Here is a 57,671-nt window from a genome sequence, read left to right as displayed (position 1 = left end):
TTCACAGCCCTACATTGTCGCTAAAATGACAGAAATGTTAGAGCTAAGCAGAGACAGTCGTGTTCTTGAGATAGGAACGGGGTCGGGTTATCAGACTGCGGTGTTAGCGCAGCTTGTCGATCATGTTTACTCTATCGAACGTATTAAAGCATTGCAGTGGGAAGCGAAAAGGCGCCTTAAACAGTTAGATATATATAATGTATCGACTAAGCATGGCGATGGTTGGCAAGGCTGGCCAGCCAAGGGACCGTTTGATGCCATTATCGTCACAGCGGCAGCCGAATCGGTGCCCTCTGCATTACTAGAGCAACTGAATAATAAAGGTATTATGGTTATCCCGGTTGGAACAGAAGAGCAGCAACTGTTAAAGATCACTCGCCAAGATGATCAATTCAGTTCAGAGATCATTGAGATGGTGCGTTTTGTTCCTTTAGTCGCGGGTGACCTCGCATAGTAATGAAGCGTTGTATCGTCTTACTTCTCATTCTTGGATTAAGCAGTATGTTATTTGGATGTGCTGCTCATTCGCCTGCACCAGTATCTGGTCTTCAAAAAGACTATGGCTCTGTTTCTCGTGGCAGTTATCGAGGCAGTTACTATCAGGTAGAAAAAGGCGACACGCTATATTTCATTGCTTATGTTACTGACAAGGATGTTAATGAGATAATTAGCTACAACTCATTAAAAGCGCCTTACACGATTTACCCTGGTCAGAAGCTTAAGTTATGGCAACCTGCATACAATGCTCCAGCCTATGGTGGTACAGGTGCTGGAGCTGCAATCGCGGTTGCAGCAGTACCGTCGAAACCACAAACGAGTACAGTGTCGAGTAAAAACTCGAATCAAAAGGTTACCCCAAGTAGTACAAAAAACAATCAAACACAGGTTAAAAAAGATCCTCCTAAGAAGGTTGATCAATCGAAATCAAAGGAGTATGTTGGTTCTAACGACAAACAAAAAGTGACCAACACAGCCAGTAAATCAACTTCAAACAACAACAAAATTTCCAAGTGGTTATGGCCAACAAAAGGGAGAGTAATCAAAAACTTCTCTGCTGGAGATCAAGGGAACAAAGGTATTGATATCGCAGGACAGCGTGGTCAATCTATCGTATCAACAGCAGGTGGCACCGTCGTTTATTCAGGCAATGCGCTACGCGGTTACGGTAATCTCGTGATTATTAAACATAACGACAATTACCTCAGTGCATATGCACATAATGATCGGTTGCTAGTACACGAAGGACAGAGTGTAAAAGCAGGCCAAAAGATTGCAACAATGGGCAGCTCCGGAGCCAGTAGTGTTCGTTTGCACTTTGAAATTCGCTATCAAGGTAAGTCAGTCAATCCAAAACGCTACTTACCATAAAATTTACTATTAGAGTAAAATAGCGACATTAAACGTAGTAATGTCTTGCTAGCTCGCCAAGGGGAGGCGCTATGAGTATCAGCAATGCAGCAACGAAAGTCGAATCATTCGAAGTTAGTGACGAAACGATGGATACGTTTCAAACTACCGAATCCACTAAATTAGATTTAACTGAGGACTCCAAAGAAGAGTTTGATGCATCAAGCAAAAGCTTAGATGCGACACAGCTTTACTTAGGCGAAATTGGCTTTTCTCCACTACTCACAGCAGAAGAAGAAGTTCTATACGCGAGGCGCTCTCTTCGTGGCGATGAGGCCGCACGTAAACGCATGATAGAAAGTAATCTGCGTCTAGTTGTAAAAATTTCCCGACGTTACAGCAATCGTGGCCTTGCTCTATTAGATCTTATCGAAGAGGGTAATCTTGGTTTGATCCGAGCGGTTGAGAAATTTGATCCAGAACGTGGATTTAGATTCTCTACTTATGCTACTTGGTGGATCCGCCAAACCATTGAACGTGCTTTGATGAATCAAACTCGCACTATCCGTTTACCTATCCATGTTGTCAAAGAGCTAAACATCTATCTGCGCACAGCGCGTGAACTATCACAGAAACTCGATCACGAACCAACCGCTGAAGAGATTGCAATACAACTCGATAAGCCAGTTGATGATGTCAGTAAGATGCTGCGTTTGAATGAGCGTATAAGCTCGGTTGATACACCGATCAGTGGGGATGGCGAAAAAGCCTTGCTGGATATCATTCCGGATGTCAATAACTCAGATCCAGAGGTCTCCACGCAGGATGACGATATTAGAGATTCTCTGATTCATTGGTTAGATGAACTTAACCCTAAGCAGAAAGAAGTGTTAGCCCGTCGCTTTGGCCTACTTGGCTATGAGCCTTCAACGCTGGAAGAAGTAGGACGTGAGATCAATCTAACTCGCGAGCGAGTGCGCCAAATTCAGGTAGAAGGCCTACGTCGATTAAGAGAAATTCTTATCAAGCAAGGTCTGAATATGGAAAACTTATTCAGTGTTACTGAAGACTAACGTTTTCCTCTGAGTATTAAAAAGCCTTGGTCAGTCCAAGGCTTTTTTGATCTTGAATGTGGTTCAATGAAATCGATTTATTTTGACTTCAGTTTTGGAAAGACTTTTACCTGCTTGATGCGGTTCTCTTCCAACTCGACGATCTCCATCGGGTGTCCAGATACTTGCACGCTGAGGTGACTTTCTGGGATATCTTCTAAATGCTCAAGGATTAGGCCGTTCAAGGTTCTAGGTCCATCAGTCGGTAGAGACCACTTAAGTCCTTTATTGATATCTCGGATATTGGCGCTGCCCTCAATCAGGAAGCTACCATCACCTTGTGGGCTGATCTCATCAGACAGACTTGGTGCAATAGAGGTGGTAAATTTCCCTACGATCTCTTCAAGAATGTCTTCTAAGGTAATCAAGCCGATAATATCGCCATATTCGTCGACAATTAAACCGATGCGCTCTTTATTGCGTTGGAACTTAAGTAATTGGACATTGAGAGGCGTACTTTCTGGAATAAAGTAGACTTCATCCGCCGCACGCAAAAGTGTCTCTTTCGTCGACTCATTTTTTTCCAACATCAGGCGATAAGACTCACGTAAACGCAACATACCCACCACTTCATCTATCTTATCGCGATATAGAACAACTCGACCATGCGGAGAGTGGGTTAACTGACGTACGATAGATTTCCAGTCATCGTTGATATCAATACCGGTAATCTCATTGCGAGGCACCATAATGTCGTTAACGGTGACATGCTCGAGGTCGAGAATCGATATCAGCATGTCTTGGTGGCGGCGAGGGATTAAACTGCCGGCTTCATTTACAACGGTTCTTAATTCTTCAGAGCTCAGCGGATCTTCCGCACCGTGGTTTGCTTTTATACCAAGTAAGCGGATAAAACCATTGGTGATAAAATTGACCAGTAAAACAAGAGGTGACAGCACCTTCATTAGAATCGTGAGTAAGATACTACTAGCGTAAGAAACCTTTTCAGGATACAGAGCAGCAAGGGTTTTTGGGGTCACTTCTGCGAAGACGAGTATGACTAGGGTGAGGGCACCGGTCGCAATAGCGACGCCTAAATCCCCAAATAAACGCATACCGAGAATAGTGGCAATCGCTGAGGCAAGAATATTTACTAGGTTATTGCCGATTAAGATTAAACCAATCAGTCGATCAGGGCGATCAAGCAGTTTTTCTACGCGTTTAGCACCTTTATGACCATGGTTGGCAAGGTGTTTGAGTCGGTAGCGGTTTAGAGACATCATCCCTGTCTCTGAACCTGAAAAATATCCTGAAATAACAATAAGACACGCGAGTAGCGCAAATAAGATACCCGTTGATATGTCGTCCAAAGCTTATCTTTTCCTTGTTATGTTTGGTTAATTTATGACCTAGTTTGTCAGTGAAGTCAATTTCAAAAAAAGGACTGTACATTATAAAAGAAAGGTGCATCAGATGCACCTTTTTTAATCAACTAGTTCAAGATTATCTCGCGAACAAAGCGACTGCCAAAATAGGCAAGGGTCAGTAAGGTTGCGCCAGCGACGGCAAACCATGTGACTTTACGACCACGCCAACCTTTACGATAGTGGCCCCATAGAAGCACTGAGTAAACAATCCAAGCAATGAAGGAAAGAATGCCCTTGTGTGCTTTACCTTGTGCGAACATATCCTGCACGAAGACAAAACCGGTTAAAAGTGTTCCGGTGAGTAACAGGTTTCCGATCAAAATGATATTAAAGAGCTGTCTCTCCACCATGAGTAAAGGTGGCAGATTTGGATTAATCGCCAACGCTTTCTTCGCCTTTAATTTATGATCAAGCCAAGCTAATTGCAGAGCGTACAGTGCACCAATGGTCAAGGTTGAATAGGAGAACAAAGCGAACGAGATATGTATCAGCAGCTTTGGATCTTGTTCAAGATGAGTAATGAAGGTGCTCGGCAGAAAAGCGGCGGCAATAAGATTAATCGCAGCAAAGCTGTAGACGACTGGCAATAAAAACCACAGGCGAGTTTTGAGCATCGCTCCGCTCATCACCAGCGATACGATAAAACTGATTAGTGAGGCGACATTTAGAATACTAAGATTCTGCCCCGAACTACCTAAAATGAGATCGCTAAGCAGCCAAGCATGAAATGCCAACGCAACAAATGCACTGACAAAGACAGTTTTGACACGGATGCCTGTTTGGTGAACAAGGCCCGGGACTATAGTTGCAATCGCTAATAGATAGAGTATTGCAGCAACAACGGCGATTAGGTTGTCCATTATTCTCTATAAGCTGGTGGATTTTTAACAAATTATACCCTGCATCAACGGCTTGAGCTATGACTTATCTCGTTCATTTGCGTGACTTGAGAGGTCAAAACTCATCTAGGCAGTGTCAAGCATGGGTTGGCTAAGGTATACTCATAGTAATTTGTCGCCATTTTAAAGGGCGAAGCTCCTTGCAAACCGTCTAGGTAAAGAGACTAAGATGTTTGATAATTTAACGGATCGCTTATCCAAAACGCTGAAAAATATCAGCGGTAAAGGTCGCCTGACCGAAGATAATATTAAAGATACGTTGCGCGAAGTGCGAATGGCACTTCTTGAAGCGGACGTTGCATTGCCTGTTGTACGTGATTTTATTAAACGCGTTAAAGAAGCAGCCGTTGGTGTAGAAGTTTCGAAATCGCTCACTCCTGGCCAAGAGTTCATTAAGATTGTTCAAAATGAACTTGAAGGTGTCATGGGTGAGTCAAATGAAGCGCTAAACTTAGCGGCTCAACCACCTGCTGTTATCTTAATGGCAGGTTTGCAGGGTGCGGGTAAAACCACATCGGTAGGTAAACTTTCTAAGCTACTGACAGAAAGAGACAAGAAGAAAGTCTTGGTTGTCTCTGCCGACGTATACCGTCCAGCGGCAATTAAGCAGCTAGAAACCCTTGCTGCTGATGTTGGTGTTGATTTCTTCCCATCTTCTGCTGACCAGAAGCCGATTGACATTGCCAATGCTGCAATTGATCACGCAAAGAAAAAGTTCTACGACGTTCTTGTTGTCGATACTGCGGGTCGATTGGCGGTAGATGAGCTAATGATGGCGGAGATTAAAGACCTCCATTCTGCGATTAATCCTGTAGAAACCCTATTCGTTGTTGATGCAATGACGGGTCAAGACGCGGCGAATACGGCCAAAGCATTTGGTGATGCATTGCCTCTGACGGGTGTCATCCTGACAAAAGTTGATGGTGATGCGCGTGGCGGTGCGGCCCTCTCTGTTCGTCATATTACAGGTAAGCCAATCAAATTCTTAGGTGTCGGTGAAAAAACCGATGCACTAGAACCGTTCCATCCTGATCGTGTTGCTTCTCGTATTTTGGGTATGGGCGATGTACTGTCTTTGATTGAAGACCTACAGCGCAACGTAGATACAGAAAAGGCCGAAAAGCTCGCTAAGAAGTTTAAAGAGAAAAAAGGTTTTGATCTCGAAGACTTCCGTGAACAGTTAGGTCAAATGCAAAACATGGGCGGTATGATGGGAATGATGGATAAGTTGCCAGGTATGAGCAACTTACCAGACAACATCAAAGATAAAGTTGATGACAAGATGTTCAAACAGATGGAAGCGATCATCAACTCTATGACGATGAAAGAGCGTCAACGCCCAGAACTGATTAAAGGCTCACGTAAAAAGCGCATCGCAGCGGGTTCAGGTACTCAGGTACAAGACGTTAACCGCTTGCTGAAACAGTTCACCCAGATGCAGAAGATGATGAAGAAAATGCAAAAAGGTGGCATGAAAGGCATGATGCGTAACATGCAAGGCATGATGGGTGGCATGGGCGGAATGGGTGGCGGTGGCTTCAACCCATTTGGTCGCTAAACTTAGTCAGCAACAATATTTCAAGGTGTTAGCTGTGTCACAAACTTAGAACCCGTTTTATGTTGGTGAAAAAGTAGCTAAAGACCTTGCATTGCTCCGGAATAAGAGTAAAATTCCGGAGCTTTATTTTGGCACGAGCCCCAAACTATTTAGAGATAAATGGTTTCTGGGGTTAATTTTATTTTTGAGAAAGCAAAGAGGACGACATGGTAACCATTCGTTTGGCACGTCACGGCGCTAAAAAGCGTCCATTTTATCAAATCGTAGTAGCGGACAGCCGCAATGCAGCAACTGGCCGTTTCATCGAGAAAGTTGGTTTCTTCAACCCAACAGCTCAAGGTCAAGAAGAAGGTCTACGTCTAGACCTAGATCGCGTTAACCACTGGGTTGGTCAAGGCGCATCTCTATCTGACCGCGTAGCTAAGCTAGTTAAAGACGCTCAAAAAGCGGCTTAATTCTTTTTAGAAGTAGAAATTAGCTTATGTCGATGAAAGGTAAAGAAACAATGAGTGACGAAAAGATTGTTGTAGGCAAGTTTGGTGCTACTTACGGCATTCGTGGTTGGCTCAAGGTTTTTTCCTACACAGACAATACCGAAAGCATATTTGATTACACTCCTTGGTTTATCAAGCAAGGTGAAAAGTGGGTCGAGTACAAAGTAGAAAGCTGGAAGCGCCATAACAAAGGTTTGGTGGTAAAGCTGGAAGGTCTTGATGTACGTGAAGACGCGCAACTTATGACTAACTTTGAAATCTCTATTGACCCTGCTGTATTACCAGAATTGCCATCAGACGAGTTCTATTGGCGTGATTTGATTGGTATGCAAGTAGTAACCGATAAAGGTTACGATCTAGGCATTGTCTCTGACATGCTAGAAACTGGCTCCAACGATGTTTTGGTGATTAAAGCAAATCTAAAAGATGCTTTTGGGCAAAAGGAACGACTAATTCCGTTCCTTGAAGAGCAAGTGATCAAACATATTGATCGCGAAGCTCAACGGATCGAAGTTGACTGGGATCCTGGATTCTAACTCCAAGTAACGGAGCGATTGAACAATGTGGGTTGGCGTAATTAGCCTATTTCCTGAGATGTTCCGCAGCGTTACTGATTACGGAGTAACAGGTCAAGCGGTTAAAAAAGGTCTTTTGTCGATTGAGACATGGAATCCTCGTGATTTCACGCACGACAAACATCGCACTGTCGATGACAGACCTTATGGTGGTGGTCCTGGCATGCTTATGATGGTTCAGCCTTTGCGCGATGCTATCCACGCAGCCAAACAGGCATCACCAGGTAAGACGAAGGTAATCTACCTGTCACCTCAAGGTCGAAAACTTGACCAAAAAGGTGTCGAAGAGCTGGCAACAAACGAGAACTTGCTTCTGATTTGTGGTCGCTACGAAGGGGTAGATGAGCGTGTCATTCAATCTGAAGTCGACGAAGAATGGTCGATTGGTGATTTTGTGATGACGGGTGGTGAAATACCAGCCATGACGCTAATTGATTCAGTCTCTCGGTTTGTTCCGGGTGTGCTTGGAGATTTTGCGTCAGCGGAAGAAGACTCTTTCGCAAATGGTTTGTTAGATTGCCCTCACTATACGCGGCCTGAGGTTCTAGATGGTAAAGAAGTGCCAGCGGTACTCAAATCTGGAAACCATAGGGATATTCGTCGCTGGCGACTAAAACAGTCGTTAGGCCGCACTTGGTTAAGAAGACCAGAGCTCCTGGAAAACCTAGCTCTGACTGACGAACAGGAACAATTACTAGCCGAATTCATTTCTGAATCTCGAACTTAGTAACCTATTAAATTTAGTATCAGTTTATTCTAGGAATATTGAAAATGAGTAACATCATCAAAGCTCTTGAAGAAGAGCAAATGAAAAAAGACCTACCTAACTACGCACCTGGTGACACAGTTGTTGTTCAAGTTAAGGTAAAAGAAGGTGAGCGTGAGCGTCTACAGGCTTTCGAAGGCGTTGTAATCGCAATCCGTAACCGTGGTCTACACTCTGCATTCACAGTACGTAAGATTTCTAACGGTGAAGGTGTAGAGCGTACGTTCCAAACACACTCTCCAATGGTTGATAGCATTGAAGTTAAACGCCGCGGTGCAGTACGTCGTGCCAAACTGTACTACCTACGTGAGCGTTCTGGTAAGTCAGCTCGTATCAAAGAGAAACTTGCTAAGAAGTAATGCTATAACTAGCGTTCTCATATTAAACGGAGCCCATATGGCTCCGTTTTTTTATTTTAGGCACTATGCTGGTGGCATTTCACGATAGCGTCGGCGTCGGTACTCATTTACTGGCGTAAACTCCGTTCCTCCTTCTTGCTCTCGTAAAATTCTCCTGCGCATATAGCTATAAAATATAGAAAGATAGGCAAGAAAAAAGCCGATGTTTTCACATCAGCTCTTCAATGTTTAGTATTTTCGCTACTCGCTACTCGCTACTCGCTACTTAATATTGGTCTTCCGACCAACCGTCAGCATCTGACATATCCGGTGCGCCGGGAATCGTATTTTCTTCGTCAGCCCACTCGCCAAAATCAATCATTTGGCACTGTTTACTGCAAAATGGACGGTAAGGGCTTTGCTCTCCCCAAATAACGTCGGTGCCACATTGAGGGCAGGGTACGGTAGTAATTTTTGACATGATGATTCTCTAAATACCCAAAAATAGTATTGAAGTAGTATAACGCGTTAACTAGTGATTGTGTTTAGCAACAAACGGCAAGTTGAAATTCAACGTTCGCGATGGAAGCTTGGCCTGTTTTGAATTCAATAAATTTAATCGCAAAACGGTTCTTATGGCCAGAAATCATAGGATAGACGCCGAAATGCATCGGTATTTCAAGGCGTAAGATATTGGCTTCGTCAGCGTCACTTTGGTAGAAACCAGAGTTGGCATGTATGGTTCTAAAATGGCCAGCTTCTCGGGTTAGTTTTAGCCACTGATTCAGTGCTTTTACTAGGGGTTGAAGGGTACTCAACCACTGATGAGCATCAGTTTTTTTCTGCTCAAGTGGTAGGTGTAACCAATGATGGAGAGCCGGAAGATCAAAGCAGCATGAGCCGCCAGGAAGATTAAACCTTTGGCGTATGGCGCTAAGAAAGCGATCTTCTTTGAGACTTTGTCCAAAACGCTCGGCGGCCATCAGTTCACTGTGAACGCTATCAACTTCGTTCAGAACCTCTCGCAGCATCTCTTGATCGACGCCTTCGACATTTAACCAAGAACGGTAAGCGAGGCGCTGCTTTTCGATGTCTTTAGCCAACTCACTTTTCAACTGAATCTGTTCAAAGATTTCCAGTAAGTCAAACAGTGAACGGTAGAAGATCAGATGCTGCATATTATCGCTGAACTGAGCGGCAATATTTAGTTGGTTGAGTAAAGCCTCAACCCTCAAATATATACGGGTTTTCTCGTTCAGTGGATGTTCAAAATAATGCGTTGTCATTAATCGGCAGCTCTGGATTATTCATCCTTTATTCTCACAGATTTACCCTACATATTTCTAGAAACTTTTTATGTAATTCTGTGATTTGATACAAAAGTTTTTGGTTTTTTGTATTATTTTTAATCACGTAATCGGCGATAGCGAGTCGCTGCTCGCGTGTCGCTTGAGAGGCGAGAATTGCTTTGGCTTGCTCGCTGCCTACGTGATCACGTTTAACCGTACGCTGAATTTGAGTTTCTGGGTCGACATCCACCACAATCACCTTATCAGCTAAGGTTTGCAGGTTGTTTTCTACCATCAATGGAATGACAAGCAGTGCGTATTCAGAGCGGACATTTTCAAGATCGTTTAGCATCTTATGTCTGATCATTGGATGGAGTAGGTTGTTAAGCCACTCCTTGTGAGTGGGATCGGCAAAGATAATTTCTCTCAGCTTAGCACGATTTAACGCACCATCTGATTGAATAACTTCAGATCCAAAATGTTGCGCAATCTGCTGTAATCCATCACTACCTGGCTCTACGACCTGACGAGCGACGATATCTGCATCAACAATTTCAATTCCAAATTCTTGGTGGAAAATATTTGCGACGGTTGTTTTTCCACTCGCGATGCCGCCAGTGAGTCCGATGACGAGTGTCATATTAAATTCCTAGAAAATTGCTCAGATACCAATCCAAAATGTCATTTCCCCACATCATACAAATCCAGCCTGCGATAGCTAGGTACGGGCCAAATGGAAATGCTTTGTCGATACCTTGTTGCTTCAGTCGGAGTTGGATTAAACCAAAAATGAGTCCTACGCCAGAAGATAGCAGTATAACCATTGGCAGATATTGCCATCCCAGCCAAGCCCCCAGCGCCGCAAGAAGTTTGAAGTCACCATACCCCATGCCTTCTTTGCCAGTTATCAATTTGAATAACCAATAAACAGACCATAAAGATAGGTAACCAGCTATCGCGCCTATAATTGAATCTTGCAGTGATACAGGGCTAATGTGGAGCAGAGAGAGTAGGATACCGGCCCAAGTCAAAGGTAGGGTGAGTTGATCGGGAAGCAGCATGGTATCGAGATCAATGAATGTGGCTGCAATCAGAACAAAGGTGAAGAAAATTAGGGCAATCGTGAAATAGCTGAAGCCAAGTTGATAGGCAACCAAGAATGAGAGCGCAGCACTGATCAGTTCTACCAATGGATAACGTGCGCTAATTTTCGCATGACATTGATGACATTGACCTTTGAGTATCAGCCAGCTGATGATAGGAATATTATCAACGAAACGAATCGGCGTTTGACACTTTGGGCAGCTCGAGCGTGGTACGCTCAGATTGTAAGTCCCCTGTGGTGGCTCGATATTGTACTCAGGAAAGCTTTCAGCACATTCATGACGCCATTCCCGTTCCATAATGAGCGGCAGGCGATGAATAACCACGTTGAGAAAGCTGCCAATGATCAGACCAAACACTGTCGCCAAAGTAGGGAAAAGCCAAGGATTGAAGTCAAAAATGTCCATATAGGAGTCAACTGTCCAATTTCACACATATATCCTGAGTATACTACCCTAAGACATTCATTAAGTTAAAGATTGGTAGGTACATTGCCACAACTAGCCCTCCGACTGTCGAGCCAAGGAAAATAATGATAAGTGGCTCTAGCGTTTTGCCAAGGGTGTCAATACTACTTTCTACGCTTGCCTCGTATATATCCGCTATTTTGTTGAGCATATCATCCAATTTTCCTGCTTCTTCACCAATCATGACCATTTGTAAAACCATCTCTGGAAATGCTTCACACTGTCTCATCGCGACATACATCGGCATACCCGATGCAGTGTTTGTCGTGACACGCTCCAGTGCTTTTTGATAGTAGAGATTTCCCGCTGTTCGCGCCGCCGTTTCCAAACATAAAAGAATAGGTAGGCCAGCGCTAAAGCTTGTCGCCATTGTGCGGCTAAATCTAGCGATGGCGGCTTGTCCTAGTACTTTGCCAAGGATAGGTGCAGCGAGTAGCCATTGATTCCATAGTAAGGTGAAGCGCGTAGAGCGCTTATTAACAGACTTGAAAGTCAGACAGATCAGAAAGAAGAGTAGCAAGATCACCCAGAGATAATCTTGGCTGAGCGAAGATATGTGCAGTACCTGCTTAGTTAACCAAGGAAGGTCGGCTCCGAAGCCAGCATATATAGATTCAAACTGAGGGATAACCAGTGTCAGCATTAAGTAACAGACGATTAGCGCGGTTAGCACTACCATGCTTGGGTATATTAATGCTTTAACCACATTGGATTTGAGTTGATCGGATTTTTCTCTATGGCTGGCCAATCGCTCAAATACGTCAGTGAGTTTGCCGGTCTGCTCTCCAGTTACCACTAAATCGCGATACATAGGATCAAAATGAACGCTGGTCATCCCCAGTGCCTGAGACAGAGGAACGCCGACTTCAATTGTTGCGGAAAGTTTCATGAGTATCGATTTCATTTCTCCTTTGTTCTGGTTCGTCGCGACCAATTTAAGGACTGAGATAATCGGCATGCCAGTGGAGAGCATAGTCGCGATTTGACGGGTCACAATCGTAATATCTTTCGCTTTTACTTGCTGAGTGAAGCGTTCGACCATGGATAATGGACGTACGGTTATTTGAATCTCGTTTATATGATTCAGCTTGAGTTCACGTCTTACCTCGAAGTCACTATAGGCAAAACTACGCCCCGTAACTCTTGACCCAGAGTGGTTGATGCCTTTCCAGATAAAGGCTTTTATTTGAGGTCGGTGTTTAAGCGTCATCATTTCTCCACGTTATAAATAGAGCACACGTTGAAGTTCTTGGTAGCTTGTGATTCCGCAGAGCAACTTTTCCACACCTGCTTGTTTCAGAGTCATCATGCCTTGTTCTCTGGCAAGGTTTTCAATTTCTTGACTGCTTCTCTCAGCACCGACCGCATTAAGTAAAGCCTCGTTGAATGCCATCAACTCATAGAGTCCTACTCTGCCGGAATAACCGTTGTTGCATTCACTGCATCCCTGCTCGTGAGCTTGGTAGAGAGTGGTGTCGTCTGGTAGTTCAAACTGTTTTCTTATAGACGCTGACGGATTGAGGCGTTGTTTGCAGTGAGGGCATAGACGGCGAGCGAGGCGTTGTGCAATCACCAGACTCAGCGATGAAGAAAGATTATAAGATTCAATCCCCATATTTTTTAATCGAGAAACGGCTTCGGAAGCGGAATTGGTATGAAGCGTGGTTAATACCAGATGGCCCGTTTGAGCGGCCTTAACGGCAATTTCTGCTGTCTCACGATCTCGTATTTCACCCACCATAATAATATCTGGGTCTTGGCGCAGAAATGCTCTAAGAGTCTTAGAAAAGTCGAGACCGATATGCGGTTGAATCTGAACTTGGTTAATACCCGTTAGGTTGATCTCTACCGGGTCTTCTGCTGTGGAGATATTAATCTGGGGGGTATTGAGAATTTTTAAGCCAGTATACAGGGAGGCACTTTTCCCGCTTCCTGTCGGTCCTGTAACCACAATGAGTCCTTGAGGTTTGTTGAGGGCTTGAAGATAGATCTGCTTTTGATGAGGCGTATATCCCAGTGAATCAAGGTCGAGGGTCGTAGAACGACTATCTAGCAGACGAACCACAATTTTTTCTCCCCATAATGTCGGTAAGCTAGACACTCGGATATCTATTGCTGCATGTTGGCTTAGCTTCAGTTTTATCCTGCCATCTTGCGGAAGCCGTCGCTCCGCAATATCGAGCTTGGCAAGTATTTTGAGTCGGGTGGTGAGTCGTCGGCTTAAATGATGAGGTGGCTGCTGACTTTCTACCAGTAGTCCATCACAACGCATACGGACACGATATGATTGTTCATAGGGCTCGAAATGAATATCTGAAGCGGTTTTCCTGACCGCATCTAAAAGGATCTGATTGATATAGCGACTTACAGGCGCGTCATCTTGGCTAAGATCTTCAACCGATGCCATTTCCTCCTGAGTAATGTCAACCAATGAAGCCAGTTCCTGCTCATTAATGTCTCGTCCAAAATTAGCGTGCAGAGTGACATCTGCTTTTCCATAAACGCGCCGTATAGCGCCTTGAAGTTGTTGGAAGTCGGCTAAGACGAGATCTATTTGAAATCCGGTAGCAAAACGAAACTCCTCTTCAATTTCACTATGTGTAATATCGGTGACGGCGACCGTTAGAACTTGTCCAATTTGCTCAATTGGTAACGCAGAAAATCGTGTGATGAGTTCCCTTAAGCCTAACGTGTTACACAACTTCGCATATTCAAATTGTTCGAGGTTGGTTTCTGGCTGCTCGAAAAGCTGGGAGAGCACTTTAGTTAGCTGACCAGAGCTCAATAACTTTAATGATATCAAAGCTTCGGGTGCCGACTGACCAGAAGCTTTGATGTGATTAAGTAGTAAGGATTCTTGTTGGTGATTAAGAATACTTGCTTGTCTTAATATTGAAGGCAATGTGGTTAGCATTAGTTTTTAGGGCACCAGTTATCCGCAGTACCATCAATCGATGTGCATACAACACTCCATATCACTCCCCCAGAAGACACTTCAGGGATTAAGTCCACCATATCACCATTTTTTAACCTACCTTTTGTTTTTGAGGGATTGATTGACGCTCGCACTCTCTGTCGCCCGCTTGTTGCGTCGGTAATTGACGCGACTGAAAAGTCGCCAAGATCTTGTGCTAAAGGAACGTCGCCATTACCAGAGGTGCAATTGGGCTCCCCTCGGATGAGACAAATGGAAACCGCAGTCTTGATGGTCATGGATGCATTGAGCATTTCACTGGCATGAGCGCGGGTTACGTAGTTTTGATAACTGGGGATCGCTAATGTTGCAAGTACCGCCACAATCGCAACAACGACCATCAATTCGATTAAGGTAAAGCCTTTATTCTTTTGCTTCGTTGCCATCTTTCTCATCTCTAGTTTTTTTGGGGTGTGGCAAAAGAATACGAGGGAGAGAATGGATAAGGTATGTAGCAGTGAGTTGTTCTGGACAAGAAGAGAGCAAAATAATCCTTTTTTGCACATAAGTGTCAGAAGGATTTGACGTTGTGGGAAAAAATAGAGGCTTGAAGGCCTCTATTGTGATCAGTTAGTGCTGATGTTTTTATTTAAAGCGCATGGAAAGATCCATCGCCTTGATATGTTTAGTTAATGCTCCAACAGAGATGTAATCCACACCCGTTTCCGCGTACTCACGTAGAGTCTCTAAAGTGACGTTACCGGAGTTTTCTAGTGCGGCACGACCTGCATTAATTTTCACGGCTTCGCGCATCATATCGGTTGTGAAATTATCCAACATAATGATGTCTGCACCTGCTTCAATCGCTTCTTGTAGCTCAGCAAGACTTTCTGTTTCAACCTCGACAGGTTTACCTGGATTTAGCTCTTTAGCCGTTTTGATTGTTTGCGTGATACCACCATTAGCGATGATGTGGTTCTCTTTAATCAAGTAGGCGTCGAAAACTCCGATGCGGTGGTTGAAGCCACCACCACAAGCTACCGCATATTTTAGTGCGCTGCGTAGACCTGGAATGGTTTTGCGGGTATCAAGTAAACGACAGCCAGTACCTTCCAGCTTTTCAGCATATTGAGCGGTGGTAGTTGCACAGCCAGAAAGTGTTTGGATGAAATTCATCGCGTTACGTTCACCTGTAAGTAGCGCGCGAGAAGGACCTGAAAGAGTACAAAGAACCTGATTTGGCTCTACTTTGTCACCATCTTCGACATTCCATTCGATGGTGACTTCGCCACCTAGCTGCTTAAACACTTCATCAGCCCAAGCTTTGCCACAGAAGACACCGTGTTCGCGGGTGATAATGGTTGCTTCGTTGTGGGCATCTGCGGGAATTAGACTTGCGGTAATATCAGCAGCAGGGTCAAGTGTGCCACCAAGATCTTCTTTGATGGTATCCGCGACTGCTCGGGAGATCTCTAGGGGAAGTTGTTGTTTCAAATATTCGAGACGTTCTTGGCTATTGTGTGTGTTTTTCATCGCAAATCTAATACGCAGTTGGACAAGAGGTGGGCATGATACGCTGACTGAGAGTGAAATTCAGCCATTAATCTCGCATTTCATGGTCAAACAGATAAAATCGTGAGGACTGATAATATGACGAGCAGCAAAATGATTGATGAGCAGGGTTGGTACAGTAAAGCGCGACGAGTTGAATCTCCATTCTTCGATCAAAGAAGCGAGCCACAAGACATCTCTTTGCTGGTGGTACATAACATCAGCCTCCCGCCTGGGCAGTTCGGTGGTCCTTATATTGAGCAGTTTTTTACTGGCAAGTTGGATCCTGAGCAGCACCCATTCTTTAAGGTCATCCATCAAATGGGGGTTTCGGCGCACTGCTTAATTCGTCGTGATGGTGAGGTCGTACAGTTTGTTCCATTTACAGCTAGAGCTTGGCATGCGGGAAAGTCGAGCTTTGCTGGGCGTGAAAAGTGTAACGATTATTCGATAGGCATTGAGCTAGAAGGCAGTGACTTTGTCGCCTACACCGATGCGCAATATCAAGCATTGACTGAACTAACTCAGCAGATTCAGCACGAGTATCCTTTAATCACACTTCCGCGCATCACAGGACATCAGTATATAGCGCCACTGCGTAAGACAGACCCTGGGCTAGTGTTTGATTGGGCTAGGTTTAGGAACGGACTGCGCTCTATAGATAGCTAGAGCGCAGCGCTTAGAGAGTCGAGAACGGACTTCGTCCTGCGAGAATTTAGAGCGGGCTTCGCCTTTCGAGAGGCGGTTATTGAGCGTGAACCTCCGTTTACGGACATTGTTGTTTATTTTACTTAAAAGAAAAGGGTTGACGCAGTGTGCCAACCCTTCAAGCTTTTCTCGACGCTCGACGCTCGACGCTCGACGCTCGACGCTCGACGCTCGACGCTCGACGCTCGACGCTCGACGCTCGACGCTACAGCGTCTCTTGATATTCAACCAGAATTTGCTCAACCCAAGTAGCGATACGTTCATCACTTAACTCATATTGTGAGTCTTCATCTAGTGCAAGGCCGACAAAATGGCTTTTGTCTTCAGTGAGAGCTTTCGAAGCTTCAAACTGATAGTTTTCATCGTTTGGCCAATATCCAACGACGTTAGCCCCCGCTTTTTTCACTTCATCGTGCAGAAAGCCCATGGCATCTAAATACCATTCGCCGTAACCTTCTTGATCGCCCAGACCAAACAGAGCAACGGTTTTTCCTGTCAGTGGCAGGCTCTCTATTTGATCCCAAAGTTCGTTCCAGTCTTCTTGGATCTCGCCAAAATCCCATGTTGAAATCCCCAAAATCAGAAAATCATAGTCAGCCATTAAAGACAGAGGCGCTTGTTTAACATTGTGAATATCAATAAGGTCTTCACCAATAATGGCACGGATCTTCTCTGCTGCCATTTCGGTATAACAAGTGGTTGAGCCGTAAAATAGACCGATTTTCATAGTATTCTTTTCTGTATTGGAGAATTGATGGTGAATTCTAAACACAAAATGGCGAGCTTTGCAGCGAATATCCGTCGGTAGGATGAATTTTTATAGCTTTATTACTCTTAGGAACTTACATTTGAGCGCATAACGAAATAAAGAGGTTTGCTGTGTCTGAACAAATGTCACCTGATCAAGGAATAGTTGAGCAGTTTTTAGATTCAATGTGGATGGAGAGAGGGTTGTCAGAAAACACTTTAGATTCATACCGTAATGATCTGGTAAAACTATTGAAGTGGATGGCAGCAAACAACTATCGTCTCGATTTTATCAGCCTCTCTGGACTTCAAGACTATCAGTCTTGGCTTGCTGACTCAGGCTATAAACAAACCTCGCGAGCAAGAATGCTATCAGCGATTCGTCGTCTTTTTCAGTATCTACACAGAGAAAAAATTCGCGGTGATGATCCCAGTGCACTACTCATCAGTCCCAAACTGCCAAAACGACTACCCAAAGACTTAAGTGAAGAACAAGTTGAAGCACTTCTCAATGCGCCAGATCCCAATGATGCAATGGAGTTACGTGACAAAGCGATGCTTGAGTTATTGTACGCTACTGGATTGCGTGTCACTGAACTCGTCAGTCTGACAATGGAAAACATCAGTCTGCGACAAGGGGTGGTAAGAATCACAGGTAAAGGTGGCAAGGAACGTTTAGTTCCGCTGGGTGAAAATGCTATCGAGTGGATTGAAACTTTTTTGCAGCAAGGTAGGTCTGAATTACTTGGAGAAACAACTTCGGATGTCGTTTTCCCGAGTAAGCGAGCTCGTCAAATGACGCGCCAGACATTTTGGCATCGAATCAAACACTATGCTGTGTTAGCCGGGATTGATACTGAGCAGCTTTCTCCCCATGTTTTACGACATGCTTTTGCGACACATTTGCTCAACTATGGAGCTGATCTGCGTGTCGTGCAGATGCTATTGGGGCATAGTGACTTGTCGACAACACAAATTTATACTCATGTAGCGACGGAGCGATTGAAGCAGCTGCATAGTGAACACCACCCAAGAGCATAGTGTCTCTTGGCTATAACATGATTGATTTAAGGTGAATTGAATGAGCGTATTACGCCGAATGACGTTACTGACATTACCATTTATTTTGGCTACTCAGACCGTTTCTGCCGCTGAAGTTAAGTTTGACAAGGAACTGCTTGAGCAGCGTTTTGCCAAGCTTGGTCTTGAAGTCAAAGATGTGGTTCCTGCTGAAGTTGAAGGTTTGGTTGAAGTTCAAACCAGTGGTGGTGTTTTATTTGCAACGCCATCGGGTGATTACTTTTTAGCGGGTACCTTGTATAAGCTGGATGTAGAAGGTCAATATGAAGATGTTCTTGCTAAGCGTCAGGCGCCCCTAAATGCGGCGAAGATTGAAGCATTCAAAGACAGTATGATTGAGTTCAAGGCGGATAACGAGAAGTATGTTGTAACCGTATTTACTGATATTACTTGTGGTTACTGTGTTCGCCTACACAACCAGATGAAGGGTTACAACGAACTTGGTATTACTGTTCGCTACATGGCATACCCTCGCCAAGGTGCGACGGGTTCTGTTGCTGATCAAATGGCGGCAATCTGGGGCGCAAAAGATCCTCAGTCAGCGATGCATAACGGAAAAGTGAATCGTGAGTTTCCTGAGCAAGGCGAGGACTATGCGAAATACCAGCAAATCATCAAGCAGCACTTTGCACTGGGACGTGAGTTAGGTATTAGCGGTACACCAGCGATTTTCCTTCCAAATGGTGAAATGGTCGGTGGGTATCTTCCTCCTGCACAGTTACTCCAACGTCTTCAACAAACTCAATGATTTGAAAAGAGCCTCTAATTAGAGGCTCTAATATTTATTATGATAGAAATTCAACGCAGACCTGAAGCTGATTTAAGTTTACTTCCTGACTCCATCGCTCCTTTACTGAAGCGCATATACATATCCCGTGGTATCCGTAGCATCGAACAGTTGGAAACCACCGCCCGCGGATTACATTCGTATCAAAAGTTACATGGGATAGATAAAGCGGTTGAGTTGCTGTTTAACGCATTGCAAGCCAACAAACGCATCATTGTTGTTGGTGATTTTGATGCCGATGGCGCTACCAGTTCCGCGTTATCTGTACTGGCGTTGCGTATGCTTGGCTCAAGCAATGTTGATTATTTGGTACCAAACCGGTTTGAAGATGGCTACGGCCTCAGCCCTGAAGTGGTCGACCAAGCGATTGAGCTTGGTGCAGAGGTCATCATGACGGTCGATAACGGCGTATCATCGATTGAAGGTGTTCGCTATGCGAAGCAACAAGGTCTACAGGTGCTCGTCACAGACCACCATCTTCCGGGTCATCAATTGCCTGAGGTTGACGCAATGGTCAATCCCAATTTGCAGGAATGCGCTTTTCCCTCTAAAGCTTTGGCGGGCGTTGGTGTTGCCTTCTACTTGATGATGGCGCTGTGTGTACATATGCGCAAAAATGGTTGGTTTACCCAACAAGGAATGGCTGAACCGAAGCTGATGGAACTGATTGATTTAGTGGCATTAGGCACGGTTGCCGATGTGGTGCCACTGGATGAAAATAACCGAATCTTAGTTCATCAAGGTTTGCAGCGGATTCGTGCAGGTAAAGCGCGACCAGGTATTCAAGCCTTAATCGAGGTAGCCAAGCGTGATGCTCGTCGGCTGGTTGCGTCTGACTTCGGTTTTGCTCTAGGGCCGCGCATCAATGCGGCTGGACGTTTGGATGACATGTCGTTTGGCGTTGAGTTGCTGTTGAGTAACAATATTCATGCTGCTCGTCGTATGGCGAGTGAACTGGATGGTCTGAATCAGACACGAAAAGAGATCGAAGAAGGCATGAAACAGGAAGCGATGGCTTTCTGTGAGCGTCTGCAATTCGGTGAAACTGATATGCCACATGGTTTGGTGTTGTTTCAAAGAGACTGGCATCAGGGCGTGATCGGTATTCTGGCTTCACGTATCAAAGAGAAGTTTCACCGTCCGGTCATCGCGTTTGCTGATGGAGGGGAGGGGACGATTAAGGGATCTTGTCGCTCAATTCCCGGTTTGCACATGAGAGATGTATTGGATCGCATTGATACCCAGAATCCTGGAATGATCATTAAGTTTGGCGGCCATGCAATGGCGGCAGGTTTGACCATCGAGGAAAAAAACTTTGCACGTTTCTCTCAGTTATTCGATGAGGCGGTAAAACAGGACTTAGATGATGCAGCGCTCAAAGGTGTGATTTTATCCGATGGCGAATTGGCGCCAGAGGAGTTCTCAATGCATATTGCTGAAATGCTGCGCTCAGGTGGTCCTTGGGGGCAGGCGTTTCCCGAGCCTGTTTTTGATGGAGAGTTTAAAGTTTTGCATCAAAAGCTGGTGGGGGAAAAACACCTCAAACTAATGCTCGAGCCTTTGCACAAAGGCCATCCGACCAACATTCTGATCGATGGTATTGCCTTTAATGTCGACTTACGTCGTTGGCCTGATGCATCAGTTAAAACGGTTCGCTTAGCTTATAAGCTCGATATCAATGAGTTTCGTGGTAATCAGTCGCTGCAGTTGATGATAGATCATATCGAGGCGAAGTAGGGCGAGACCGGACTTCGTCCTCCGAGAGGTGAGCGCTTCAACTGCTTAGTAAGCCTATAATACTGAGGTTTATGTTAAGGACTTTCTTCTCGCTTCTCGCTTCTCGCTTCTCGCTTCTCGCTTCTCGCTTCTCGCTTCTCGCTTCTCGCTTCTCGCTTCTCGCTTCTCGCTGTCTTTTCGCGACACATCCCATTCATATTCTTTTAAAACTAAAAAGATAAACCGTGACCCCTAGCACGTTACATGCCCATCTGTTTATAAATTGTAATTGGTCTGACCAATTTAATTGCTATTTTAATCAGCTATTGTTATCAAAGTGTTGGTGTAAGGGCTGTTCTATGATTTGGGTCAATTTTTGACTGGAACTTGCGTTTTAATTATGTTAATTTTCCTGCCAACTTGAAATTGGTAATACCAATTGACTGCAAAGAGTAGAAGAAAAACAACTATGGCTTATCAAAGGATTCGTCAGCCAAAACTTTCTGATGTCATTGAACAAGAATTGGAAAGGCTGATAGTGGAAGGAACATTGTCTCCGGGGCAGCAGTTGCCACCAGAGCGTGAGTTAGCGAAGCAGTTCGATGTCTCACGTCCTTCAATCCGTGAAGCGATACAACGCCTAGAAGCCAAGCGTCTTCTTACTCGTCGTCAGGGCGGCGGCACATTTGTTAGTGAGAGTATTTGGACAAGCTTTTCTGATCCTCTGCTAAATTTATTGTCTAGCCACTCTGAAACTCAGCTGGACTTACTGGAAACTCGCCATGCGATGGAAGGTATTGCGGCTTACTTTGCAGCAGTTCGTGGAACCGAGGAAGACTTTGCGCGTATTCAGGCTTGCCTGAAAAACATCAGCGAAGAGCAAACGAAGAAAAATGTCGAAGCGGAAGCTGTAGCTGTTATGCAGTTTTTGATTGCTTTAACGGAAGCTGCACACAACGTAGTGTTGCTGCATATTGTTCGTAGTTTGGCTCCTTTGCTTGAGCAAAACGTCTTACAGAATTTAAAGCTCTTACATCGCCGCGATGAAGTGGTCGAGAAAGTAAGTAAACACCGAGCTAATATTGTGGATGCGATTGTTTCGGGTCAGCCGGAAAAGGCACGTGAAATGTCACACTCACACTTAGCTTATATCGAAGAAACATTGTTGGATTTGACTCGTGAAGAGTCACGCAGAGAGCGCTCTTTGCGTCGAATTCAGCAAGGTAACGATTCTTTAAACAAGAAACGGTTACTTAAATAAGTAGATCCAACCAATAGAAGGATAGATCGCCATGTCTGATATGAAGCATGACGTAGATGCACTGGAAACTCAAGAATGGCTTCAAGCACTTGAGTCAGTTGTACGTGAAGAAGGTGTAGAGCGTGCTCAGTTCCTATTAGAGCAAGTTCTAGACAAAGCACGTCTAGACGGTGTTGATATGCCAACAGGTATCACAACTAACTACATCAACACGATTCCTGCAGACCAAGAACCCGCTTACCCAGGTGACACAACACTTGAGCGCCGTATTCGTTCTATCATCCGCTGGAACGCAATCATGATCGTTCTACGTGCATCTAAGAAAGACCTTGAGTTAGGCGGCCACATGGCGTCTTTCCAGTCTTCTGCTGCATTCTACGAAGTATGTTTCAACCACTTCTTCCGCGCTCCAAACGAGACGGACGGTGGCGATCTAGTTTACTACCAAGGTCACATTTCACCGGGTATCTACTCTCGTGCATTCGTTGAAGGTCGTCTAACTGAAGAGCAGCTAGATAACTTCCGACAAGAAGTAGACGGTAAAGGTATCCCATCATACCCACACCCTAAACTAATGCCTGAGTTCTGGCAGTTCCCTACCGTTTCTATGGGTCTAGGTCCAATTTCTGCGATCTACCAAGCGCGTTTCCTTAAGTACCTAGACGGCCGTGGTTTGAAAGATACTTCTGCTCAACGTGTATATGCTTTCCTAGGCGATGGTGAGATGGATGAGCCAGAATCACGTGGTTCATTGTCTTTCGCTGCGCGTGAGAAGCTAGATAACCTATGTTTCCTAGTTAACTGTAACCTACAGCGTCTAGATGGCCCTGTAATGGGTAACGGCAGCATCATTCAAGAGCTAGAAGGTCTATTTAAAGGCGCTGGCTGGAACGTTGTTAAAGTTATCTGGGGTAGCAACTGGGATGCTCTGCTTGCTAAAGATACAACAGGTAAACTTCTACAGCTGATGAACGAAACTGTAGATGGTGACTACCAAACATTTAAATCTAAAGATGGCGCGTACGTACGTAAGCACTTCTTTGGTAAGTACCCTGAGACAGCTGCACTCGTTGCAGACATGACAGATGACGAAATCTTCGCTCTTAAGCGTGGTGGTCACGAGTCTTCTAAGTTGTACGCAGCATACAAAAACGCGGCAGAAACTAAAGGTCGTCCAACTGTAATCCTAGCTAAGACAGTGAAAGGTTACGGTATGGGTGAAGCGGCTGAAGGTAAAAACATCGCGCACCAAGTTAAGAAGATGGATATGACTCACGTACTACATCTACGTGACCGTCTAGGTCTTCAAGACATCCTAACGGATGAAGCAGTGAAGGCACTTCCTTACCTGAAACTTGAAGAAGGTTCAGCGGAATACGAATACCTACACGCTCGTCGTAAAGCATTGAAAGGTTACACGCCTCAGCGTCTACCTAAATTTACTCAAGACTTCCAAGTTCCTGAGCTAGAAGAGTTCGCGCCGCTACTAGAAGAGCAGAAGCGTGATATTTCTACCACCATGGCTTACGTTCGTACTCTTAACATCCTGCTTAAGAACAAAAACATTGGTAAGAACATTGTTCCTATCATCTGTGATGAAGCACGTACGTTTGGTATGGAAGGTTTATTCCGTCAGATCGGTATTTACAACCCACATGGCCAGAACTACACGCCACAGGATCGCGACATTGTTTCTTACTACAAAGAAGCAACATCAGGTCAGGTACTTCAAGAAGGTATCAATGAGCTAGGTTCAATGGCATCTTGGGTTGCAGCTGCAACGTCATACAGCACTAACGATCTGCCAATGATCCCATTCTACATCTACTACTCAATGTTTGGTTTCCAACGTGTAGGTGATATGGCATGGCTAGCTGGCGACCAACAAGCTCGTGGTTTCCTACTAGGTGCAACTGCTGGTCGTACAACGCTTAACGGCGAAGGTCTACAGCACGAAGATGGTCACTCGCACATTATGGCGGGCACAGTTCCTAACTGTATTTCTTACGATCCAACGTTCGCATACGAAGTTGCCGTTATTATGCAAGACGGTATCCGTCGCATGTACGGCCCTGAGCAAGAGAACGTGTTCTACTACCTAACAGTAATGAACGAAAACTACGCGATGCCAGCGATGCCTGAAGGCGCGGAAGAAGGCATCCGTAAGGGTATCTACAAGCTTGAATCTTACGCTGGTGACAAGTCTAAAGTTCAGTTGATGGGCTCTGGTACTATCATGAACGAAGTTCGTAAAGCGGCAACAATCCTAAGTGAAGAGTACGGCATTGCATCTGACGTGTTCTCTGTAACGTCATTCAACGAGCTAACTCGTGATGGCCAAGCGGTAGAGCGTGACAACATGCTGCACCCAGAAGCAGAAGACAAAGTACCTTACATTGCTCAAGTTATGGGTACCGAGCCAGCGATCGCAGCAACTGACTACATGAAGAACTACGCAGAACAAGTTCGTGCGTTTATGCCTTCTGAGTCTTACAAAGTACTGGGTACTGATGGCTTTGGTCGTTCTGACAGCCGCGAAAACCTACGTCGTCACTTCGAAGTGAACGCAGGTTACGTCGTAGTAGCAGCGCTCTCTGAACTAGCTAAGCGTGGTGATGTTGAGAAATCAGTAGTAGTTGAAGCTATTGCTAAGTTCGACATCGATACTGAAAAAACTAACCCGCTATACGCTTAATTGAGAAGGTAGATAAGAAATGGCAATCGAAATTAATGTACCAGACATCGGTGCGGATGAGGTTGAAGTTACTGAGATTCTTGTAAGCGTTGGCGACAAGGTTGAAGAAGAGCAGTCTCTGATCACAGTTGAAGGCGATAAAGCTTCTATGGAAGTTCCTGCATCTCAAGCAGGTATCGTTAAAGAAATCAAAATCGCAGAAGGCGACAAGGTTTCTACTGGTTCTCTAATCATGCTATTCGTTGAAGAGAATGTCGAAGCCGAGGGTGCAGCTGAAGCTGCACCTGCTCCTGCGGCAGAAGCGGCTCCAGCTCCAGCAGCAGCGGCAGAACTGAAAGAAGTTTTCGTACCAGATATCGGTGGCGACGAAGTAGAAGTGACTGAAATTATGGTTGCAGTTGGCGACAGTGTTGAAGAAGAGCAATCTCTTCTCACTGTTGAAGGCGACAAAGCTTCTATGGAAGTTCCAGCACCATTTGCAGGTACTCTAAAAGAGATCAAAGTAGCCGCTGGCGATAAAGTATCGACTGGCTCTCTAATCATGGTATTCGAAACAGCCGGCGCTCCATCAGCGGCACCAGCAGCAGTAGAAGCTCCAGTGGCAGCAGCCTCTGCAGCCTCTGCAGCAAAAGAAGTGAACGTGCCTGATATTGGTGGCGACGAAGTAGAAGTGACTGAAATCATGGTCGCAGTTGGCGATACAGTGGAAGAAGAGCAATCGCTCATCACTGTTGAAGGCGACAAAGCTTCAATGGAAGTTCCTGCACCATTCGCGGGTACGGTTAAAGAAATCAAGATTGCAGCTGGCGACAAAGTGTCTACTGGCTCACTCATCATGATTTTCTCTACAACGGCAGGCGAAGTGGCGGGCGCAGTGCCTGCACCTGTAGCAGCTCCAGCACAAGCAGCAGCGCCTGCAGCGGCAGCTCCTAAAGCAGAAGCACCAGCGGCAGCAGCTCCAGCAGCTGGCGATTTCCAAGAAAACAACGAGTACGCACATGCGTCTCCAGTTGTTCGTCGCCTAGCTCGCGAATTTGGCGTTAACCTATCTAAGGTTAAAGGTACTGGTCGTAAGAGCCGTATCCTGAAAGAAGACGTTCAGTCTTACGTTAAAGAAGCGCTTAAGCGTCTTGAGTCTGGCGCAGGTGCAGCCGCATCTGGCAAAGGTGACGGCGCGGCTCTTGGTCTACTACCATGGCCAAAAGTTGACTTCAGCAAGTTTGGTGAGACAGAGGTTCAACCTCTATCACGTATCAAGAAGATCTCTGGTGCGAACCTACACCGTAACTGGGTAATGATCCCTCACGTTACACAGTGGGATAATGCAGACATCACTGAGCTAGAAGCATTCCGTAAAGAGCAGAACGCGATTGAAGCGAAGAAAGATTCTGGCATGAAGATCACTCCACTAGTGTTCATCATGAAAGCGGCAGCTAAAGCACTTGAAGCGTTCCCAGCGTTCAACTCGTCTCTATCAGAAGATGGTGAAAGCCTAATTCTGAAGAAATACGTGAACATCGGTATCGCGGTAGATACGCCAAACGGCCTAGTTGTTCCTGTATTTAAAGACGTGAACAAGAAAGGCATTTACGAGCTATCTGAAGAGCTAATGGTGGTTTCTAAGAAAGCACGTGCTGGTAAGCTTACTGCAGCAGATATGCAGGGTGGCTGTTTCACGATTTCAAGCCTTGGTGGTATCGGTGGTACTGCGTTTACTCCAATCGTTAACGCGCCAGAAGTTGGTATCCTAGGTGTATCTAAATCTGAAATTAAACCAGTTTGGAACGGTAAAGAATTTGAACCGCGTCTACAACTTCCACTATCTCTATCATACGACCACCGTGTGATCGATGGTGCTGAAGGTGCACGTTTCATTACGTTCCTAAATGGCGCACTATCAGATATCCGTCGTCTAGTTCTTTAATTCAGATAGACGATTAAGAGGCGGCAATTAAGCCGCCTCTGCTAATAATAATTACCAGACAATTTGATAGCAGACCTTAGATTCAATAAGGTTTTACTCATCGAATTGTTGTCTAGCTCACAGGCTAAATTGATTTACTTTTCACTCCATTAACATCTCTGTAAACTGTTGGCGGTCTGAAAATAACTGTTTAAAACAAATCGACTTGAACATATAAATCAATACCCACTCAGCCTGTTAGGGATAATGACTACAAGAGGTCACAATGAGCAAAGAAATTAAAGCCCAAGTTGTTGTACTTGGTTCTGGTCCTGCTGGTTACTCAGCTGCATTCCGTTGTGCAGATTTAGGTCTTGAAACTGTACTTATCGAGCGTTACAACACTCTAGGTGGTGTATGTCTGAATGTTGGTTGTATCCCATCTAAGGCGCTTCTACACGTTTCAAAAGTAATTGAAGAAGCTAAAGCGATGGCTGAACACGGCGTCGTTTTCGGTGAGCCACAAACAGATATCAACAAAATTCGTATCTGGAAAGAGAAAGTTGTAAACCAACTTACTGGTGGTCTTGGCGGTATGGCTAAGATGCGTAAAGTTAACATTGTTAATGGTTACGGTAAGTTCACTGGTCCTAACACTATTCTTGTAGAAGGTGAAGGTGAGTCAACAACGGTTACTTTTGACAACGCTATCATCGCAGCAGGCTCTCGTCCTATCAAATTGCCATTCATTCCACACGAAGATCCACGTATCTGGGATTCAACGGATGCTCTAGAGCTGAAAGAAGTACCAGGAAAACTACTGATTATGGGTGGTGGTATCATCGGTCTAGAAATGGGTACGGTATACCAGTCTCTTGGCTCTAAGGTAGACGTCGTAGAGATGTTCGACCAAGTTATCCCAGCGGCAGATAAAGACATCGTTAAAGTTTACACCAAGCGTGTGAAGAACAAGTTCAACCTAATGCTAGAAACGAAAGTGACAGCGGTTGAAGCGAAAGAAGACGGTATCTACGTTTCAATGGAAGGTAAGAAAGCGCCAGCAGAAGCTGAGCGTTACGATGCTGTTCTTGTTGCTATCGGTCGTGTTCCAAATGGTCTATTGATTGATGGTGAGAAAGCGGGTCTAGAAATTGACGAGCGTGGCTTCATCAAAGTCGATAAGCAGATGCGCACTAACGTTCCTCATATCTTCGCGATCGGTGATATTGTTGGTCAACCAATGCTTGCTCACAAAGGTGTGCATGAAGGTCACGTTGCAGCAGAAGTTATTTCTGGTAAGAAACACTACTTCGACCCTAAAGTTATTCCTTCAATTGCTTACACTGAGCCAGAAGTGGCGTGGGTTGGTAAGACTGAGAAAGAAGCGAAAGCGGAAGGCATTAACTACGAAACAGCGACATTCCCATGGGCTGCATCTGGTCGTGCGATCGCTTCAGACTGTTCTGATGGTATGACTAAGCTGATCTTCGATAAAGACACGCACCGTGTAATTGGTGGTGCTATCGTTGGTACTAACGGTGGCGAGCTACTAGGTGAAATCGGTCTAGCTATCGAGATGGGTTGTGATGCGGAAGATATCGCTCTAACTATCCATGCTCACCCAACTCTACACGAGTCTGTGGGTCTAGCAGCGGAAGTGTTTGAAGGTACTATCACTGACCTACCAAACCCTAAAGCGAAAAAGAAAAAGTAATTTTTCGTAGAGACGCTAAAAAACCGCTGATTGTTCAGCGGTTTTTTTTATTGTTCGATTTCGCCAAGACAGAAAAAAGGCCTACTCAACAAAGGGTAGGCCTTTAACATTTACTCGTAAAAATTATGCATTCTCAGCATGGTTGTAGATACAAAGCATATCAAGGTAGCTTTGTGTCAATCGAGACATAACCACTTCATCTTGAATTCGGTTGGCTTGAACAAACAGTGAATAGAAGATTCCGTGGAATAACGTAGCCAGATGTGCAGGTTCATGCTGTTCACATACTTCACCACGTTCGATCGCTTTAACAAACATATTTCTTACTAATAGCTGGTTAGTACGGTTGGTAGTCACAAACAGTGGCCACACTTCATCACGAGTCGATGCGCTCCACTCAAACCAAACTTTTAGCCAATGGCAGTCATTAACCACCAAATCAACCATATTGTTGGTTAGATTGTTTAAGTTTTCCTTCGCGTGGATATCCAAATCGATATTGTCTGAGAGGAAGTTTGAGAACTGACGTACCACGTAGTTAAGTACATCATCAACAAGATCTTCGCGAGTAGGGAAATAGTTAAAAACGGTAGCGACAGAGACTTGTGCAATTTCAGCAATATCAGCGTGACCACCACGCCCGATGCCACGACGTGCAAACACTTCGAGAGCGATTTCCATTAATTGCTGCTTACGTTTTTGCGGTGATAGACGCGTACGCGGTCTTTTAGCTATAGAGTCCATAGTTAATTTCCTTGCCAAATGAGTTGTTAATATAATTGTCTGGGCTTTGCCCTATTTTAGTATTTTATAAATTGCATGACGCTCTATGAGTGTAATGGTGCATATGTGTCAGGTCAACGATTTCTGCTTATTTTATAATCACTTTTGTTAATGTCGTGCTAAAGATCAACCTGAAACATTAAATTTATCGATCATTATTTTAGGCAAACGTTTTTCCTTGATGCTGGCTAGTGCTAAACTACGCCCTTAAAGCATCAGACTGTACGTAAGTGGTCATTCATTGACCTGGTACAGAGAACGTGAAAAACGAGATTGGTATGAAACATACAGTAGAAGTAATGATTTCTGAGCAAGAAGTCAGCGAGCGAGTAAAAGAGTTAGGTAAGCAGATTACTGAGCACTACCAAGGTAGTGAAGATCTAGTCATGGTTGGTTTGCTACGCGGATCATTCGTATTTATGGCGGATCTGGCTCGCTCGATTGAGCTTACTCATCAAGTTGATTTTATGACCGCTTCTAGTTATGGCAACACGATGGAAAGTTCACGTGATGTTCGCATCCTTAAAGATCTTGATGACGACATCAAAGGTAAGGATGTTCTGCTTGTAGAAGACATTATTGATACAGGTAATACGCTAAATAAGGTTAAGGAGATTTTGAGTCTTCGTGAGCCTAAATCAATCGAAATATGTACTCTGCTAGACAAGCCATCTCGTCGTGAAGTTGACGTGGATGTGAAGTGGATTGGTTTTGAAATACCTGACGAATTTGTTGTTGGTGTTGGTATCGACTATGCACAGAAATACCGTCACCTACCATACATTGGTAAAGTTGTACCTCAAGAGTAAGTAAAACTCTGTGAAGTGACGAAAAGCAAACGCCCGCATTCAATAGCGGGCGTTTTTGGTTGTGCTTAACGACACAGTAAATGGTGTTCTGGGTTCAGAATCGATTCCATTGCTTTCTGGTATGACGTATCTACAGACTCCCGAGAGCTGGAGCGAACCCCTAAATACTCGAGTTTGCCATCACCGATACCATAGACCACGCCATGAATTTCAACTTCTTGTCCTCGCTCCCAAGCGTTTTGCAAGATAGTGGAGTTACCCAGATTATAAACCTGTTCCGCGACATTGATTTCGCCCAATTTGTCAGCACGCTTATCTACAGGCATGGCATCTAAATAATTACGGTGCTTGAAGTAGAGATCTCGAATATGCAGTAACCAGTTATTGATAAGACCGAGTTGTGGGTTGTCAATCGCGGCGTTAACACCACCACAACCGTAGTGACCACAAACGATAATGTGCTTAACTTTGAGCACATCGACGGCATATTGGACGACAGAGAGGCAGTTAAGGTCGGTGTGTATTACCTGATTGGCGACATTTCGGTGAACAAACAACTCCCCCGAGTAAAGTCCGGTAAGACGTTCTGCGGGTACGCGACTATCTGAGCAACCAATCCAAAGAAAGTCTGGGCTTTGGCCTTCTTCTAACTTCGCAAAGTACTCGGGATGTTCTGCTTTAATCGATTCTGACCATTTGGAATTGTTTTTAAATAGCTGTTTAATTTCCGGCATTTCTTCACAACCTTTAAAATATACTTGCACCACTATACACAATGTTACAATTTCCTTCCTAGTTAAATTGGCCAAAAATGTACTCATCTGACGTGTTTGAGCGCCAAAAATCATAAACTTAGTCGTTATCCTAACAAATGGTTATAAAGTATGAGTTATAGGATGCGATTAACACTTATCTCTACTCGATAACATTTGATAAGATGATGTAAATAGCGTTATTTCGCAGCATTTGGCGTCATTTTTGCCTACAAATTCTAAGGTTATGCCGTCTAAGAACGACCATAGATTGATGTGACTTTAGAGTAAGACGTTGTAATGCCAATACATAACCACAGTGGCGTCACCATAGACGGTGTCTGTGGGTAATGTTGAGTAATAAGCATGGAGCAAAGTTGTGTTCGCGAGTCGTTTTGAAGATATAAATCTCAGAGGGGATTTGTTTGGTGGTGTGACAACCGCCATTATTTCTTTACCGTTAGCACTTGCTTTCGGTGTCGCTTCAGGAGCGGGTGCGGAGGCTGGCCTTTGGGGGGCCATCATGGTCGGCTTATTTGCGGCCTTGTTTGGTGGATCAAACACGCTGATCTCTGAACCTACCGGTCCTATGACGGTTATCATGACAGCGGTACTCACCAGTATGGTGGCGAAGTACCCAGAAACCGGTATGGCAATGACGTTTACTGTTGTCATGATGGCAGGTGCATTCCAAATTTTACTCGGTACGTTGAAGCTTGGAAAATATGTCACTTTAATGCCATATAGCGTGATATCTGGCTTTATGTCGGGAATTGGCGTTATATTAATTATTCTCCAACTCTCTCCACTACTCGGTCATGCCGCCCCATCCGGTGGCGTCATGGGAACGCTTTCTGCGTTGCCAGAAACGGTTGCTAACATGAGATTTAGCGAGCTGTTTCTTGGTTTGCTAACCCTAGCGATTCTGTTCTTCTTTCCTAAACATTATCGTAAGTATGTTCCAGCTCAATTAGTCGCACTGATCGTTGTGACCTTACTTTCCGTCATTCTATTTGATACCGATGCCATCCGTCGTATTGGTGAGATCCCAGCAGGACTGCCTTCTTTAGTGATCCCTCAGATTGATTCGGCGATGTTTACTGAGATGGTGATCGATGCCTTAGTGCTGGGTACTTTAGGCTGTATTGACACCTTGCTGACAGCGGTCATTGGTGACTCCTTAACGCGTAAAGAACATGACTCAGATAAAGAGCTTCGTGGCCAAGGTTTGGCAAACATGATCTCAGGTCTGTTTGGCGCTCTGCCTGGTGCAGGGGCAACAATGGGAACGGTTACCAACATCCAAGTTGGTGCACGCTCTCCGTTATCTGGTGTGATTCGTGCTCTGGTGTTGGCACTGGTGGTTCTTGTCGCGGGTGGTTTGACTGAGCCAATTCCAATGGCGGTGCTAGCCGGTATTGCCGTCTATGTCGGTTTCAATATCTTAGATTGGAGTTTTATCCAACGCGCGCACAAAGTCAGTTTTTCTGGTATGGCGATCATGTACGGTGTCATGCTGCTGACTGTATTCGTTGATTTGATTGCAGCTGTCGGACTGGGTGTATTTATCTCCAATATTATTATTATTGAGCGTTTAAGCCGTGAGCAAGCAAGACAAGTGAAAGCCATCAGTGATGCAGATGAAGATGATGTGCCTTTAACCGACAGTGAACGAGGCTTGTTGGATAAAGCGAATGGTAAGGTTCTCTTTTTCTACTTGTCTGGACCGATGATTTTCAGTGTATCTAAGGCAATTTCGCGTCAACATAGCAGCATTTCTGATTATGAAGTCATGATCCTAGACTTGACCGATGTACCAATGATTGATGTTACGGTGGGACTGGCACTGGAAAACGCTATCAAGGACGCATTGGATGCTAAATGTCAGGTTTACTTGCTATGTCCGAATGAACAGACACGCCAACAATTGGATAAATTCCACGTCATTGACTTAGTGCCTGAAGGGAACACTTATAAATTCCGCTATGAAGCATTAAAAGCCGCAGTGAAGCATGTGGGAAGTGATGAACATCAGGACGAAGCGATATAAGTCTGATGTTTTAGAGTAAAAAAGCGCCACCGACCTCGTTCGGTGGCGTTTTTATTTGTGGCTAAGTTAGGTAAATATTATTTCCAAAATATTCGAAAGGTTTAATTGTAATCATCGTCATTCAACGATAAACTGAATTTCGAATACGCAAAGCAATGGCAGTCGTAACTTATGTATGCATTAGAAATTGAGCAGCTCCGCAAGACTTACGCGGGGGGACTTGAAGCGCTAAAAGGCATTAGCTTAAATGTCAGAAAAGGTGATTTTTACGCCTTACTCGGTCCAAATGGTGCCGGAAAATCGACCACGATCGGAGTCATATCATCTTTGGTTAATAAGAGTTCTGGTCAGGTAAAAGTGTTTGGCTTTGATATTGATAAAGATCTTGAGCTAGCCAAACAGCACCTCGGTCTTGTGCCACAAGAATTCAATTTTAACCAGTTTGAAACCGTTGAACAGATAGTGCTTCAGCAGGCTGGTTACTATGGTGTGTCAAAATCCGTAGCCAAAGAGAGAGCAAAAAAGTATTTATCTAAGCTCGATCTGTGGGAAAAACGTAGCGAACGTTCACGAAATTTGTCTGGCGGGATGAAGCGACGTTTAATGATCGCTAGGGCTCTTATGCACGAACCTCAGCTATTGATTCTGGATGAACCTACTGCGGGTGTCGATATTGAACTACGCCGTTCAATGTGGGAGTTCCTGAAAGAAATCAATCAAGAGCAGGGGATCACTATCATTCTAACGACTCACTATCTAGAAGAAGCTGAAATGTTGTGCCGTAACATTGGGATCATCAATAAAGGTGAACTGATCGAAAACACCACCATGAAGGCGCTACTGAGCAAACTGGATGTGGAGACATTTATTCTTGATCTTGAAGAAGGCTCGGCACAACCAGAATTGCAGGGTGTGAAGAGTCAGATTTTTTCTAATGACTCGTTGGAGATCGAAATAGAGAAAACTCAGGGATTGAATGGCATATTTTCTCAGCTATCGGAGCAGGGTATTAAGGTGCTGTCGATGCGTAACAAAGCCAATCGTCTTGAAGAGTTGTTTGTCAGTATTGTACGAGAGGGGAGCCAATAATATGTATCATTTATATTGGACTGCATTTTGTAGCCTGCTGACTAAAGAGGTTAACCGTTTTACTCGTATCTGGGTACAAACACTGGTGCCACCCGCCATTACGATGACCTTGTACTTCATCATTTTCGGTAGCCTAATTGGTTCGCGAATTGGTGAAATGAATGGTTTCAGCTATATGGAATATATCGTCCCGGGATTGATCATGATGTCGGTGATTACCAACTCATATTCTAACGTGGCCTCCTCTTTCTTTAGTGCGAAGTTTCAGAGAAATATAGAAGAGTTGTTGGTCGCGCCAGTACCAAATTATGTGATCATTTTAGGCTTTGTGATGGGCGGGGTCGTGCGTGGTTTATTGGTTGGTACGATCGTTACTTTTGTGTCATTGTTCTTTGTTGATCTCCAAGTTGATCACTGGGGCATTATCATCGCAACGGTATTTATGACCTCAGTAGTCTTTGCATTGGGCGGTTTGATCAATGCGGTCTATGCTAAAACCTTCGACGATATTTCGATCATTCCAACCTTTGTGTTGACTCCACTGACCTATCTTGGTGGTGTATTTTACTCCATCAGCTTGCTACCAGAGTTTTGGCAGGGGGTGTCGAAGATCAACCCAATTGTCTACATGGTAAACGCATTCCGTTATGGCTTTCTCGGTGTCTCTGATGTCGGTATAGTCACTTCATTCAGTGTTCTTGGTGTTTTTGTCGTCCTGCTATACGGCGTTGCACATTATCTAGTGACACGAGGAATTGGCTTGAGAAGCTAAAGAGTAAGATAACAAAAAAGGGTTGGCTTAAATGCCAACCCTTTTTTTGGGGGGAGATTTAGTTATTCCGCCGAGATCGAAGTCGATTCAGACGGATCTTCTTCTTTGCTCTCAACTGAGATTTCCACCACTTGATTATCAATCAGGCGTGCTTTACCTAAGAACGCAGACATCAAGATAACGATCTGCGTGGTTTCAGCGGATACCACTTGAAGTGTACGGGCGTCGCGAATGAAGATTTCATCTGGGTGTAGCCCGGCAGCGCGTAACTGATCGCTGGCATCTTCAATTACAGACGCGTAGTCATCGCGGCCACCACGAATGGCGCTACTGATCCAACGCATCGTACGTGCCAGAACAGGGGCTCGTTGGCGTTCGTCAATCGTGAGTAAGCCATTGCGTGAGCTCATTGCCAGTCCATCCATTTCACGAACGGTTGGTACGCCAATGATTTCGGTATCCAGAGCCAAGTCTTCAGTCATTTTGCGAATAATGGCGAGTTGCTGGAAGTCTTTTTCACCAAAACAAGCAACGTCGGGTTGGACGATATTGAATAATTTGGTTACAACGGTCGCGACGCCACGGAAATGCCCTGGACGAGACGCACCTTCAAGAATATTAGATAGCACAGGAACTTCAACAGTGGTCTGATTCTCAATTCCCAGTGGGTAGATAATCTCTGGAGTCGGGGTAAAGACCAAATCAACGCCTTCGGCCGTTAACTTGCTTAAGTCATCATCTAACGTGCGTGGATAGTTGTTGAGGTCATCAGCACGATCAAACTGCATTGGGTTTACGAAGATGCTAACAACAACGATGTCCGCATTCTCGCGAGCCTTACGGACTAACGTAAGGTGACCTTCATGGAGGTTACCCATAGTTGGTACAAACGCAACTTTGCGGCCATCACGTTTGTGCTGTTTGATTTGCTCACGCAGAGCGGAAATTTCAGCAAAAGTTTGCATGGCTATCATTCCTTAGGCGATTGTATGTGCTTCGTCAGGGAAGGCACCGCTTTCAACATCTTGCTTGTACTTAGCGACAGCGCTGCGCATATCACCCGTTTCAGCAAGGAAGTTTTTCGAGAATTTTGGCATGTAGTTAGCTGAAATGCCGAACATATCGTGCATCACTAAGATCTGACCGTCAGTCACATTACCCGCACCGATGCCGATCACTGGTACTTCACACACTTCGGTGATGCGCGCTGCAAGTTCTTGCGGTACACACTCAAGTAGGATGATTTGAGCCCCAGCCTCTTGTAGTGCAAGTGCATCACGTACCATGCGATCCGCTTTGTCTTGCTCACGACCTTGAACTTTGAAGCCACCAAAGATGTTGACTGACTGTGGCGTCAGACCGAGGTGTGCACAGACAGGAACGGCACGCTCTGTGAGTGTTTTCACTGTGTCGACTAACCAGTCGCCACCTTCAATTTTGACCATATTGGCGCCAGCACGCATTAAAGCAGCCGCGCTCTCACAAGCTTGTTCAGGCGTGGCATAGCTCATAAATGGCATATCAGCCATTAGTAGACAGTTTGGGCTGCCAGCACGCACACAGCGCGTGTGGTAGGCAATATCATCGACAGTCACTGGTAGTGTGTCACGAGTGCCTTGTAAAACCATTCCTAGTGAGTCACCGACTAGCAGCACCGGCATCTCTTGGCTTTCAAATAACTGAGCAAAGCTCGCATCGTAAGCGGTAGAAGTGGCAAATTTACGACCTTCTTGCTTCCATTTCATCAAGTCGCTAATAGTAATTTTTTTCATGATTTTTCCTTATAGGAGTTGGCTATGATTGCCAAATACGCAGACCGTTTTGCTCAACGACTTTAAGTAAGTCTTCCAGTCTGGTCCCACATGGGAGGGTTAAATTTGGTGCGATTTCTGCGAGCGGGTAGAGCACGAATTCACGCTCTTTCATTCCATAATGAGGAACGACCAAACGCTCGGAATCAATCACCTCATTGCCATAAAGAATCAAATCGAGATCTAAGGTTCTTGGGCCCCAGCGTTCTTCTTTACGGACACGCCCTTGCTCTAGTTCAATTGTTTGTGTGCAATCGAGTAGTTCAAGAGGCGTTAATTCGGTTTTAATTTCGACAACTGCGTTGATGTAGTCAGGTTGATCCTGAGGCCCCATCGGTGTACTGCTGTACAGCGATGAGGTTTGGATAAACTCGGACTTAGGGAGTTGTTTTAAGGCATCAATTGCCGCATTAGCTTGAGAGACAGGATCACTAAGATTACTTCCTAGTGCGATAAAAACAGTGATCATTGTTATGCCTTAGGCTTCTTCTTGCGGTAGTTCTTACGGCGGCGCTGTTTAGGTTGACCTTCGATTGAAGCGTCAAGATCTGCCACCATAGCTTGGCGCATATTGCGACCAGCGTTCTGGAACGTTTCCCACCATTTGGCTAACTGTGCGGTTTCACCTTGTTCCACTTCACCTCGCATTTCGAGGAAGTCGTAGCCAGCACGGAACTTGTTAAGTTCCATTAGACGGAATGCGCGTTTGCCATTACGACGTGGCATACGGAGCTGGAGCTGCCAAATTTCGCGGATAGTTGCGGTGTGGCGGCGTGGGATCGCAATTGTTCGAACTTGATCATCAAGTACAAAGTTGCTTGCTTCCATTATCGCGTCGTAGAACGAGAGATTGCGCTTTTCCATCAGCTGTTTGGCTTTCTCTTGCAGTGGATACCACAGCATGGCTGCAAACATAAATGCAGGGTTGATGCGTTTACCTTCTTCGATACGCTGATCAGTAGAATCGAGCACGAGATCCAGCATTTGCTCAGTTTGCGATGAGTAATCTTCAGTGAAGAACTCAGCAATGGTCGGGAAAAGCTGTTGAAAAAGGTTGTATTCACGCATCAGATGATAAGTTTCTAGGCCATGGCCAGACTGAAGCATTTTAAGGGACTCTTCATAGAGTCGTGCAGCAGGGATCTCTTGCAGTAATGTTGCCAGTTCTTCTATCGGAGCTGCGGTGTCTTCTTCAATATCGAAGTCCAGTTTTACCGCGAACCTGATCGCACGCAGCATACGCACTGGATCTTCGCGGTAACGGGTATCAGGATCACCAATCAGGCGAATGAGTTTATCCTCTAAATCTTCGATACCACGTGCGTAATCGTGGATAGAGTAATCGCCGATGTTGTAATACATTGCGTTGACGGTAAAGTCGCGGCGTTCAGCATCTTCATCTATGGTGCCATAGACGTTGTCACGCAAAAGCATACCTTCTTTTGATTGCTGAGAAACGTTTTTACTAGGTTCTTGGTGGTGGCCTCGGAAGGTCGCCACTTCGATAATGTCGCGACCAAACATAATATGCGCCAGGCGGAAACGGCGGCCAATGAGACGGCAGTTTTTAAAAAGCTGTCTGATTTGTTCAGGGGTTGCATTGGTCGCGATGTCGAAATCTTTCGGCTGCTGAGAAAGCAGCAAGTCTCGAACACCGCCTCCGACAAGATATGCGTCGAAGCCTGCACCATGAAGACGGTATAGCACCTTCAATGCATTATCACTGATCTGTTTGCGCGAGATATTGTGCTCTTGGCGAGTAATAATATTTAGAGCGAGCTCAGAAAATTTTCCTGTTTCGCTGGGTGTATAATCGTTTTTATTCATGTGCATATGGCAATAATTGGTCAAGCCAACCTTGCTTGAGTTTAATTTCTTAGGCCCATAAGGGGCGAATTTGCGGCTAATAATAGCTTACAGCGAGCGGTTTGAGAATATTGGTGTGATCTCAGTCGATGAAGGCAGTTGTGATAAGTGCCAATTCTCTATCCCCCAAAGGATGATTTCATCTAAGCTCGCAGTACTAATTTCTTCATCAATATCAAACCCTAAGAATGTCATAGCATCGATGAGTGCTGGCTTAGGATTTTGGTTATCAATGGCTTTCGCATGATTTTGTTTGGACAATTTTTGTCCATTATTATCAAGCGCTAAAGGCAGATGCAAATAGTTTACAGGTTTAGCATCAAGCATTTGATATAAGCTGATTTGTCTTCCGGTTGGCTCAATCAGATCTGCCCCTCTGACGACTTCCGTCACCCCTTGGTCAATATCATCTAATACTACAGCAAGGTTGTACGCAAATAAGCCATCTCTTCGCTTTATAATAAAATCTTCATCTGCCAGAGCAGTTGGAATGTTGAGTATACCGTGGCGTCTATCTTCAAACTGATACACGGGATGAGACATTTGCAGACGAACGGCACATTGTTCACCATTAGTGAGTTTAAGATCGCGGCAAGTACCGGTGTAAAAGCCACCTAACTCTTTAATTTGCTTGCGTGTGCAATGGCAAAAATACGCTTGGCCAGAGTCTAACCAACGATCAATCTGTTGTTGGTAAAGTGAATGACGTTGACTTTGGTAAACGACCTCTCCATCCCAGTGAAGGTGGTACGCCTCCAGCGTTTCCAAAATCAGGCGGCTAGCGCCCGGCATTTCGCGTGGGGGATCTAAATCTTCAATTCGAACTAGCCATTTACCTTGGTTAGATTTTGCTTGAAAGTAACTGCCAAGCGCAGCGATCAGTGAACCAAAATGAAGAGGTCCTGAAGGGGATGGGGCGAAGCGACCGATGTAACTCATAGTATTATTGCGCTAATAGGTATAACAAACCAAAAAGGGAGCCAAGGCTCCCTTCAGTAGTCATAACAAAGCCGTAATTAGCCTTGCATTTGCTTCTCTTTGATTTCTGCAAGAGTTTTACAGTCAATACAAAGGTCAGCCGTTGGGCGTGCTTCTAAACGACGGATACCGATTTCAACGCCACAAGATTCACAGAAGCCAAAATCATCTTCTTCAATCTTATTAAGAGTTTTTTCAATTTTCTTGATTAGACGACGCTCACGATCACGGTTGCGTAGTTCTAAGCTGAACTCTTCTTCCTGAGACGCGCGGTCAACTGGATCTGGAAAGTTTGCTGCTTCATCCTGCATGTAGTGTACAGTGCGATCAACTTCTTCCCTGAGCTGGTTGCGCCAAGCGGACAGAATTTTTGTAAAATGAGCCATCTGCTCAGGTGACATGTATTCTTCACCTGCTTTCTCTTGGTATGGCTCAACCCCTGCAATGGCTAGGATGCCTAGCGCTTTTTTCTTTGATTCTGGCATGCAGCATCTCCTACTAACACCTAGTCAACTGCGCTTGCAGTTTATTTTAAGGCGAGTATCTATAGCAAAAATAACCTTTTGAGGCAAATACTGGTGAGTAAACTTACTGTCAATGTGAAGGTTACATCACTTTTGTTTGTTAATGGCTGAAATCTAGCGCCTTAACCAGCTTTATCTCATGGTGTGAAAGTTGTGCTTTATAGCACAGGATTTCCACCCCTTGTTCTTGTGCATATTTAAGTAATTGTGAATAGTCGGCGTCTATATGGTGGGCAGGAGATACTTTTTCAATACCTGAATGTAAAACAGTGAATAAAAGTACAGCTCTGCTTCCATTTTGAGCCATCTGAGCCAGCTCTCTCAAATGTTTTTGACCTCTAGTGGTCACTGCATCAGGGAAATAGCCTTGGCCTAATTTATCCTTATCCAATAAGGTGACGCTTTTTACCTCTATATAGCATTTTGGTTTATTTTTAGCGTTGAGCAAGATATCAATCCGGCTATTTTCATTGCCATATTTTACTTCAGTTTGAAGTTGGTCGTACTCTTGAAGTTCAGTTATCACCCCAGACTTTATCGCTTCGACTGCTAATTGGTTAGCGCGAGCGGTATTAATGCAGATGCGATGACCCGCTTGCGTCTCACTCAACTCCCAACTATTTGGGTACTTGCGTTTAGGATTGTCTGAGGTCGAGTACCAAACTTTATTTCCCGGAGTGGCGCAACCCGTCATAGCACCAGTGTTGGCGCAGTGAATGGTTCGTTCACTACCATCAGGTAAAGTGATATCCGCTAAAAAGCGTTTATAGCGCCTAATGAGGACAGCAGGCTCAAGTATAGGTTCAAACTTCATTTACAACTGGATTTATGTACAATATTTGCATTATTACACCATAAGGCCTTCCCATTGTCACAACTGCCTATTCAAGGCGTGATGCCAGATTTACTCTCTGGTATTCGCTCAAGCTCGCAATTGATCCTTAAAGCTGCTCCAGGAGCCGGTAAATCGACCTATTTTCCTTTGCAACTGCTTCTCGAACGAGCGGTGGAAGGAAAAATGGTCATGTTGGAACCAAGACGGCTTGCAGCACGCAATATCGCCCGTTATTTGGCTAACCAATTGGATGAAAGTGTGGGGCAACGGGTGGGTTATCGTGTTCGAGGCGAGAACAAAACGAGTACGAATACTCAGTTAGAAGTGGTGACGGAAGGGATTCTGACGCGAATGATTCAATCGGATCCGGAGTTAACGGGTATCGATTTGATCATTTTTGATGAATTCCATGAGCGCAGTATCCATGCAGACACTGCGCTGGCTTTCTGTTTGGAAATTCAGGATGCACTGCGTGAAGATCTTAAACTGGTCGTGATGTCTGCAACATTAGACCAAAATGCGTTAAGTCAATTGCTTCCCCTTGCGACCTATATTGAATCTCATGGGCGAAGCTACCCTGTTGAGTATCGTTATCAGTCAGCGAAACCAAATGAGCGACTCGAGGATCTGATGGCCAAACAGATTACCTCTCTTATGGCGAAAGAAACCGGCTCTTTACTTGCGTTTTTACCGGGGGTCTCTGCCATCAAACGCGTTGAAGAGCGTTTGCATAACCTCGCCGACGATATTCAGGTCTGTCCATTATATGGTCAGTTAGATTTTGCAAAGCAGCAAGCCGCTATCGAACCTTGTCAACAAGGTAAAAGAAAAGTGGTGTTAGCGACCAATATTGCTGAAACCTCCCTGACAATCGAAGGGATCAGACTGGTGGTCGATTCAGGGTTGGAGCGAGTAGCCAAATTTGATTTGAAAAGTGGTATTACAAGGCTCCAGCAAGTTCGTATTTCCCAATCTTCGGCAGAGCAGAGAGCAGGACGTGCGGGACGTATCGAATCGGGTATTTGTGTCCGCCTTTACAGCGAAGCTCAACTTGCGCAACAGCCTTACGTTCCCCAAGCTGAGATTCTTCATTCCGACTTATCAAATTTAGTTTTAGAGTTGGCTCAGTGGGGAACCCAGAACCCTGCGGAATTAAGCTGGCTGGATGTGCCGCCTTCGAGCGCAATCAGTCAGGCAAAAGGGCTATTGCGTCAGCTCAACTTATTGGATGAAAAAGGCCAACTGACGGAATCGGGCTCACTGGCTGCAAAATTAGGATTAGATCCAAGAATGGCAAGCCTTATTGCCCGAGCCGAGCATTCACTGGCGACAGCAATTGCTGTTGTCGCACTGTTGGAAGACGCTGAGCGAAACACGATTAACTTTATACATAGTGTTCATCGCTTAAAAGAAGGCCGCCATAGCCGACAGAAAGTCGTTCTACAACGTGCAAATACGCTTGCCAATAGACTTGGGTGTCGGTTTGAACTCGCGGCGCTTGATGAGTCACTGGTGGCTCCTTTGTTGGCCACCGCGTTTCCTGATCGAATCGCCCAAGCGAGAAGTCATCAGCAGGGACGATTTATTCTTGCCAATGGACATGGTGCTGAACTGCAAGAGGTTGAAAAGCTAGCTGCAAGTGAGTATTTGGTGGTTATTGACCTGATGCGCAGCCAGTCTGACTCTTCAATGATTTATTCTGCTGTCGAACTGGATATGTTTGTTTTACACAATCTCTTTCCCGATCTGTTTGTGGAGCAGGAGGTTGTTGACTGGGATGAGCAGAAAGGGCGACTTATTGCTGAACAACAGCGTAAACTTGGTCGCTTAGTGGTAGAGAGGAAAGCGTTGCCTGAACCACCTCGCGAAAAAATGACGCAAGCTTTACTTAATTTCATTCGTCGTAACGGTCTTTCGGTATTAAATTGGACGCCACACAGCCTTGAGTTACTGGAAAGAGTGCGTTGCGGTCAAGAATGGTTGCCAGAGCAAGCGTGGCCCGAGTTAACAGACAACGCGCTGTTAGACAATTTAGAGCAGTGGTTAGAACCATATCTCAATGGGATTGGATCGGTTAAAGCGCTAAGCAAAGTCGAATTAGAAGCGGCGTTATTGGCGTATTTAGGTTGGCCACTGAACCAAGACATTGATAAATGGCTACCAACGCATTACCAGTTGCCGACAGGCAGCAAGAAAAAAATTCGCTATCAGCAAGGTCAGGAGCCCGTGTTATCAGTACGAATGCAAGAAGTATTTGGTGAGCAGGCTTCTCCAGAAATAGCACAGGGCAGGAAGCGTTTAGTTTTGGAACTACTCTCTCCGGCGCAGCGACCTCTGCAAGTGACCCGAGATCTTGCTAGCTTTTGGGCGGGTGCTTATATCGAAGTGCAAAAAGAGATGAAAGGTCGCTACCCCAAACACGTTTGGCCTGATGATCCCGCTAACCATGTAGCGACAACGAAAACAAAACGACAATTGAACTCATGACCAAGAAAAATACCACCACAACCAGTAAGGCAAAAGCATCCACAACCGCCAAGAAGCCATCTGGTAAACGAAGCGCGAAATCGCCTCAGCGTAAGCCTAGTAAGCCGCCCCAACGTAGGTGGCTGAAAACATTATGGGGCATTAGCTGGAAGGTCGGCTTAGCTGGCTTCGCTTTGTTGCTGTTTGTTGGTATCTATCTAGATAGTGTGGTGAAACAACGCTTTGAAGGGCAATTATTTGATTTGCCTACTGTGGTTTATGCGCGAATCCTTAACTTGGCTCCGGGTGAAGATATTACTATTCAAGAAGTGCGCAATGAGTTAGACGTGCTCAATTACCGCAAAGTCCGCCAACCTCGCTACCCTGGCGAGTACTCTTCTTCTTCGACAAAAATTGAAGTGATTCGTCGACCATTTGAATTTAGTGATGGTCCAGAGCCTGATCGTCATGTGATGCTCCATTTCTCTTCAAGCCAGCTAGAGCGCATTCAATCACTAGAAAAGAAAGGCGATTTAGGCTACTTACGTATTGAGCCGAAAATGCTTGGTATGTTGGAGAAAAACCACGATGAACAGCGACTGTTTTTGCGTCGAGACCAGTTCCCAGAAGTCATGGTGGATGCCCTACTCGTCACAGAAGATCGCAACTTTTACCAACATGATGGCGTTTCGCCTGTTGCGATTGCACGAGCGATGGTTGCTAACGTAAAGGCGCGCAGAACTGTGCAGGGTGGCAGTACTCTGACTCAGCAGTTGGCCAAGAATATTTTTCTATCCAGTGATCGAACCTTATGGCGTAAAGTTCGAGAAGCCTACATTGCTTTGATTCTGGATTATCGCTACAGCAAAGATCGCATACTAGAGGCGTATCTGAACGAGGTTTATCTCGGTCAAAGTGGCGGCGAGGCGATTCATGGCTTTGGTCTTGCTTCGCGACTTTACTTTGGTCAGCCGATCCAAGAACTGCGCATTGACCAGCTTGCTCTGCTGGTGGGCATGGTAAAAGGTCCTTCCTACTACAATCCGGTGCGCTTTCCTGAGCGTGCGAAAGAGCGTCGAGATTTAGTGTTACGCCTAATGATGCAGCAAAACATTCTCACGGCAGAACAGTATGATATGGCGGCAAGTCGCCCCCTTGATATTCAGGACAATCCGAAAATTGCCAGCCGCCAACCCGCTTATTTTCAGCAGTTGAAGATTGAACTAGAACAGAAGGCTGGGGATGCATTTCAGTCAGATATCGGCTTACGTGTATTTACATCATTGGATCCTGTTTCTCAGCAAGAACTTGAACGAGCAATCGCAAAGAAAATTCCGCAACTTGCTGATGTGGCGGGTAAATCTCTTGAAGGCGCAGCTGTCGCTGTTGACAGGCACACAGGGGAAATACGAGCCATGGTCGGAGGGAAACGAACCGGTTACGATGGCTTCAACCGAGCTCTGAATGCCAGCCGACAAATTGGTTCATTAGCCAAGCCTGCGGTTTATCTCACGGCATTGGAACAACCAGAGAAATACAATCTGGCCACGACGCTGCACGATAAGCCGATTAGCTTGAAAGGCAGTAAAGGTGATGTCTGGTCGCCTAGAAATTATGACCGTCAGTTCCGTGGTGATGTGCCTTTGTATATCGCTTTAGCTAAGTCGCTCAATGTACCTACGGTCGAGCTAGGGATGCAGGTTGGTATCGCCAATGTGGTTAACACGTTGGAAAAACTTGGCGTAGACAAGAATGAAATTCGTCCGGTTCCGTCGATGTTTCTTGGTTCATTTACGTTAACGCCATTTCAAGTCGCGCAGATGTACCAAACGCTGACTAACTCGGGAAAACAAGCTCAGCTGTCAGCCTTGCGCTCCGTGATTGATTTGGAAGGGAATGTGCTGTACCAGTCATTACCGAAAGTGTCACAAACCGTTGATCAGCAGGCCGCGTGGTTAACGACATACGCAATGAAGCGAGGCGTCTTGGAAGGAACTGGGCGTCATCTCAACAGCCAGTTTGGCTGGGCGGCGTTAGCAGGAAAAACCGGAACCAGTAACGATACTCGAGACAGTTGGTTTGTCGGCGTCGATGGGCGAGAAGTGACCACGATTTGGTTAGGCCGAGATGACAACAAACCGACGAAGTTAACTGGTTCAAGTGGTGCATTGCGAGTTTACGCTGAGTACCTAGAGCACCGTATTCCTGAAAAGTTAACCCTACCTTGGCCTCAGGGAATCAGTACGCTTGGTTTTGCTAAAACGGCTCAGGGTAGTCTGGATTTGGATTGTGGAAACGAGTTCACATTGCCAGTGTGGGACATCAATGGCGCAATGAAGCAGCAGTGTGATAGCCAGCCTAAACAATGGTTACAGAAATTATTTAGTTGGTAACACGCATGGTGTTGAATATTAGTACTTTACGCTGATTAAGTCTGTCAGTATAAACGTTAGAACCACTGTAGAAAGGGATTTGTATCGTGAAAAAATTAGCAGGCCTCCTATTATGCTTGTTTGGAAGCGTTGCCTTTAATGCGATAGCACAGACAGAGCCGCAACCTGATACGCGGCCCAAAGTAGCAGTTGTTTTAGCCGGTGGAGGCGCGAAAGGCGCAGCGCATATTGGTGTGCTAAAAGCGCTTGAAGAACTAAGGGTGCCTGTTGATGTAATCACTGGTACCAGTATGGGCTCTTATGTAGGGGGCTTGTATGCGACCGGTATGAGCGCCGATGAAATCGAGTCTTTCATTGATACCGTTGACTGGAACAGTGGTTATCGAGATCGAGTCGACCGCAGTCAGCGAAAAGTACAGGACAAGGAATACGAAGATAGATATCAGTTAACCACTGACCTTGGTTTACGCTGGGGGGAGGTTCGAGCTAGTCGTGGGATCGTGCAGGGGCAGGGAATGCTTAAATTGCTCCGTGAAACGACGGGCAATTTACCTCCGTTTGATTCTTTTGATGATCTCGCCATTCCCTACCGTTCTGTCGCGACCGATATTATTGAACTGAAACCAGTTGTGATCAGTCAGGGCTATCTGGTTGATGCCATGATGGCCAGTATGTCGGTTCCCGGCGCACTGCCTCCTTACCAACTCAATGGTCAGATGTTGGTGGATGGTGGCGTGACGAACAATATGCCAGTAGACGTTGCGCGTGACTTGGGGGCTGATATTGTTATCGCGGTTGATATCGGTACGGAATACAAAAATGAAGAAGACTTCACCACGTTCCTAACGGTGGCAGACCAACTCTCCAACTATTTGGTCCGCAGTACGACAGCTCGTCAGGCTGAATTACTGACAGACAAAGACTTTTTCTTGCAGCCTGATGTTGGCGATATGGAGACCACTGAGTTTGATAAAATGCCGCAGGCATTTGAAAAAGGTTATCAGGCAACGATGGCGAGGAAAGCAGAGTTGCAGAAACTGAGCTTATCCACGGCAGACTATCAACACTATATTGAACAGAAACAGAATGTCCGACGTGAACTGCGATATGGTGATGAAATTACCGTTGATAAAGTGGTCATCAATAATAACACCCACTATACAGACACCCTTCTTGAAAACCGTCTTGAGCTTGAAGCAGGTAAGCGGTACACCTTGGATCAGGTAGAGAAAAGTATCCAAGATCTTTACGCTTTAGACCGTTTTGAACTAGTGACTTATCGCTATGATGAAGTCGATGGGCAAGATACCCTGATCGTTGATGTTGATGAGAAGTCTTGGGGGCCAAACTATGTAAACTTCCGTTTTTTCCTTGAGGATGATTTCTCAACAGACAGCCAGTATTCCATTGGTGTGTCGACCAATTTTACCAACCTCAACTCCCATGGATCAGAGTTGAGAACCAACTTTGAAATCGGCACAGATAAGCTCATCGAAGCGGAGTTTTTCTCGCCATTCTTTTCGAGCCAAAAGACCTTTACAACGTTAGCTCTCACGTACAGCAATGAAAAACGTAATGCGCCAGTGACTGGCTTTGATGATACAAGCCTAGAGGCAACCAAGAATTACGTACCAGTTGCGTATACTGAGTGGGTTAGCCAGTGGGCGATTGGTTATCAAGATACCTTGTGGCGACGTTTCATGGCAGGGGTAAGGTACACCGATGGCAAGAGCACACTCTCGACTTTACCTAGTTTTGGTGATGTTGCGTTTCATCGCTTAGGGGCGTTTGCGAACTATCGGATTGATACTCTCGACAACTACAGTTTTCCGCGCTCTGGTTTTTACTTGGATCTCAATTATCTCGTCTCACACGACAAAAGCGTCGGTGATAGTGTGTTGGTTGAGAACCAGAGAGTTGAAGACACATCGTATGAAATCGGAGCGAAAATGATCGCTGCACATACGTTTTCACGCCATACTTTGGTCGCAAATGTCGATCTGGGTTTTGTAGAGAGTAAGAATTCTTCGGTGCCAATTGATCCTGAAGAGATTGGTGGCTTTCTTAACTTATCTGGTGTCCCAAGAAACAGCTTAATTGGTCAGAATAAAGTGTTTGGTAGCGTGGTTTACCGCTATCGCTGGTTTGACAACGACTTTGGCCTGTTTAGCTCCCCGTTTTATGTCGGTGCATCGCTTGAGTATGGTGGGGTTTGGTCTGATCCGGATCTCGAAATCAACGAAGCACCTTTGTATACCGCAGGTTCTGTATTTGCAGGGGTTGACTCACCAATTGGGCCGGTTATGTTTGGCTACGGGCGTACCGAAAATAACTATGATTCATACTACCTAATTATCGGTACTACCTTTAAGTAGCTCTGGTGTTTATATGTCCATTTCCGCCATTCTCAAAGTATGGGAATAGGCGGGATTGACCAGTGAAAATCATAGAACTTTAGTCTTAAGTTGCTATGTTGGTCAAAATGATGAGATTTTAATTTAAGGTTAAATTTGCTATTCTACCGCCCACAGTTTGGCCTCTCTGGCACTGTTTCTCAGTCAAGATTGAATGAAAAATATGGCATGGAGAGCCAAGTTTCCAAGGATGTTCACTCCCTTATTCTTTGAACAAATAGCAATAAGAGGGAGGAACCGCAATGAGAGGAAAAAGTCGTGCTTGAAGCCTACCGTAAACACGTCGAAGAGCGTGCTGCCGAAGGAGTTGTTCCTAAACCACTAGATGCCGAGCAAGTTGCAGGCCTTGTGGAACTTCTGAAGAACCCGCCTCAAGGTGAAGAAGAGTTTATTCTTGACCTCCTAGAAAACCGTATCCCACCAGGTGTAGACGAAGCTGCGTATGTTAAAGCAGGTTTCTTAACCGCTATCACTAAAGGTGAGGTTTCATCACCACTTGTCAGCAAAGCAAAAGCGGCGGAGCTGCTTGGCACTATGCAAGGTGGTTACAACATCGAGCCATTAGTCTCGCTGCTAGATGACGCTGAGTTGGCTCCTATCGCTGTTAAAGCGCTTTCTCATACTCTACTGATGTTTGATGCTTTCTATGATGTAGAAGAGAAAGCAAAAGCAGGTAATGATTCAGCTAAGCAAGTCCTACAATCTTGGGCGGATGCTGAGTGGTTTACGGCTAAAGAGAAAGTAGCGGAAAAAATTACTGTTAAAGTATTCAAAGTTACCGGTGAAACGAACACTGATGACTTATCTCCAGCACCAGATGCTTGGTCTCGTCCTGATATTCCAGTGCACGCAAAAGCGATGCTAAAAATGGAACGTGAAGGTATCAACCCAGATCAACCAGGCAGCGTTGGTCCTATTAGCCAGATCGAAGAACTACAAAAAGACGGCATCCCACTTGCTTATGTTGGTGACGTTGTTGGTACAGGTTCTTCTCGTAAATCAGCGACAAACTCTGTGCTTTGGTTTATGGGTGAAGATATTCCTTATGTACCAAACAAACGCACAGGTGGCGTGTGTCTGGGTGGTAAGATTGCCCCAATCTTCTACAACACAATGGAAGATTCTGGTGCACTACCTATCGAACTGAACGTGCAAGACATGAACATGGGTGATGTGATTGATATCTACCCTTATGAAGGTGTTGTTCGTAAAGATGGCGTTGAAATTTCTAGCTTTGAGCTAGGTAAAGTTCTGCTGGATGAAGTTCGCGCTGGTGGTCGTATCCCTCTGATTATCGGTCGTGGTCTAACAAACCGTGCACGTGCATCGCTTGGTTTAGGCGAAACGGATTTGTTTGCTAAGCCAGTCGATCCTTCAGCTTCAACTAAAGGCTACACGCTGGCTCAGAAGATGGTTGGTAAAGCGTGTGGCGTTGAAGGTGTTCGCGCAGGTCAGTATTGCGAACCTAAGATGACAACAGTAGGTTCACAGGATACAACTGGCCCAATGACGCGTGATGAGCTAAAAGACCTCGCGTGTCTTGGCTTCTCTGCGGATCTTGTGATGCAGTCATTCTGTCACACATCTGCGTACCCGAAACCTGTTGACGTTAACACTCACCACACGCTACCAGATTTCATCATGAACCGTGGTGGTGTCTCTCTACGTCCTGGTGACGGTGTTATCCACTCATGGCTAAACCGTATGCTATTGCCTGATACTGTCGGTACAGGTGGCGACTCGCATACTCGTTTCCCTCTAGGTATCTCGTTCCCAGCAGGTTCTGGTCTTGTTGCATTTGCAGCCGCGACTGGTGTAATGCCACTGGATATGCCAGAGTCAATTTTGGTTCGCTTTAAAGGTGAAATGCAGCCAGGTATCACTCTACGTGACCTAGTACATGCCATTCCTTACTACGCAATTCAGCAAGGTCTATTGACGGTTGAAAAAGCAGGTAAGATCAATGAATTCTCAGGTCGTATTCTAGAGATTGAAGGTGTTGAGCATCTATCTGTAGAGCAGGCATTTGAGCTTTCTGATGCCTCGGCAGAGCGCAGTGCAGCTGGCTGTACAGTGAAGCTTTCAAAAGAGTCTATCGAAGAGTACCTAAACTCGAACATCACTATGCTTAAGTGGATGATCGCGGAAGGTTACGGTGATGTACGTACTATTGAGCGTCGTATTAAAGGGATGGAAGAGTGGTTAGCAAATCCTGAATTGCTGACAGCTGACTCTGATGCAGAGTACGCTCACGTTATCGAAATCGATCTTGCTGACATCGACCAGCCAATCCTATGTGCTCCTAATGACCCAGATGACGCTCGTCTACTGTCTGACGTCCAAGGTACTGAGATTCAAGAAGTGTTTATCGGTTCTTGTATGACTAACATTGGTCACTTCCGTGCTGCGGGTAAGATGTTAGAAGAGTTCAATGGTTCTCTTAGCACTCGTCTGTGGGTTGCTCCACCAACTAAGATGGATAAGGATCAGCTAACTGAAGAAGGTTACTACGGTATCTTTGGCCGTGCTGGGGTTCGTATTGAAACTCCGGGATGTTCACTATGTATGGGTAACCAGGCACGTGTTGCTGATAAGTCGACAGTGATGTCTACGTCGACTCGTAACTTCCCGAACCGTCTAGGTACAGGTGCGAATGTTTACCTAGCTTCTGCTGAACTTTCTGCGGTGGGTGCGATTCTTGGCCGTATCCCAACGAAAGAAGAGTACTTAGAGTACGCATCTAAGATTGATGCAACGGCAGCGGATACATACCGTTACTTGAACTTCCATAAGATGTCTCAGTACACGGCAAAAGCAGATACAGTGATTTTCCAAGAGCCAGCTTAACAAGCTCTGGAATACTGAATTGCTGAGAAAGCGCCCACCGCAAGGTGGGCGCTTTTTTTCGGGCTTCCCCTCAGAGAATGCTTCACTGTGAGAGCGGGCTGCGCCCTTCGAGAGATGGGCGAGTAGTGAAGTGATTGAACCTTACCTCCACAAGGTGTTGACAGAACCAGCCCTTAACAAGCCATAATTTTCTCGATTCTCGATTCTCGATTCTCGATTCTCGATTCTCGATTCTCGATTCTCGATTCTCGATTCTCGATTCTCGATTCTCGATTCTCGACCCTGTATACTGCCGCCGATTAAGTTTGGTGGCATATACAGAGGCGTCCTATGGAATTTGAATTTATTAGAAATACCCTCATGGGCGAATACTATGTTAAGTCCAGTATGGGGCATGAAATCGTAGGTCGCTGGTTGCAAGAAGAAGTCAGTAAAGACTGGCAGAAAATCGAACAAGTCGAACGCTTGATCGAAAACGCTCGCTTAAATCCTCAACTGGAACACCAACTTGAAGGAACCGAGATCTCACTGAGTATTCAAGGCGATGAGGTCATTGTTCAAGAAAACGTGCTGGCTCATGGACAGGAAATGGACAGTGATAGTGAGTTTGACTTTTATGATAGTGAAAGCACGGCAAGTTGCGGTATTGAGGACTTTGAAGATCTGATCGCACAGTGGAAAACATTCCTGACGACCAAGTAATGCACTTCTATGGTGAGCGATTGAACGCTTGCCTTAAAATTGTGAGCAAGGCGCACCTAAATGGTGCGCCTTTTTTGTTATTAGGTCATGGATTTTATGTGTTTTCATTAATTATCAACAGCTTAAAAACTTGGCACGCAGCTTGGATTACTTAATAACAAAAAGGATGACAGCTTCAGAGAGGATGCAATGAAACTTATAAACGCGATTATCAAACCATTTAAATTAGACGATGTTCGAGAAGCGCTTGCTGATGTCGGTATCGAAGGGATGACGGTTTCAGAAGTGAAAGGCTTTGGCCGTCAGAAAGGACACACCGAGCTTTATCGTGGTGCGGAATATCAAGTCGACTTCCTACCAAAGGTAAAGTTAGAGATAGCGACACAGGCAGAAAATGTAGACCGCGTCATTGAGGCGATATCTAAAGCTGCGCACACGGGAAAAATCGGTGACGGCAAGATTTTTGTCTATGACCTGAGTCAGGCGGTTCGCATCCGTACGGGTGAAATGGACGTTGAAGCACTTTAAGAATTCAAAGGACTGGAGATAATACGATGGAATTAACGACAACAGTAACAGAGTTACGTTACGCACTAGACACCTTTTTCTTCCTCATTTCAGGTGCGTTGGTTATGTGGATGGCCGCAGGTTTTGCAATGTTGGAGGCGGGTCTTGTTCGCTCAAAAAACACGACAGAAATTCTAACTAAGAACGTCTGCTTGTACGCGATCGCATGTACCACCTATTTAGTCGTTGGCTACAACATCATGTATGTCGATAACGGCGAAGGTGGTTGGCTACCATCATTTGGTGCCTTGATTGGTACACAAGGAGAGGGCGCGGATCATTCACTTGAATCTGACTTTTTCTTCCAAGTAGTTTTCGTTGCTACAGCGATGTCTGTAGTATCAGGAGCGGTTGCTGAGCGTATGAAGCTTTGGTCATTCCTTATCTTCTCTGCGGTACTGACAGCGTTTATCTACCCAATGGAAGGCTACTGGACTTGGGGCGGAGGTTTCCTATCTGAAGCGGGATTCAGTGACTTTGCAGGTTCAGGCATCGTACACATGGCGGGCGCAGCAGCAGCACTAGCGGGTGTTCTACTACTGGGTGCACGTAAAGGTAAGTACGGTAAAAATGGTGAAATCTACCCAATTCCTGGTTCTAACATGCCGCTAGCAACACTGGGTACATTCATCCTGTGGTTTGGTTGGTTTGGCTTCAACGGTGGCTCACAGTTGATGGTGTCAGACTTTGAAAATGCGACAGCAGTCGGTCAGATCTTCCTGAACACTAACGCAGCAGCAGCGGCGGGTGCCATTGCAGCACTGCTTGTATGTAAGACCACTTGGGGTAAAGCCGACCTTACGATGATTCTAAATGGCGCGTTAGCAGGTCTAGTCGCTATTACTGCGGATCCTCTCTCTCCATCGCCACTGTATGCGGTTGCGATTGGCTCGGTATCGGGAGCGCTCGTGGTGTTCAGCATCATCGGCTTGGACAAACTGAAGATTGATGATCCAGTTGGTGCGATTTCGGTTCACGGTGTATGTGGTTTCTTCGGCCTGATGGTTGTTCCACTAAGCAATGGCGATGCGTCATTTGGTGCACAGCTTCTTGGTGCTGGAGTTATCTTCGCTTGGGTATTTGGTGCAAGCCTTGCGGTGTGGGCGGTACTGAAAGCCACTATGGGTATTCGCGTCTCTGAAGATGAAGAGATGGAAGGCATGGATATGCATGACTGTGGCGTAGGTGCTTACCCTGAATTCGTGACAGTGAAGTAATTATACTAGATGTGACGTAACAAACAGTTACAAATAAACTTATCAAAAACCTGCTCAAATGAGCAGGTTTTTTTGTTTTGCATCATTGTTTTCTCGACTATGATGAATATAATAACGCAACTGATAAACGTTATCATTTCGAATACTAAAGGATTGAACCAATGAAAAAGCTGCTAACTCTTTCTGCATTAGCATGTGCAACAATTGCTCCTTCAACTGCGATGGCTGCAGAAGAGGTTAACGTGTACTCTTATCGCCAGCCATTCCTAGTTGAGCCAATGTTCAGCGAGTTTACAAAAGAAACGGGTATCAAAGTAAACGTTAAGTTTGCTAAGACAGGTCTGACAGAGAAGCTAGCGCAAGAGGGTGAATACAGCCCAGCAGACGTTATCCTAACCGTTGATATTAGCCGCCTTTCTGAGCTGACTAAGAAAAACTTAGTTCAAGCTGTAGAGAGTGAAGTGCTAGAAAAGAACATCCCTGCTCAATACCAAGATACAAATAACGAGTGGTTTGCTCTAACAACTCGTACTCGTAGCGTTTACTCTTCTCGTGATCGTGTTGGTCGTCTAGGTGAAGACTTTACATACGCAGATCTAGCTAAGCCTGAATTTAAAGGCAAAATTTGTACACGTAGCGGTAAGCACCCATACAACGTATCTCTAGTTTCTGCGATGATTGCTCACGAAGGTGAAGCTGCGACGAAAGAGTGGCTGGAAGGCGTAAAAGCGAACCTAGCACGTAAACCTCAAGGTAACGACCGTGCACAAGTTAAAGCGATCAAAGAAGGCCTATGTGATGTTTCTCTAGGTAACAGCTACTACCTAGGTAACATGATTAACGATGCTGAGCAAAAAGCTTGGGCTGACGCGGTTTACATTAACTTCCCTAACCAGAAAACAACAGGTACTCACGTAAATATCTCTGGTATGGCAATGGCTAAGTACGCACCAAATAAAGAAAACGCTCAGAAACTTATGGAGTTCCTAGCGGGTGATACTGCACAAAGCATGTACGCAGAAGTTAACTACGAATACCCAGTAAAAGAGGGTGTTAAGCGTTCTGAGTTAGTGGCATCTTGGGGTGACTTCAAGTCTGACATGATTTCTCTAGATGACGTTGCTAACTACCACGAAGCAGCAATCAAACTGCTAGACGAAGTGAAGTTCGACCTATAATAGTTTTAAGTAGTGAGTCGAATATGACTGACTAAAATACAGCCTCAAGTCGCTTTTCGTTAAGTTACTTGGGGTTGTTTGTTTTTATACTCACGGCTAAGAGCAGTTCACCTTGAACTCCTTTGAGTATATGGGTATAAATACCCTTAAACTATTAAAGGGATATGAGATGTATTTGCAACTGCATTTATGTTTCATACAGCCTCGTTGTAATTAGACGATGAAAGAAAAAAATTACCTATGGAAAACCAGTAGTGGAGCGCTTGCTTTACTACTGGTTTTGCCGATCTTAGCGATATTCACTACTGCTGTGGGCGAAACAAATGAGCTTTTTAGTCATTTGATGTCAACGGTAATGCCGACCTATGCGTATAACACCGTCGTTCTTGTTATAGGAACGATCTTGCTATCCTTGGTGCTTGGTATTCCATCGGCTTGGATTATGGCGATGTGCCGCCTTCCGAGTGAACGCATTTTACAATGGGCATTGGTGTTACCACTGGCGATGCCTGGCTATATCGTCGGTTATATCTTTACGGACTGGTTTGACTTTGCAGGTCCGGTACAGATTTTTCTCCGTGATCTGACAGGGTGGGGACCTGGTGAGTATTGGTTTCCTGATATTCGAACACTGACAGGAGCGACTATTGTACTGTCACTGGTGCTCTACCCATACGTCTACTTATTATGTCGTGCCGCGTTTATGGAGCAGAATGTCTCTTTGCTACAATCGGCTCGATTGCTCAAGTGTTCACCGTGGGAAAGTTTCCGTCGTATCTCGCTTCCTCTTGCACGCCCCTCTATAGCCGTCGGCCTCTCTTTGGTGGCAATGGAAACCGTGGGTGATTTTGGAACGGTTAGCTACTTTGCAGTCAATACATTAACCACCGCGGTTTATGACACTTGGTTAGGCTATTCGAGCCTCACTGCGGCGGCAAAAATTTCAGCCATTATGCTTGTGGTGGTGATTTTACTCTTAAGTGCAGAACGCTATAGCCGTAGAAAACAGAAGCTATTTCAGAGTCAGTTTAGTAGCCGCGAAGATTTTCGTTACGATCTCGTCGGGTGGAAAAAGTGGTTGGCGCTAACATGGTGTTGGGGGCTGGTTTGCGTGGCATTCATTCTCCCTCTTGGTCAGTTGCTTATCTATGCATATAAGTATTTCGCACAGAGTTGGACGGCTGAGTTCCGCGAATATGCGTTAAATAGTCTTTACGTATCTCTTGCGGCGGCATTCATTGGTGTAATGGTTGCGTTGATCGTTAATTTTTCTCAGCGTGTCAACCCTAGCCGTCAAAGCTTAGCCTTTATGCGCCTATCGTCGATGGGCTATGCTGTTCCAGGAACGGTTTTAGCCATTGGTGTTATGGTTCCGGTATTGTCTATGGACCACTTAGTCAATGATGTTGCAAAGTACATGGAGTGGGAGCGTCCAGGATTGATTTTCTCTGGCTCAATGTTTGCGATTGTTTTTGCTATGGTGGTGCGTTTTTCTGCTGTGGCGATTGGCAGTATTGAAAGCAGTTTAAGCAAAGTTTCACCGTCTCTTGATATGGCATCACGCACTATGGGATGTAACGCCAATGAGATGCTAAGACGAGTTCATTTGCCTCTTGTTCGTCGTGGGGCGCTGATAGCGGCTTTGCTGGTCTTTATCGAGTCAATGAAAGAGCTAAACGCCGCTTTATTGCTACGACCATTTAACTTTGAAACATTGGCGACTTATGTTTATAACTTCGCGTCTGATGAGAAGTTAGAGTTAGCGGCGTTACCAGCCGTGCTACTGGTTTTAGTTGGTCTTGTCCCTTTAGTTATTGTTAACCGTTCACTGGAGCATTCACACTGATGAGCTGTGCCCTATCAATACAAAACTTAACGTGTAAGTACGATCAAGAGACGACAGTTCTTGAGTCACTTTCTCTCGAAGTGGAGCAGGGGGAAATTGTTTGTCTACTTGGGGCAAGTGGCTGCGGTAAAACAACACTATTGAAAGCGATTGCAGGCTTGTTGCCATTAAGTTCTGGCGTGATGAGCCTAAATTGCATGCTGATCGATGATGGCAAAAACTGGCTTCCTCCCGAGCAGCGTAATATTGGTATGATCTTTCAGGATTATGCGCTGTTTCCACATCTTACTGTGGCTCAGAACGTTGCGTTTGGGTTACGTGAACTGTCGGTTGCTGAACAGCAAGCCAAAGTGGAAGAGATGCTTGAGTTAGTGCATCTCAATGATTACGGTGAGCGATACCCACACCAACTCTCAGGTGGCCAGCAACAGCGGGTGGCAATAGCGCGTTCACTAGCGTACAAACCGGATCTTTTGCTGCTCGATGAACCATTTTCTAATATTGATACGCAGGTGCGCCATGAGTTAATTGGCGAGATTCGTAAGATCTTTAAGAAACAGGGTGTCACTGCCATTTTCGTTACTCATAGCCGTGAAGAAGCCTTCGCCTTCGCTGATAAAATGGCGGTGATGAACCATGGCGTGATTGAGCAATATGGTACGGCTAGCGAGCTCTACTATCAGCCTTCAAGTAAGTTTGTTGCTGACTTTTTGGGTGGTGGTAGCTATCTCAAAGCGACTCGGGCTTCAGATTCAGAATATGAGACGCAGCTAGGCATGGTAGAAGCGAAAGCACAGCAGAACATTGAAGTCGGTCAGCATTGCGAGTTATTACTTCGCCCTCAGCATGTCCAGATCAGTGCGGCAGAAGAGAGCAGTGTGACCGTGCTTGAGCAACAGTTTATGGGAGATCATTGCCGTTACGTGATTGACGCGGGTGGTCACCGTTTACTTGCCAGCTCATCAGAACCTTTGAGTATTGGTCAGCAAGTCTCTGTTAAAGTGGAAACGCAAGGCGTACTGGCGTTTTAGCCATTTAGGTTAAATCTGAATCCGTTTGCCACCATTTAGATAGGTGGTACACGCGACACGCAGCAAAGAGGTGAAGTTACCCAACTCACCTCTTTGTTGTATCACTTCATTGTAAATCCGAGTCAAAAATTCTGCGACAGAGATATCCGCATCGCTCGCAATGTCCTCTATTATCTTCCAGAATACCGCTTCCAGTCTGATACTAGGGTCTGTTGATCTTTCGTGATGATTTTTTAAACGGCATGGTGAAGGTTATAATCATTTCGCCAAAAACAAATCACAACTGAGTTCACCATGCCAAGGACAATGCTAACTGATAAACGATGGGAAAAGCTACTTCAAGTGATGA

At 45.2% G+C, this 57,671-nt stretch carries 51 protein-coding genes (1 of these 51 running past the window's edge); 30 read left to right on the top strand and 21 right to left on the bottom strand.

Features of this window, described 5'->3' with window-relative positions; genetic code table 11:
- The 3 genes from QTN94_RS14180 to rpoS all read left to right on the top strand — a co-directional run.
- Positions 1-454, top strand: the 3' portion of a protein-coding gene (locus QTN94_RS14180; protein WP_138971397.1) for a protein-L-isoaspartate(D-aspartate) O-methyltransferase. The gene continues 173 nt to the left of window position 1, outside the view; the window shows 454 of its 627 coding nt (coding positions 174-627); its start codon lies off the left edge, out of view; the stop codon is at positions 452-454.
- A 2-nt stretch (positions 455-456) separates the two neighbouring features.
- Positions 457-1,368, top strand: a complete 912-nt coding sequence (nlpD, locus tag QTN94_RS14175; RefSeq protein ID WP_269377484.1) for a murein hydrolase activator NlpD — start codon at positions 457-459, stop codon at positions 1,366-1,368.
- Positions 1,369-1,439: 71 nt separating this feature from the next.
- Entirely contained in the window at positions 1,440-2,420 is a 981-nt protein-coding gene (gene rpoS / locus QTN94_RS14170; protein WP_331427997.1) for an RNA polymerase sigma factor RpoS, read from the top strand.
- A 77-nt stretch (positions 2,421-2,497) separates the two neighbouring features.
- On the opposite strand, the gene QTN94_RS14165 is transcribed toward rpoS, so the two are convergent.
- Together QTN94_RS14165 and QTN94_RS14160 are read right to left on the bottom strand one after the other, a co-directional pair.
- Positions 2,498-3,769, bottom strand: a complete 1,272-nt coding sequence (locus QTN94_RS14165; RefSeq protein WP_331427996.1) for an HlyC/CorC family transporter — start codon at positions 3,767-3,769, stop codon at positions 2,498-2,500.
- Positions 3,770-3,891: 122 nt separating this feature from the next.
- Positions 3,892-4,686: a cytochrome C assembly family protein gene (locus QTN94_RS14160; RefSeq protein ID WP_331416927.1), complete on the bottom strand. Its 795-nt coding sequence runs from the start codon at positions 4,684-4,686 to the stop codon at positions 3,892-3,894.
- Between the two features lie 208 nt (positions 4,687-4,894).
- Between QTN94_RS14160 and ffh the strand changes: the two genes are divergently transcribed.
- The 5 genes from ffh (at position 4,895) to rplS (ending at position 8,477) form a co-directional block, all read left to right on the top strand.
- Positions 4,895-6,283, top strand: a complete 1,389-nt coding sequence (gene ffh, locus QTN94_RS14155) for a signal recognition particle protein (protein ID WP_269377480.1) — start codon at positions 4,895-4,897, stop codon at positions 6,281-6,283.
- A 206-nt stretch (positions 6,284-6,489) separates the two neighbouring features.
- Positions 6,490-6,738, top strand: a complete 249-nt coding sequence (rpsP, locus tag QTN94_RS14150) for a 30S ribosomal protein S16 (RefSeq protein ID WP_004410028.1) — start codon at positions 6,490-6,492, stop codon at positions 6,736-6,738.
- A 26-nt stretch (positions 6,739-6,764) separates the two neighbouring features.
- On the top strand, positions 6,765-7,313 hold the full coding sequence (rimM, locus tag QTN94_RS14145; RefSeq protein ID WP_138971392.1) for a ribosome maturation factor RimM: 549 nt from the start codon (positions 6,765-6,767) through the stop codon (positions 7,311-7,313).
- A 25-nt stretch (positions 7,314-7,338) separates the two neighbouring features.
- On the top strand, positions 7,339-8,079 hold the full coding sequence (trmD, locus tag QTN94_RS14140; protein WP_138971391.1) for a tRNA (guanosine(37)-N1)-methyltransferase TrmD: 741 nt from the start codon (positions 7,339-7,341) through the stop codon (positions 8,077-8,079).
- A gap of 44 nt (positions 8,080-8,123) precedes the next feature.
- Positions 8,124-8,477 (top strand): 50S ribosomal protein L19, encoded by a 354-nt coding sequence (rplS, locus tag QTN94_RS14135; protein WP_138971390.1) that lies wholly within the window; start codon positions 8,124-8,126, stop codon positions 8,475-8,477.
- Between the two features lie 265 nt (positions 8,478-8,742).
- Here rplS and yacG read toward each other — a convergent pair whose 3' ends face one another.
- From yacG to nadC, 8 genes are all read right to left on the bottom strand, one after another.
- Positions 8,743-8,937, bottom strand: coding sequence for a DNA gyrase inhibitor YacG (gene yacG / locus QTN94_RS14130; protein ID WP_269377476.1), 195 nt, complete (start codon positions 8,935-8,937; stop codon positions 8,743-8,745).
- A gap of 64 nt (positions 8,938-9,001) precedes the next feature.
- Complete coding sequence (gene zapD / locus QTN94_RS14125; RefSeq protein WP_331427994.1) at positions 9,002-9,742, bottom strand: cell division protein ZapD; 741 nt, start codon at positions 9,740-9,742, stop codon at positions 9,002-9,004.
- A 34-nt stretch (positions 9,743-9,776) separates the two neighbouring features.
- A complete protein-coding gene (coaE, locus tag QTN94_RS14120; protein ID WP_331427993.1) occupies positions 9,777-10,385 on the bottom strand; it encodes a dephospho-CoA kinase in 609 nt (202 codons plus the stop codon).
- Between the two features lies 1 nt (position 10,386).
- Positions 10,387-11,256 carry a prepilin peptidase gene (locus tag QTN94_RS14115; RefSeq protein WP_331427992.1) on the bottom strand — a complete coding sequence of 290 codons (870 nt, stop codon included), beginning with the start codon at positions 11,254-11,256 and terminating at the stop codon, positions 10,387-10,389.
- A 43-nt stretch (positions 11,257-11,299) separates the two neighbouring features.
- Positions 11,300-12,529, bottom strand: coding sequence for a type II secretion system F family protein (locus QTN94_RS14110; RefSeq protein ID WP_331427991.1), 1,230 nt, complete (start codon positions 12,527-12,529; stop codon positions 11,300-11,302).
- A 9-nt stretch (positions 12,530-12,538) separates the two neighbouring features.
- Positions 12,539-14,230, bottom strand: coding sequence for a type IV-A pilus assembly ATPase PilB (gene pilB / locus QTN94_RS14105; RefSeq protein ID WP_331416918.1), 1,692 nt, complete (start codon positions 14,228-14,230; stop codon positions 12,539-12,541).
- Positions 14,230-14,676 carry a pilin gene (locus QTN94_RS14100; RefSeq protein WP_138971384.1) on the bottom strand — a complete coding sequence of 149 codons (447 nt, stop codon included), beginning with the start codon at positions 14,674-14,676 and terminating at the stop codon, positions 14,230-14,232. Before QTN94_RS14100 ends, pilB begins: the two co-directional genes overlap by 1 nt.
- Before the next feature lie 199 nt (positions 14,677-14,875).
- Positions 14,876-15,763, bottom strand: coding sequence for a carboxylating nicotinate-nucleotide diphosphorylase (gene nadC, locus QTN94_RS14095; protein WP_138971383.1), 888 nt, complete (start codon positions 15,761-15,763; stop codon positions 14,876-14,878).
- 132 nt (positions 15,764-15,895) lie between these two features.
- Between nadC and ampD the strand changes: the two genes are divergently transcribed.
- Positions 15,896-16,450, top strand: coding sequence for a 1,6-anhydro-N-acetylmuramyl-L-alanine amidase AmpD (gene ampD, locus QTN94_RS14090; protein ID WP_331416951.1), 555 nt, complete (start codon positions 15,896-15,898; stop codon positions 16,448-16,450).
- 244 nt (positions 16,451-16,694) lie between these two features.
- Here ampD and fldB read toward each other — a convergent pair whose 3' ends face one another.
- Positions 16,695-17,216: a flavodoxin FldB gene (gene fldB, locus QTN94_RS14085; RefSeq protein ID WP_331416915.1), complete on the bottom strand. Its 522-nt coding sequence runs from the start codon at positions 17,214-17,216 to the stop codon at positions 16,695-16,697.
- A gap of 164 nt (positions 17,217-17,380) precedes the next feature.
- Between fldB and xerD the strand changes: the two genes are divergently transcribed.
- The 7 genes from xerD (at position 17,381) to lpdA (ending at position 28,392) form a co-directional block, all read left to right on the top strand.
- Positions 17,381-18,277, top strand: a complete 897-nt coding sequence (xerD, locus tag QTN94_RS14080) for a site-specific tyrosine recombinase XerD (RefSeq protein WP_269377546.1) — start codon at positions 17,381-17,383, stop codon at positions 18,275-18,277.
- 40 nt (positions 18,278-18,317) lie between these two features.
- Positions 18,318-19,064: a thioredoxin fold domain-containing protein gene (locus tag QTN94_RS14075; protein WP_331416913.1), complete on the top strand. Its 747-nt coding sequence runs from the start codon at positions 18,318-18,320 to the stop codon at positions 19,062-19,064.
- A gap of 39 nt (positions 19,065-19,103) precedes the next feature.
- A complete protein-coding gene (gene recJ / locus QTN94_RS14070; protein ID WP_331416911.1) occupies positions 19,104-20,840 on the top strand; it encodes a single-stranded-DNA-specific exonuclease RecJ in 1,737 nt (578 codons plus the stop codon).
- 448 nt (positions 20,841-21,288) lie between these two features.
- A complete protein-coding gene (gene pdhR, locus QTN94_RS14065; RefSeq protein ID WP_138973121.1) occupies positions 21,289-22,080 on the top strand; it encodes a pyruvate dehydrogenase complex transcriptional repressor PdhR in 792 nt (263 codons plus the stop codon).
- Between the two features lie 31 nt (positions 22,081-22,111).
- Entirely contained in the window at positions 22,112-24,775 is a 2,664-nt protein-coding gene (aceE, locus tag QTN94_RS14060; RefSeq protein WP_269377463.1) for a pyruvate dehydrogenase (acetyl-transferring), homodimeric type, read from the top strand.
- A gap of 19 nt (positions 24,776-24,794) precedes the next feature.
- Positions 24,795-26,699 (top strand): pyruvate dehydrogenase complex dihydrolipoyllysine-residue acetyltransferase, encoded by a 1,905-nt coding sequence (aceF, locus tag QTN94_RS14055; protein ID WP_331427990.1) that lies wholly within the window; start codon positions 24,795-24,797, stop codon positions 26,697-26,699.
- A gap of 265 nt (positions 26,700-26,964) precedes the next feature.
- The gene (lpdA, locus tag QTN94_RS14050) at positions 26,965-28,392 is read left to right on the top strand and encodes a dihydrolipoyl dehydrogenase (protein WP_138973118.1); all 1,428 of its coding nucleotides are present in this window, start codon (positions 26,965-26,967) and stop codon (positions 28,390-28,392) included.
- A gap of 123 nt (positions 28,393-28,515) precedes the next feature.
- Here the strand turns inward: lpdA and QTN94_RS14045 are convergent, their stop codons facing one another.
- Positions 28,516-29,136 carry a LuxR/HapR/OpaR family quorum-sensing transcriptional regulator gene (locus QTN94_RS14045; RefSeq protein ID WP_331427989.1) on the bottom strand — a complete coding sequence of 207 codons (621 nt, stop codon included), beginning with the start codon at positions 29,134-29,136 and terminating at the stop codon, positions 28,516-28,518.
- A gap of 317 nt (positions 29,137-29,453) precedes the next feature.
- Between QTN94_RS14045 and hpt the strand changes: the two genes are divergently transcribed.
- On the top strand, positions 29,454-29,984 hold the full coding sequence (gene hpt / locus QTN94_RS14040) for a hypoxanthine phosphoribosyltransferase (RefSeq protein WP_138973116.1): 531 nt from the start codon (positions 29,454-29,456) through the stop codon (positions 29,982-29,984).
- Between the two features lie 65 nt (positions 29,985-30,049).
- Here the strand turns inward: hpt and can are convergent, their stop codons facing one another.
- On the bottom strand, positions 30,050-30,718 hold the full coding sequence (gene can / locus QTN94_RS14035; RefSeq protein ID WP_331416906.1) for a carbonate dehydratase: 669 nt from the start codon (positions 30,716-30,718) through the stop codon (positions 30,050-30,052).
- Between the two features lie 397 nt (positions 30,719-31,115).
- Between can and QTN94_RS14030 the strand changes: the two genes are divergently transcribed.
- The 3 genes from QTN94_RS14030 to QTN94_RS14020 all read left to right on the top strand — a co-directional run bounded on the left by QTN94_RS14030 (position 31,116) and on the right by QTN94_RS14020 (position 34,647).
- A complete protein-coding gene (locus QTN94_RS14030; RefSeq protein WP_138973114.1) occupies positions 31,116-32,786 on the top strand; it encodes a SulP family inorganic anion transporter in 1,671 nt (556 codons plus the stop codon).
- A 171-nt stretch (positions 32,787-32,957) separates the two neighbouring features.
- Positions 32,958-33,875 carry an ABC transporter ATP-binding protein gene (locus tag QTN94_RS14025; protein ID WP_331427987.1) on the top strand — a complete coding sequence of 306 codons (918 nt, stop codon included), beginning with the start codon at positions 32,958-32,960 and terminating at the stop codon, positions 33,873-33,875.
- A 1-nt stretch (position 33,876) separates the two neighbouring features.
- The gene (locus tag QTN94_RS14020) at positions 33,877-34,647 is read left to right on the top strand and encodes an ABC transporter permease (RefSeq protein ID WP_138973112.1); all 771 of its coding nucleotides are present in this window, start codon (positions 33,877-33,879) and stop codon (positions 34,645-34,647) included.
- A gap of 62 nt (positions 34,648-34,709) precedes the next feature.
- Here the strand turns inward: QTN94_RS14020 and panC are convergent, their stop codons facing one another.
- The 7 genes from panC to sfsA all read right to left on the bottom strand — a co-directional run bounded on the left by panC (position 34,710) and on the right by sfsA (position 40,640).
- A complete protein-coding gene (gene panC / locus QTN94_RS14015) occupies positions 34,710-35,612 on the bottom strand; it encodes a pantoate--beta-alanine ligase (protein WP_331427985.1) in 903 nt (300 codons plus the stop codon).
- Between the two features lie 12 nt (positions 35,613-35,624).
- A complete protein-coding gene (panB, locus tag QTN94_RS14010; protein WP_138973110.1) occupies positions 35,625-36,419 on the bottom strand; it encodes a 3-methyl-2-oxobutanoate hydroxymethyltransferase in 795 nt (264 codons plus the stop codon).
- A 22-nt stretch (positions 36,420-36,441) separates the two neighbouring features.
- Positions 36,442-36,927 (bottom strand): 2-amino-4-hydroxy-6-hydroxymethyldihydropteridine diphosphokinase, encoded by a 486-nt coding sequence (folK, locus tag QTN94_RS14005; protein ID WP_138973109.1) that lies wholly within the window; start codon positions 36,925-36,927, stop codon positions 36,442-36,444.
- A 2-nt stretch (positions 36,928-36,929) separates the two neighbouring features.
- On the bottom strand, positions 36,930-38,291 hold the full coding sequence (pcnB, locus tag QTN94_RS14000; protein WP_331416902.1) for a polynucleotide adenylyltransferase PcnB: 1,362 nt from the start codon (positions 38,289-38,291) through the stop codon (positions 36,930-36,932).
- Between the two features lie 81 nt (positions 38,292-38,372).
- Positions 38,373-39,263 carry a tRNA glutamyl-Q(34) synthetase GluQRS gene (gluQRS, locus tag QTN94_RS13995; RefSeq protein ID WP_331416901.1) on the bottom strand — a complete coding sequence of 297 codons (891 nt, stop codon included), beginning with the start codon at positions 39,261-39,263 and terminating at the stop codon, positions 38,373-38,375.
- Between the two features lie 77 nt (positions 39,264-39,340).
- Complete coding sequence (gene dksA, locus QTN94_RS13990) at positions 39,341-39,787, bottom strand: RNA polymerase-binding protein DksA (protein WP_331416900.1); 447 nt, start codon at positions 39,785-39,787, stop codon at positions 39,341-39,343.
- A gap of 139 nt (positions 39,788-39,926) precedes the next feature.
- Positions 39,927-40,640 carry a DNA/RNA nuclease SfsA gene (sfsA, locus tag QTN94_RS13985; protein WP_331416899.1) on the bottom strand — a complete coding sequence of 238 codons (714 nt, stop codon included), beginning with the start codon at positions 40,638-40,640 and terminating at the stop codon, positions 39,927-39,929.
- Positions 40,641-40,694: 54 nt separating this feature from the next.
- Between sfsA and hrpB the strand changes: the two genes are divergently transcribed.
- The 10 genes from hrpB (at position 40,695) to QTN94_RS13935 (ending at position 57,322) form a co-directional block, all read left to right on the top strand.
- Positions 40,695-43,148 carry an ATP-dependent helicase HrpB gene (gene hrpB / locus QTN94_RS13980; protein ID WP_331427983.1) on the top strand — a complete coding sequence of 818 codons (2,454 nt, stop codon included), beginning with the start codon at positions 40,695-40,697 and terminating at the stop codon, positions 43,146-43,148.
- A complete protein-coding gene (gene mrcB / locus QTN94_RS13975; protein WP_331427981.1) occupies positions 43,145-45,520 on the top strand; it encodes a penicillin-binding protein 1B in 2,376 nt (791 codons plus the stop codon). The genes hrpB and mrcB overlap by 4 nt, the downstream gene beginning before the upstream one ends.
- 83 nt (positions 45,521-45,603) lie before the next feature.
- A complete protein-coding gene (locus tag QTN94_RS13970; protein ID WP_443088795.1) occupies positions 45,604-47,895 on the top strand; it encodes a patatin-like phospholipase family protein in 2,292 nt (763 codons plus the stop codon).
- Between the two features lie 297 nt (positions 47,896-48,192).
- Positions 48,193-50,781, top strand: coding sequence for a bifunctional aconitate hydratase 2/2-methylisocitrate dehydratase (gene acnB, locus QTN94_RS13965; protein ID WP_138973125.1), 2,589 nt, complete (start codon positions 48,193-48,195; stop codon positions 50,779-50,781).
- Between the two features lie 330 nt (positions 50,782-51,111).
- A complete protein-coding gene (locus QTN94_RS13960) occupies positions 51,112-51,483 on the top strand; it encodes a YacL family protein (RefSeq protein WP_138973126.1) in 372 nt (123 codons plus the stop codon).
- Positions 51,484-51,672: 189 nt separating this feature from the next.
- Entirely contained in the window at positions 51,673-52,011 is a 339-nt protein-coding gene (gene glnK / locus QTN94_RS13955; protein WP_331427979.1) for a P-II family nitrogen regulator, read from the top strand.
- 26 nt (positions 52,012-52,037) lie between these two features.
- Positions 52,038-53,267 carry an ammonium transporter gene (locus QTN94_RS13950; protein ID WP_269377445.1) on the top strand — a complete coding sequence of 410 codons (1,230 nt, stop codon included), beginning with the start codon at positions 52,038-52,040 and terminating at the stop codon, positions 53,265-53,267.
- Positions 53,268-53,428: 161 nt separating this feature from the next.
- On the top strand, positions 53,429-54,445 hold the full coding sequence (locus QTN94_RS13945) for a Fe(3+) ABC transporter substrate-binding protein (protein WP_331427978.1): 1,017 nt from the start codon (positions 53,429-53,431) through the stop codon (positions 54,443-54,445).
- 220 nt (positions 54,446-54,665) lie between these two features.
- On the top strand, positions 54,666-56,291 hold the full coding sequence (locus QTN94_RS13940) for an ABC transporter permease (protein WP_331416895.1): 1,626 nt from the start codon (positions 54,666-54,668) through the stop codon (positions 56,289-56,291).
- Entirely contained in the window at positions 56,291-57,322 is a 1,032-nt protein-coding gene (locus tag QTN94_RS13935) for an ABC transporter ATP-binding protein (protein WP_331427977.1), read from the top strand. The genes QTN94_RS13940 and QTN94_RS13935 overlap by 1 nt, the downstream gene beginning before the upstream one ends.
- Before the next feature lie 9 nt (positions 57,323-57,331).
- On the opposite strand, the gene QTN94_RS13930 is transcribed toward QTN94_RS13935, so the two are convergent.
- Entirely contained in the window at positions 57,332-57,517 is a 186-nt protein-coding gene (locus QTN94_RS13930) for a ribbon-helix-helix domain-containing protein (protein WP_331428004.1), read from the bottom strand.
- Positions 57,518-57,671 lie beyond the last annotated feature (154 nt).

Origin of the sequence: Vibrio sp. M250220 (genome assembly GCF_036533795.1) — a bacterium.
GTDB lineage: Bacteria > Pseudomonadota > Gammaproteobacteria > Enterobacterales > Vibrionaceae > Vibrio.
The sequence above is the reverse complement of the archived record's forward strand: the minus strand, read 5'-3'. Positions and strand labels throughout refer to the sequence as shown.

Coding starts and splice junctions, on each gene's coding strand:
- nlpD (WP_269377484.1), top strand. CDS start 457: ATGAAGCGTTGTATCGTCTTACTTCTCATTCTTGGATTAAGCAGTATG.
- rpoS (WP_331427997.1), top strand. CDS start 1,440: ATGAGTATCAGCAATGCAGCAACGAAAGTCGAATCATTCGAAGTTAGT.
- QTN94_RS14160 (WP_331416927.1), bottom strand. CDS start 4,686: ATGGACAACCTAATCGCCGTTGTTGCTGCAATACTCTATCTATTAGCG.
- ffh (WP_269377480.1), top strand. CDS start 4,895: ATGTTTGATAATTTAACGGATCGCTTATCCAAAACGCTGAAAAATATC.
- rpsP (WP_004410028.1), top strand. CDS start 6,490: ATGGTAACCATTCGTTTGGCACGTCACGGCGCTAAAAAGCGTCCATTT.
- rimM (WP_138971392.1), top strand. CDS start 6,765: ATGTCGATGAAAGGTAAAGAAACAATGAGTGACGAAAAGATTGTTGTA.
- trmD (WP_138971391.1), top strand. CDS start 7,339: ATGTGGGTTGGCGTAATTAGCCTATTTCCTGAGATGTTCCGCAGCGTT.
- rplS (WP_138971390.1), top strand. CDS start 8,124: ATGAGTAACATCATCAAAGCTCTTGAAGAAGAGCAAATGAAAAAAGAC.
- yacG (WP_269377476.1), bottom strand. CDS start 8,937: ATGTCAAAAATTACTACCGTACCCTGCCCTCAATGTGGCACCGACGTT.
- zapD (WP_331427994.1), bottom strand. CDS start 9,742: ATGACAACGCATTATTTTGAACATCCACTGAACGAGAAAACCCGTATA.
- coaE (WP_331427993.1), bottom strand. CDS start 10,385: ATGACACTCGTCATCGGACTCACTGGCGGCATCGCGAGTGGAAAAACA.
- QTN94_RS14115 (WP_331427992.1), bottom strand. CDS start 11,256: ATGGACATTTTTGACTTCAATCCTTGGCTTTTCCCTACTTTGGCGACA.
- QTN94_RS14110 (WP_331427991.1), bottom strand. CDS start 12,529: ATGATGACGCTTAAACACCGACCTCAAATAAAAGCCTTTATCTGGAAA.
- pilB (WP_331416918.1), bottom strand. CDS start 14,230: ATGCTAACCACATTGCCTTCAATATTAAGACAAGCAAGTATTCTTAAT.
- QTN94_RS14100 (WP_138971384.1), bottom strand. CDS start 14,676: ATGGCAACGAAGCAAAAGAATAAAGGCTTTACCTTAATCGAATTGATG.
- nadC (WP_138971383.1), bottom strand. CDS start 15,763: ATGAAAAACACACACAATAGCCAAGAACGTCTCGAATATTTGAAACAA.
- ampD (WP_331416951.1), top strand. CDS start 15,896: ATGATTGATGAGCAGGGTTGGTACAGTAAAGCGCGACGAGTTGAATCT.
- fldB (WP_331416915.1), bottom strand. CDS start 17,216: ATGAAAATCGGTCTATTTTACGGCTCAACCACTTGTTATACCGAAATG.
- xerD (WP_269377546.1), top strand. CDS start 17,381: ATGTCACCTGATCAAGGAATAGTTGAGCAGTTTTTAGATTCAATGTGG.
- QTN94_RS14075 (WP_331416913.1), top strand. CDS start 18,318: ATGAGCGTATTACGCCGAATGACGTTACTGACATTACCATTTATTTTG.
- recJ (WP_331416911.1), top strand. CDS start 19,104: ATGATAGAAATTCAACGCAGACCTGAAGCTGATTTAAGTTTACTTCCT.
- pdhR (WP_138973121.1), top strand. CDS start 21,289: ATGGCTTATCAAAGGATTCGTCAGCCAAAACTTTCTGATGTCATTGAA.
- aceE (WP_269377463.1), top strand. CDS start 22,112: ATGTCTGATATGAAGCATGACGTAGATGCACTGGAAACTCAAGAATGG.
- aceF (WP_331427990.1), top strand. CDS start 24,795: ATGGCAATCGAAATTAATGTACCAGACATCGGTGCGGATGAGGTTGAA.
- lpdA (WP_138973118.1), top strand. CDS start 26,965: ATGAGCAAAGAAATTAAAGCCCAAGTTGTTGTACTTGGTTCTGGTCCT.
- QTN94_RS14045 (WP_331427989.1), bottom strand. CDS start 29,136: ATGGACTCTATAGCTAAAAGACCGCGTACGCGTCTATCACCGCAAAAA.
- hpt (WP_138973116.1), top strand. CDS start 29,454: ATGAAACATACAGTAGAAGTAATGATTTCTGAGCAAGAAGTCAGCGAG.
- can (WP_331416906.1), bottom strand. CDS start 30,718: ATGCCGGAAATTAAACAGCTATTTAAAAACAATTCCAAATGGTCAGAA.
- QTN94_RS14025 (WP_331427987.1), top strand. CDS start 32,958: ATGTATGCATTAGAAATTGAGCAGCTCCGCAAGACTTACGCGGGGGGA.
- QTN94_RS14020 (WP_138973112.1), top strand. CDS start 33,877: ATGTATCATTTATATTGGACTGCATTTTGTAGCCTGCTGACTAAAGAG.
- panC (WP_331427985.1), bottom strand. CDS start 35,612: ATGCAAACTTTTGCTGAAATTTCCGCTCTGCGTGAGCAAATCAAACAG.
- panB (WP_138973110.1), bottom strand. CDS start 36,419: ATGAAAAAAATTACTATTAGCGACTTGATGAAATGGAAGCAAGAAGGT.
- folK (WP_138973109.1), bottom strand. CDS start 36,927: ATGATCACTGTTTTTATCGCACTAGGAAGTAATCTTAGTGATCCTGTC.
- pcnB (WP_331416902.1), bottom strand. CDS start 38,291: ATGCACATGAATAAAAACGATTATACACCCAGCGAAACAGGAAAATTT.
- gluQRS (WP_331416901.1), bottom strand. CDS start 39,263: ATGAGTTACATCGGTCGCTTCGCCCCATCCCCTTCAGGACCTCTTCAT.
- dksA (WP_331416900.1), bottom strand. CDS start 39,787: ATGCCAGAATCAAAGAAAAAAGCGCTAGGCATCCTAGCCATTGCAGGG.
- sfsA (WP_331416899.1), bottom strand. CDS start 40,640: ATGAAGTTTGAACCTATACTTGAGCCTGCTGTCCTCATTAGGCGCTAT.
- mrcB (WP_331427981.1), top strand. CDS start 43,145: ATGACCAAGAAAAATACCACCACAACCAGTAAGGCAAAAGCATCCACA.
- QTN94_RS13960 (WP_138973126.1), top strand. CDS start 51,112: ATGGAATTTGAATTTATTAGAAATACCCTCATGGGCGAATACTATGTT.
- glnK (WP_331427979.1), top strand. CDS start 51,673: ATGAAACTTATAAACGCGATTATCAAACCATTTAAATTAGACGATGTT.
- QTN94_RS13950 (WP_269377445.1), top strand. CDS start 52,038: ATGGAATTAACGACAACAGTAACAGAGTTACGTTACGCACTAGACACC.
- QTN94_RS13945 (WP_331427978.1), top strand. CDS start 53,429: ATGAAAAAGCTGCTAACTCTTTCTGCATTAGCATGTGCAACAATTGCT.
- QTN94_RS13940 (WP_331416895.1), top strand. CDS start 54,666: ATGAAAGAAAAAAATTACCTATGGAAAACCAGTAGTGGAGCGCTTGCT.
- QTN94_RS13935 (WP_331427977.1), top strand. CDS start 56,291: ATGAGCTGTGCCCTATCAATACAAAACTTAACGTGTAAGTACGATCAA.